Below are 46,496 nucleotides of genomic sequence, written 5' to 3'. Positions count from 1 at the left end.
AAGGCATTTTAGTAAAGCGTCAAGGCATTTTCGAAAATGCCTTGACGCTTTACTAAAATGCCTTGACACCTTACTGTTAATCCCCACGTCAGTTGCATAAAATCTTTATTTTCACTCATTCGTAGTAATGCACAGCCGGGAATCCTGGGACGGGGGCGGGAGAGGGTCAAACCGGAAGGCGGCAGGCTGGAGGTGTTGAGGGCGGGAACTATGGGCGTTGGGCTGCATTTGCAGGAGTTCTAGTTTTTCTTAGGCCGTGGGATTTTGCGTTGCAGGCCAAAATAAAATTGTCTGAGCGGCTTCATCGCGAGTTGTTTTATTTTGGCCTGCGCTTTTAGCAAAATTCCAGGGCCTTAGAAAATCTTAACTCCGAATCCAGCAGCCCAACGCCCATAGTTCCCGCCCTCAACACCTCCAGCCTGCCGCCTTCCGGTTTGACCCTCTCCCGCCCCCGGCCCAGGATTCCCGGCGTTACTCCCGTCAATATGTTGCATAACGCCCTTTTACGTTTAATTTACATAAGCTTAAAATGCATTTTGTTGTTTTATATGGAAGAGAAATGGTAAAATGTGAACGAATCGGAAAGAGATTTGAAAAGAAAAGGCATTAGGAAAAGAGGAGATGAAACCATGCTGGAATTAAGGGAAATAAAAAAATCGTTTGACAAAACTACCATATTGGATGAAATAAGTCTGGAGATACCCGATGGACAGATCGTTTCCGTATTAGGCCCGTCCGGAAGCGGAAAAACCACGCTGTTGAATGTGATATTGGGAATTACAGAGCTGGATGGGGGGCGGATACTGTTTGACGGCACGGATATAAGCAGCCTTCCGGCGGAACAAAGAGATTTTAACATCGTATTTCAGGACTATGCGCTGTTCCCCAATCTGAATGCGTATAAGAACATTACTTATGGTTTGAAGAATAAACCGGGTATCTCTTCAAAGGAAGAGGTGGAGGAGCTGATCGAACTGCTGGGATTATCGGAACATCTTGACAAGAGGATCGACCAATTGTCCGGCGGCCAGAAACAGAGGGTGGCATTGGCCCGGACCCTGGTTATGAAACCAAAACTTCTTTTACTGGATGAACCTCTCAGCGCCCTTGACGGCGTGATTAAGGAATCCATCAAGGACCGGATTAAAGTGATTGCAAGAAAATACAACCTGACGACAGTAATCGTAACCCATGATCCGGAAGAAGCGCTCACTCTGTCCGATCAGGTGCTGATACTGAACCAGGGAAAGATATCCCAGTATTCCACCCCGAAAGAAATTATCAGCCATCCCAGCAATAATTTCGTGAAGAATTTCATTTTAAACCAGTTGGAAATCAAGAGAAACAACATCTACAGCCTGTTTGGTGAATGCTATGCATAGGAAACCGGTTGAAATCAAGGCCATATTTTTGATGATTCTGCTGTTGTTCGCCGCATTTTTAGGCTATCCTCTGATCCGTGTGGCGCTTAAATCCCTGGAAGTCCAGGATGGGTTGGGACTTGCTAATTATTTGGAAATGTGGCAGAGCCGGGGATTTTTAAACTCTCTGGGCAACAGCTTTTTAATAGCAGGAATCAGCGCATTTGTCACAACGCTGCTGGCCTTTTTTATGGCATATACGGTTAATCAGACCAATGTCAGCCCTTTGATTAAAAAAATGATTTCATTGGCCGCAACCCTGCCTATGCTGCTTCCCACCATTACATATGGATTTGCGATCATCTATTCCTTTGGGAAACAAGGCCTCATAACAAAAATTCTGGGCAGGCAGTTTTTTGAGATTTACGGGTTTAACGGACTGCTGACCGGATATGTGATCTACACAATGCCTGTTGCATTTCTCTTAATTAACAATACATTCAGGTATATTGATAAAAAGTTCATTGTGGTATCCAGGATCATGGGAGACAGGCCGGGAAAAACCTTCTGGATCACCATTGTCAGGCCCCTTCTCGGCACATTGGCCGCAGCGTTTATACAGACATTCTTTTTGAGTTTTACAGATTATGGGATTCCGGCTGCCGTAGGAGGGGAATTTCATGTGGTTGCCACCACCCTTTACAATGAAATGCTGGGGGCCATACCCAATTTCCAAAATGGCGCTGTGGTGGCAGTTTCCATGCTGGCTCCATCGGTGGTGAGCATTCTCATTCTCAACTATCTGGAACGCTACAACATCCGCTACACGAAGATTTCCGAGGTGGAAATAAAAAAGAACAGGCTGAGGGATTTCGTATTCGGAACCGGGTCTTTGGCGGTCTGCGGAGCCATTCTGTCCGTATTCGCAGTGATTTTCGTAATACCGTTTGTAAAAGGCTGGCCCTATGATATTGCGTTCAGCCTCTCAAAACTTACGGAGATTATGAACGGATCAAACCTGACCATGGTTTATAAAAACTCAATTGCCGTGGCATCGCTCACGGCCTGCCTGGGCACTGTTGTGGCCTATGGGGCGGCTTTGGTGACCGGCAGAAGCAGTATGCCCGACTGGGTGAAATCAGCGGTGGACGGCATTGCCCTCACCACCAACACGATCCCCGGCATGGTGTTAGGCATTGCATTTTTGTTCGCATTTTCAGGAAGCTCCATTCACAATACATTTTTAATCCTGATCTTGTGCAATGTGATTCACTTTTTTTCCACACCCTATCTGATGATGAAGGGATCGCTGGAGAAAATGAACAGCTCCTGGGAAATGACAGCCATGCTGATGGGAGACAATTGGTTCAAAACCATTGTCAGAGTTGTAACGCCCAATGCAGGCCCCACCATTCTGGAAGTGTTCGGATATTATTTTATCAACGGAATGGTTACCATCAGCGCGGTGATTTTCATTGCCGGAGCCCGCACCATGGTCATCACGACTAAAATCAAGGAACTACAGCATTTTGCCAAATTCGATGAAATATTTGCGCTGTCTCTGTTGATTCTGGCAACGAATCTGGCTGTGAAAGGGATATTGAAGGTCCTGCCGCGGCTGGTTGAAATAAAGAAAGTAAGCAAAAAAGCCGTTATGGCGGCTGATGGAGGAAATTAATTATGAAAAAAACAATGAAACGGATTTTAGCATCTCTGGCGGCTGTGTCCATGGTATGCACAGCAGTGGGATGCAGCAAAAAACAGGAACAGGTGATTATCTATTCCAATGCGGATGACGAGGCTGTGGATGCGATGAAAAAGGCGTTGGACGAGAACGGATATCAGGACAAATACATTTTCCAGACCTTCGGCACTTCAGAATTAGGTGGAAAGATTCTGGCAGAGGGAGGAAACCTGGAAGCCGATATGATTACTATGAGTTCCTACTACATAGACAGCGCCCAGGCGCAGAACCAGATGTTTCTGAATCTGACATTTGACCACAAAACCCTGGCTGAATATCCTTCTTATTACACTCCAATTACCGCCCAGGAAGGGGCAGTTATCGTGAACACAGAACTGCTGGAATCGGAAAATCTTCCAATGCCCACCTGCATCAAAGACATGGCTGACCCGGTTTACGAAGGAATGGTGTCTGTCACCGATATTTCCAGTTCCTCAACCGCATGGCTTTTAATTCAGGCAATTATCAGCGCATATGGAGAGGAAGAAGGCAGACAGGTACTGTCTGGAATTTTTAAAAATGCAGGTCCCCATATTGAAAGTTCCGGCTCAGGGCCCATTAAAAAGGTGAGAGCTGGAGAGGTGGCTGTGGGCTTTGGATTGCGGCATCAGGCGGCAGCCGATAAAACTGCCGGCCTGCCCATTGACTTCGTGGATCCGCCGGAAGGGAATTTTTCCTTAACAGAATCGGTTGCAGTCCTGGATAAAAAGGACAAAACCAACCCTATGGCCATGGAAATGGCCCAGTGTATCATCCAAAAAGGAAGAGCAGGCCTTTTAAAAACTTACCCATTAGCCGTTTATGAGGGAGAAGCTGCGGACGAAGCCCTTAAATCCGCCTATCCCAACGTATTTCCGGAACCATTGACCGTAGAGCTTTTGAAGAAACACACCGATTTTTCAAACGGATGCAAATAAAAGAACAGGAGAACCGCTTAAAATGAACCATTACAAATTGTTGACACCAGGCCCCCTCACCACCACTGATACAGTAAAGCAGGAGATGATGGCAGACCACTGCACCTGGGATGATGAGTACAAATGCATTACACAAAAAATCAGAAAGGACCTTCTTGAGCTGGCTCATGTAACAGAAGAGGACTACACGGCAGTTTTGATGCAGGGTAGCGGAACCTTTGGAGTGGAATCCGTAATTTCCAGTGTGACAGGACCAGAAGATAAAATACTGTTCGCCACCAACGGAGCCTATGGAGACCGGATGGTGGACATGGCGAAATATCACAAAATCCCCTATATCCAATATGAGACACACTACAACGAAATCCCGGATGCAGGGAAAATAGAAGAATACCTGAAAAATGACCCGTCCATCACCCATGTGGCCATCGTCCACAGCGAGACCACATCGGGGATTTTAAATGATATAGAAACCGTAGGAAAAGTCTGTCATAAGTACGGAAAAACCTACATCGTAGACGGCATGAGCAGTTTTGGCGGCGTGGATATACCGGTCAGGGACTGGAACATTGATTTTATCATCAGCAGTTCCAATAAATGCATCCAGGGAGTGCCTGGTTTCAGCTTCATCATTGCCCGCCGTGAAAAACTGGAGGCATGTAAAGGCCGGGCCAGAAGCCTGTCCCTGGACCTTTACGACCAGTGGAAAGGAATGGAAAAAGACGGAAAATGGAGGTTCACTTCCCCCACCCATGTGGTATTGGCATTTGCAAAAGCCCTGGAGGAGTTAAAAGAAGAAGGAGGCATCGACGCCCGCCACGCCAGATACAGCCACAACAACAGGCTGCTGATTGAAAAGATGTCAGAACTGGGTATCCGTTCTTACATAGATGAAAAATACCAGTCTCCGATCATCACCACATTTTTATACCCGGAACAGGGATTTTCCTTTGACAAAATGTACCGCTACATAAAAGAGCGGGGCTACGCCATCTATCCCGGCAAACTGACGGAGATGGACACCTTCAGAATCGGAAACATCGGAGAAATTTATGAAGAAGACATTTTAAAGTTATATGGAATATTCAAAGCATTTTTTACGGAGGAAAGACATGAAGCATAAAATAGAAGCTGTCATACTGGACTGGGCCGGAACCGCAGTGGATTACGGATGTTTTGCGCCGGTACAGGCATTTATTGAGATATTTAAGAGCTGGGGATTGAATCCCACCATGGAAGAGATCAGAAAACCCATGGGTATGCTGAAACGGGATCACATCAAAACCGTTCTGTCTATGGAAACGGTCGGAGCCCAGTTTAAGGAACTATACGGCCGTGATTTCACGGAATATGACATCGACCAAATGAACCGCCAGTTCGAGAAAAATCTCCTGGGAATTCTGCACAACTTTACAGACCCCAAACCCCACGTCCTTGAAACCTTAGAAGCCCTGAGAAAAAAGAACATCAAAATCGGTTCCACAACAGGCTATACGGACGAAATGATGGCCATCGTCACAAGCGGAGCCAAAACCAATGGCTATGAACCCGACGCCTGGTTCAGCCCCAATTCCGTAAAAAATATGGGACGCCCCTACCCATATATGATCTTTAAAAACATGGAAGCATTACAGATTTCTTCAGTCCGCAGCGTCATAAAAGCAGGAGACACCGTATCCGATATTCTGGAAGGCAAAAATGCCGGCGTAATCACCGTCGGCGTGCTGGAAGGCAGTTCCGAAATCGGCCTCCTGGAATCAGAGTACCATAACCTGTCAAAGGAAGAGCAAATCGAACGGAAGAAAAAGGCCGAGGCCAGATACCGTGAGGCCGGGGCCGACTATGTAATAGAGGATATCCGGGGGATATTGGAACTTTTGATATAGATTATTGGCGAAGGGGACGCCGGAAAGCGGACGTGCCCCCGGGTCACGTCCACTTTCCGGCTGGCTGCTTCCGGCCAAATTAATCGAATATACGTTGTTAATTAAACTTACGTTTCCGCTGGATGCATATTAGAAAGAAATATAATTTTAAATAATATACCCCTTTGTATATTTGGATTGGAGAGAGCGGTGATTTTAATTTCTGTTAATTTTTTCTTCCCCTTTTGCGTAAAATACAAGATCCATTCCATCCACAATAGGTTCAGTTTTACCGTTTTTTCTATACCCCACATTTTTACATAATTAGCAGAGCTTTTTTTGTTTTTTTACCAGCACAGCCAGTACACAGCCGGGAAGAAGGGGACGCTGGGGCGGAGGGGACCGGAGGAACGGAATTGGAGGGCATGTGGAGCCCCTTAGAGATACTTGGTCTTCAAGGGCGAAAAAAGACAGGCAGAAGCTGAAAACCGAATCAGTTTCTGAGGCGCCCGCTGAGAGGTAAAGTTCATAAAAAGTTTACCTCGAATGGGCGCCGCCCTGTCTTTTTTCGTCCTTGAAGGCCATAGTATCTCTTAGGGGCGGAACCTGTCCTCCAATTCCGTTCCTCCGGTCCCCTCCGCCCCAGCGTCCCCTTCTTCCCGGCGTAACTCTTATCAAAAACTCAATAAAGAAACTCAATAAACGTATCCAGCGCACTGGACTGCGATACCGGATGAAACGCAAACCCAATGGTCCTCTTGCTGATCGGCACGGAAAGCGGTATTTCCACCAGTATCCCTGCATCCAATTCTCTCTGAACCAGTTCTTTGATCACACATCCAACTCCCAGCCCGATTTTAGAAAACTCAATTAAAAGATCCATGGTGGTAACTTCCAGAAGCTGGTTTGTCTGGATATGGCAGGCCTTTAAGTATTCGTCGATATAATGGCGGGTCATGTTGGTGCGGTCCAGAAGCATGATATTGCCTGTTTGGAAGATATCCGCATCGGAACCTTCCCGGAGATACAGGTTGTTTAAATAGGTTTTTGTAGCAACGAAAATATCTTCGATTTCCATGACCGGTATAAAGGTCAGATTTTTTTTGCCGGGCGGCTCTGCAATTAAACCGATATCAATATGCTGCTGTTCCAGCAGCGCCAGGGTGTGGGCGGTGGACTGGCATTCGATGGTGATTTTTATGTGGGGGTAATTGTCGATGAATCCCTTCAGATACGGGAGCAGAATATACCTGCACAGGGTGTTGCTGACGCCAATCCTGATATGGCCGATGTTGAATTCCTTGATCCGTTTCAGCTCATTTTCAGCCCGGGTCAGGGAATCGAAAGCGGATTTTGCATGCTCGAACAGCAGTTGTCCTTCATCGGTCAGGTGGACGCCGCGGGAATTCCGGACAAAAAGGGAGACATTCAGGCTGTCTTCCAGCTTGCTGATGGCCTTGCTGATGGCAGGCTGGCTGATATACAGCTCTTTTGCAGCCTTGGAAATATTGCCGGCCCTGGCAACTTCGTAAAATATTTTATACTGCGACAAATGCTGTTCCATATAACCTCCTATTATACTAAATATTCATATTATGTATTGTTATTATATCAGTGCCTGTGGTAGAATGTAAAGACAGAAATAGTAGAATATGGTACATATAATTAGGAGGAGTTATCTTATGTCTGGCGGAAACATTTTTAAATTTCATAATGACCTGGATACTGATCAGATCATCGGTTCCCAGTATCTGTTATTGCCAACGATTGAAGAGATGAAAGTACATACGTTTGAATCACTGGACCCGGAATTTCCAAACAAGGTAAAGCCGGGGGATTTTGTGGTCGGAGGGGAGAATTTTGGCTGCGGTTCCTCCAGAGAACAGGCGCCCAGCGTGTTGAAAGCATTGGGCGTTGAGGCTGTGATTGCCAAATCATTTGCCAGGATTTTTTATAGAAATGCAATTAATATCGGCCTTCCGGTTATCGTGTGCAAGGAACTTCCAGACGAAGTTAAAACAGGGGATTTCATGGAACTGTCCCTGACAGACGGAATTGCCCGGGCCAATGGGAAAGAGTACTCCTGCACGAAACTTCCTGAGTATATGCAGAATATCTTAAATCAGGGCGGTTTGATCGCATCATTGAACAAGGAGGAGGCGTAGAGATGGGAATGACTATTGCGGAAAAGATTATTGCGGCGGCGGCAGGCGTGGACAGCGTGAAGCCGGGAGATATACATACAGTGACATTAGACCGTTTGATGAGCAACGACGGAACTACACATTTGACCGTGGATATGTATCATAACCAGTTAAAATATCCCCGTATTGCGGACACTAAAAAACTGGTTTTTATTGTGGATCACAACGTGCCTGCGGACAATCCAAAGACGGCTGCATCCCAGAAAAAGATGAGGGATTTCGCAAAAGAACATGGGATTGATTTTTGGGAGGGCAAGGGTGTCTGCCATCAGATCATGATGGAACACTATGTATGTCCGGGAGAATTGATTTTTGGCGCAGACAGCCATACATGTACCTATGGAGCGCTGGGAGCTTTTGGCACAGGCGTGGGATGTACGGATTTCCTTTATGGAATGGTTACAGGGACCTCATGGGTGCTGGTGCCGGAATCCGTGAAGTTCAATCTGGTGGGAAAACTGCCAAAAGGCGTTTATCCCAGGGACCTGATGCTGACAATTATTGGAGAAATCGGAGCCAATGGATGCAATTACCAGGTGATGGAATTTGCCGGTGAAGGCGCGAAGACATTGAGTGTCAACGACCGCATGGTGCTCTGTAATCTGGCGGTGGAAGCCGGTGCGAAAACAGGTATTTTTGAGGCCGATGAGATAGCTTTGGAGTATTTAAAAGCCTATGGCCGCCAGCCTAAGGCGGTTTATAAAAGTGACGAAGATGCGGTTTATGCTAGGGAGTATACATTTGATTTGTCTAAGATCCGGCCTGTGGCGGCCCGTCCTGATTTTGTGGATGATGTCGTGCCCGCCGAAGAGGTGTGCGGCGTGAAGATCGACGAGGCGTTTTTAGGCTCCTGCAATAACGGCAGAATCGACGAACTGAGAGTTGGCGCTCAGATCATCAAAGGGAAAAAGGTGGCAGACAGCGTCAGGTTCCTGGTTGTTCCTGCCAGCCTTGACGTGTATAAACAGGCATTAAAAGAAGGATTGATCGATATTTTCATGGAAGCCGGGGCCATTGTCATGAACCCCAACTGCAGCGTCTGCTGGGGAAGCTGCCAGGGTGTGATCGGTGAAAATGAAGTGTTAATCAGTACGGGAACCCGCAATTTTAAAGGCCGGGCCGGACACCCCTCTTCCAAGGTTTATCTGGGATCGGCGGCTACCGTTACAGCTTCAGCGATTGCCGGAAAAATAGCGGTTGCGGAATAAAAGACAGATGCCGCGGCATAGTAGATAGCGGCTGCGGAATAATAAACAGTGGCCGCAGGATAGAAGAAAGGAAGACGGATATGGAAACATTTTCAGGTAAGGTCTGGGTTCTGGGTGATGATATCGATACGGATATCATCATTCCCACGGAATATCTGGCGCTTAAAACCATAGATGATATGAAACAGTACGGTTTCAGTCCACTCAGGCCGGAACTGGCGGGACAGATAAAAGAGGGAGATATCATTGTTGCAGGCAAGAATTTTGGCTGCGGCTCTTCCAGAGAGCAGGCGCCTGAGATCATAAAGGAGCTGGGGATTAAATGTGTGATTGCCAAATCATTTGCCAGGATATTCTTCCGTAATTCCATTAACAACGGGCTTCTGCTGATTGAACAGCCTGATCTGTATGATGATATGGCTGAAGGGGATACCATTGAGGTGACTGTGAATCAGCAGGTAGATTATAAGGGCAGACAGTATCCGATCGCCTCTCTTCCGCAGAATCTGGTGGATATTATCGAGGCAGGCGGGCTGGTAAAGGCCATGAGAAAGCTGAACGGGCTGGATTGAGGAGAATAGCCGTCTGAACTGTTACAGAATTAGGCAGCAGCGGTGGAAATGAGGACGAGATGGGAAATACAATCATTGAAAAGATTATCATGCATAATACGGGATCAGACCAGGTAAAACCAGGTGATATTGTGACTGTCAATGTGGACCGGGTGATGATCCATGATATTTTTATACCATTTGTAGCTGAAAAATTTGAGGAAATGGGATTTACAAAGCTTTGGGATCCTGATAAAGTGGTGCTGATTTACGACCACCTGGTTCCGGCCAGCCAATTGGACGATACCAGGCATTTTCGCGTGGGCGATGCATTTGCTGCGAAATATGGAATGAAACATGTGCACAGAAGCGATGGAATCTGCCATCAGCTCATGACAGAAGCGGGATATGTGAAACCGGGCGACGTGGTATTCGGTACGGACAGCCATACGACCACATACGGATGCGTTGGCGCATTTTCTTCCGGCATCGGATACACGGAGATGGCCAGTATTTTAGGTACGGGAACCATGTGGATTAAGGTTCCGGAAACGATCAAAGTGGTGATCGAAGGGGAATTCCCGGATAATGTGATGTCAAAGGATATGATCCTCCGGCTGATTGGTGATTTGGGAGCGGACGGAGCTACATACCGGGCGTTGGAATTTAGCGGAAGCGCGGTGGATAAGATGACCGTTGCAAGCCGGATGACCATGGCAAATATGGCCATTGAAGCCGGAGCCAAGTGCGCGCTGTTCACTCCTGATGAAAAGACGGCGGAGTACTGTGAAATTTCGTTAAATGATTATCAAAAAAGCCTGAAGGGAGATTCCGATGCCGTTTATCTGGAAACAGTCACCTATCAGGCGGAGGAACTGGTGCCGGTGATGGCATGTCCTTCCCAGGTCGACAAGATTAAACCGGTTAGTGAACTGGCAGGAACAGAGATAGACCAGGTATTTATCGGTTCCTGCACCAATGGCCGTTTGGAGGATCTTGCAGCGGCTGCCCAGGTGCTGAAAGGAAAGACGGTGGCTCCCTATGTGAAGCTGATTGTGACACCGGCCAGCCGGAAGATCTACAGGGAAGCGTTGGAGTGCGGCGTCCTCGAAACGCTGGCAGAGGCGGGCGCTGTGATCACCCACCCCGGCTGTGGTTTGTGCTGCGGCAGGACCGGAGGCATTTTAAGCGATGGAGAACGGGTTGTGGCAACCAATAACCGTAATTTTTTGGGCCGCATGGGAACTTCTAAGGTGGAAATCTATCTGGCGTCTCCTAAGACGGCGGCAGCCTGCGCGGCGGCCGGGAAGATCGTAATTCCTGAATAAAAGAGGTGCCGGATTTTGGAAAAAACGAATGTAATGCGGATGTTGGATGCCGCGAAAATTCCATATGAAGTGAAAGAATATGAAGTGGATGAAAATGATCTGTCAGGTGTCCACGCGGCTGCACAGATTGGGCAGGATCCGGAAAGTGTATTTAAAACGCTTGTTTTAAAAGGTGAAAAAACAGGCTACCTTGTCTGCTGTATTCCGGTTGCCGAGGAGCTGGATTTGAAAAAGGCCGCAAAGGCTGCGAAGGATAAAAAGGTGGAGATGATCCATATGAAGGACCTGCTTCCTGTGACCGGATATATCAGAGGCGGCTGTTCTCCGATCGGCATGAAAAAGAAGTTCCCTACTTATATAGAAGAAACAGCTGTGCTGTTCGATAAAATAGCGGTGAGCGCAGGCGTTAGGGGAAAACAGATCATCATAAACCCGGAAAAACTGGCGGAATATGTGGGCGCTGTTTTTACGGGGCTGGTGTGAAAAATGACAAAGAAATCTGCTTACAAGCGGGCTTGACGCTGCTTTCTTTATCATTTTTACGATACTTGAATTGCTGCAGAATTATTGGTTTATAATGGAAAAAAGTTGACATAAAAGCATGGAGCTAAAAAGCGACATGCTTTTTATGCTGTAATAAGTAACAATTATGTAATACTTTTGTAACAGTGATGTGTAAAAAATAGATAATATATATACTGATTAGTGGAAAAAAATAGTGTATATGTTCTAATAAATTTGTATGGCAGTTTTTGGAGATATGAAATATTTAACAAAATTGAAAAAAACTTATTGACTTTCAGTTACGCCGTCCCATATAATTACCGAAGTCACCCGGAAAATAGCAGGCGAAGTGGGAGAAATCACCAAAATTCGCCATAATTTTTATGAAGATCAAGAAAAGAGGAGTATCTATGCTTACACTTCAATCGTTTCTTCAGGGACTTTACCAATTTGTTAAATCATTAGTGGTAAATGTTACAAAAAAAATGTACCGCAATTCAGCTGTGCTGGTTACCGGCCTGGCAGTTGTCGCTGTGATTACATTTAACTCCAGTGGTTTTGGCGGAGGCGGAAAAAATGCGCTTGCGGCTTCGAAAGATCCTGCAGCGGAGGAAGAACAAAACCAGATACTGGATGAATCTGAAGAGACATTCATTGCTACGGAAGCAAAAATACAAGTTGGACTTACTGATTTGAGGCGACAGGGACAATTAGTAGTTGGAGATTTGTTGACGAAAGAAATTCAGGAACAACAGGAAAGCCAGTTAGTTGCTCAGGCCGAGATTGAAAAGATCAAAAAAGAGATGGTTATGGAAGCTCAGGCCAGGGAGAAAGCCAGAAAGATTGAAGAAGAAAAGGCAGCCAAACGAGCAGCGGCCGTGGTATCCTATTCAGATGAGGATTATCAGGTATTGTTAAGGATCGTACAGGCAGAGGCCGGAATCTGTGATGAAAAAGGAAAGATTCTTGTGGCCAACGTCATTTTAAACCGCGTGAGAGATGGGGAGTTCCCTGATAATATTACCGATGTCGTATATCAGAAATCACAGTTTTCTCCGGTATCCGACGGATCAATTAACCGTGTAAAGGTGAGCGCGCAGACCATTGATTGTGTGGACCGGGCGCTTGCAGGGGAAGACTATTCCCAGGGAGCTTTATATTTTATGTACCGGAACGGGTCGCGTTCCAGTGCGGTCAGCTGGTTTGACAGACACCTGACATATCTGTTCCAACATGAAAGACATGAATTTTTCAAATAAATGATTGAGAAAGTTTCTGCTTTAGGTGTATAATCATAATGAAAGTTTATACATAGAAAAGGAGAATGAGGACATGATTTTTGATTTGACACAGAATTTAGATTTTTACAAGAATTTAGGGATCGGCGGAAGATATGCGAAAGCGGTTGAATTCTTAAAGAACACGGATCTTGCTGCACTTGCTCCCGGGAAATATGAAATTGACGGAAGCGATGTATTTGCGAGTGTTGTAGAGTATACAACCATTCCTTGGGATGAAGCCAAATTCGAAGCGCATGAGAATTATACCGATATCCAGTATGTGATTGAAGGATCAGAGGTGATGACCTATGCTCCGATCGATGAACTGAATGTTAAGGTTCCGTATAATCCGGATAAGGATGTAATATTCTACGACAATGCGAACCCGGGACTTCAGGTTGTTGTAAAAGCGGGCCAGTACATGATTTTCAATCCATGGGATGGACATAAACCAAAGGCAGCCAATGGAGAACCGGCGCCGATTAAGAAAGTAATTGTGAAGATCAGAGAGAAATAATATTTTTTTTTTAACATCAAGGGTGAAGGCATTTCGCGAAATGCCTTCACCCTTTTGTGCGAATGGCCAGGTCATTGATGTTAAAACCATCCATCTCCCCCGGCTAAAACCGCTTTTTTACTGTATCGCTCTATATCCATATCCTTCAGGCGTACCACCCATTCAGGCCTGTTTTCCATATCCGCCCCTGGTCCATAACTTTGATACTCCGCATAAAAAATGGTATCATGGGCCTCTGTTTTGCCCCAGTCATGCCAGCCCTCCGGGTGAATGTGTGGGCCTATGTAACAATTAACCAACACTGTTTTCGCATAATTCCTCCAGGGCCGCCCTAAATAGACACTGCGGTCAGGACAGGCGCTGGTGGTAAATCTGCATTGGTTCATAACATATCCATAAGCCTGACCTTGTTGCGTGGAAGCCGCCGTCACATAGCCGTTGATTTCCCGGTCAATGGGAGTGGAGTGGAAGGTGCATTGGTCAAAATAGGCGGTGGCGCTTCCAAAGACAAAATCAATATCCCCTTCTATATAACAGTGTTCGTAAAGATGGCGGCCATTGACCCGTCTGGAAAATTGTTTTGGGCCGATAAAACCATTGGGCTCAAGTTCTTTTGGCGGCAGGGGGCCGGTAAACAGAGTATCCTGCCCGCTGATAAACCGGCAGTTTTGAAAATGAAGCCGGTCGCCGTCGGCATAGAGAGCCAGAGCCTGCCCGGCCATATCCGCATTTCCGGCCGTATTTTGAAAGGTCAGGTTTACGGCTTTGAAATCGTGGGTGTCAATCAGGCAGGAGTAGGAGCGGAAGGTTCCCCGCTTTTGACCGTCCGGCATCACTTGTCTGGCGCTGAGATCATAAGTGAGTACCACATCTTCAGGAGAAGGCCCTTCTCCTATCAGTGTAACAAATGGAGTGTTGACCGTGATCTGTTCCTCATAAACGCCTTTCCGGACCAAGAGAATAATGTCTTCTTTATTGTCTTTCGGCAAGGTATCCAGCGCCTGTTGAACGGAGGTGAAATCGCCGTTCCCATCTTTCGAAATGTGAATCATTTGTTCATCTCTCTTTCTGAATCTAATCGTGGATTCTATATACTGTATACATAATTCAAAACCTATACTAAATATATTATTTTTCTTATATTTTTGCAAGTAAATTATTGACTTTTAATTCACAAAGTGAGATAATAAGAACAAATTTCGATTTACATAAGGAGGATTTTAGATGTCAACTAAAGCATTTTACCCAATTAATGAAATTGGCGCTGGCAAGCCTGGTTTTTCTAAAACCAGAACAATTATTGAAAGTGCATTTTACGGAAATAACGTTGTTAAGGTAACTTCTTTAAAAGAAGCATACGAACTGGCTAAGAACTCTCCAGGTACCGTTGTTACGGACATGCCTGTTTACAGAGGTGATGAATTCGGTCTGGATGCAGACGCAAAAGTATTATTATTCAATGACGGAGCAATTACAGGCCGTTACGCAGCGGCACGCCGTATTGCAGGTGAGCCGGGAGTGAACTGTGCGGAACTTGACAAAGTTGCCATGGACGCAGTGTATGAATCACGCTGGAAAACCATGTATCATGCTGAAGTTTACGTAGGTCTGGATCCTGAATTTATGGTAAAAGCTCATCTGTTGATTCCGGAAGGCGAAGAGAACATCATGTACTCCTGGATGCTCAACTTCCAGTATATGGCAGATGAATATGTAAAGATGTACAAAGAATCCAAACCGGTTGGAGATGGAAAAGAAGCTGACATCTATATTTTCTCCGATCCTCAGTGGAACGGTTCCGACCGTCCAGGTGTGAATTTAAGCTGTTTAAGCGATCCTAAGACACTCTGCTACTTCAATACAGAGCAGAACTGTGCTTGTATCTTAGGCATGAGATATTTCGGCGAGCATAAGAAAGGTACTTTAACCATGGCTTGGGCAATTGCTAACCGTAACGGTTATGCTTCCTGCCACGGCGGACAGAAAGAGTACACATTAGCAGACGGAACAAAATATGTTGCTTCTGTATACGGCTTGTCAGGATCCGGTAAATCCACAATTACACATGCAAAACACAATGACAAATACGCAATCAAAGTTCTTCATGATGATGCATTTATCATCAACACAGATACCTGTGCTTCTGTAGCATTAGAGCCAACTTACTTTGATAAAACACAGGACTACCCAACCGGCTGTGATGACAACAAGTATCTTCTGACAGTTATGAACAATGGTGTAACCTTAGACGAAGAGGGCAAGATCCAGTTAGTTACAGAAGATATCCGTAACGGAAACGGACGTGCTATCAAGTCCAAATTATGGTCACCAAACCGTGTGGATAAGATCGAATCTCCAGTTAATGCTATTTTCTGGATTATGAAAGATCCTACCATTCCACCAGTAGTTAAATTAAAAGGTGCTTCTTTAGCTTCCGTAATGGGCGCTACTCTTGCAACAAAGAGATCCTCTGCTGAGAGACTTGCAGAAGGCGTTGATCCTAACAAACTGGTTGTTGTTCCTTATGCAAACCCATTCAGAACCTATCCGTTAGTTAACGACTATGAGAAGTTCAAAAAGTTAGTAGCCGAGAAGAATGTAGACTGCTACATTATCAACACCGGCGATTTCATGGGCAAGAAAGTTAAACCTGCTGATACTTTAGGAATTCTGGAAGCAATCGTTGAGAAGAAAGCTGAATTCAAACAGTGGGGACCATTCTCTGATATCGAGATCATGGATTGGGAAGGATTTGTACCGGATATGAACGATACTGAGTACGTTTCCCAGTTGAAAGCCCGTATGAATGACCGTGTAAATGAAATCAAAGCATTTGCAGTTGAAAAAGACGGTTATGACAAACTTCCTGATGATGCATTAGCAGCAATTCAGAAAGTTGTTGATGAATTAAACTAATATCTATGCTATAATAAAGAGCGGTTGACAGAAAAGTCAACCGCTTTTGTTGCTTTTTTATGCTGCAGCAAGGGCTGAACCGGCAGTATTTTTTTGGAAGCCGGCTCTATAGAACCTGGTTTAATGACGATGTAAATGGCGATATAAATGACGATATGGAAAGCAGGAGATGAAGGTGGATAAAAAATATTTACTGTTTGATCTGGATGGAACACTGACCGACCCGAAAGAGGGGATTACCAAGTCGGTTCAGTACGCTTTAAAGGCCTATGGTATTATAGAAGAAGATTTGGATAAGCTGTGCCCGTTTATTGGGCCGCCTTTAAAGGACAGCTATATGGAATTCTATGGATTTAACGAAAAAGACGCCCAGGAAGGCGTTTATAAATACAGGGAGTATTTTTCTGTTACGGGCTGGATGGAAAATAAAGAATATCCGGGAATTGACAAAATGCTGGCCGGATTAAAAAATGCCGGAAAACACTTGATGGTCGCAACCTCTAAACCGGAAGAGTTCGCGGTGAAGATTCTGAAGTATTTTGGCATGGATCATTATTTTGATTTTATCGGCGGAGCGGATATGGAGGAAACCCGTGTGAAAAAGGCTGATGTAATCCGCTATGTGCTGGCGGAAAACGGGATCACGGATCTTAAAGATGTTATTATGGTAGGAGACAGGAAGCACGATGTGATGGGGGCAAAAGAGGTTGGAGTGGAATGCATTGGCGTGCTTTATGGTTATGGGGACAGAGAGGAATTGGAGTGGGCAGGCGCGGATTATATTGCAGAAACAGTGGAGGATCTTTCCGCTGTGTTATTGTAAAATCTTGGATTTATGAGCTAATTCTTAAAGATTCCTGAAAAAATTCAAAAAAATGCCAGTTCTGTACCTTTTTGTGGTATACTAATACGAATCATTGGTCTGTATGACAGAGAAGGAGGTATTCACATGATAGAATTGAAGCGAGAAGATTTGAATATCGTAGAACCTATCTGCATGGAGAGCAGGGAAGTGCTGGTTCGTGCGGCAGTTGAAGGAAGAATGGGGCATGTATGGGTTCCTAAAAAGGAAAACCCGCCGTTCTGCTTAATCAATCTGGGCGATTTTGCATTTGTCCGCGGGGTCACTCCCAAGTCCGGCTGCGCGCTGGAATTAAAAGAGCAGATTTATGAAAGCTGCGGGCATACATTTTTAACGCCTCAGAATGAGCTGTGGGCCGATTGGATTGAAGACACCTTTTTAGGTGAATTCAGACAGGTTACCAGATATGCGCTGAAAAAAGATGAACAGCATTTTGACTTGGATACATTGGAGCGCTATGTGAAACAGGTGCCTGATGGAATAAAAATCAAACAGATCGATGAGAAACTTTACAAGAAAGCTTTGAAGGAAGAGTGGAGCAGGGACTTCTGTTCTAATTTCCTGAACGCGGAACATTTTGTCATGGACGGGCTGGGATTTGCGGCTGTAAAGGGCAGGGAGCTGGTGTCCGGCTGTTCTGCATATGGAATCAGTTCGGGCATGCTGGAGATTGAGGTGGCTACAAGGCCGGAATACAGGCGTCAGGGCCTGGCGTTAGCCTGCAGCGCCGCGTTGGTGCTGGAATGCTTAAAACGGGGCATTTATCCCAATTGGGATGCAGCCAACGCAAAGTCGGTGATGCTGGCGGAGAAGCTGGGATATGTGTTTGAAAAAGAATACACAGTCTATCAGTTGATTGATGGTTTAAAGGATTGATTTTTTAGAAAATAATGGTATACTGGATTTACAAGTATCAAAAGAAGTGCAAGCACGGATTATATCGGTATTCGGTTAATCTGTGCATCATAAAAGCAAGGCTGGCCGGATATGGCTGGTTCCTTGCTTTTTTTATTCTATAGAAAAGGCTGCCCCATGCCCTATGGAATAAAAAAACATTCCGGAGCCTGCACGGAAGAAGGAGTGGAATGAGATGGAAATGATAAGAAAAAAGGAAGTTGGGAAAGACATTTTGTATGATGCGGCCAGCGCGTTTGTCCAGGCAATAGGGGTACACTGTTTTATAGAACCATGTATGATCGCGCCGGGCGGGGCGTCAGGCATTGCGCTGCTGGTAAATTATTTGAGTGGCCTGCCTGTCGGGGCGCTGACATTTGCAATTAATATACCGCTGCTCATTTTATCGTATATTTTTTTAGGGAAGAGCATGACTGTTAAAACACTGAAAACCGTGGTCATCATGAGCGCGGTGCTGGATTTGTTTGTGAGCCCTGTATTTCCCCAGTATTTGGGAGACAGGCTGATTTCGTCTGCATTCGGCGGTATTTTTGTGGGAGTTGGGCTGGCCCTTGTATTTATGCGGGGGTCTACAACGGGCGGGGGAGATATTCTGGCAAAACTGCTTCAGAAGAAGTTTCCCTATATGCAGACGGGATATTCGCTGATGGTGATTGATATTATGATAATTACGGCTTCTGTAATCGTGTTTTGGGATATCGAATCGGCTTTGTACGGAATCATTTCCCTGGTGTGCACGACACAGACCATAGACGCCATTTTGTATGGTATGAATAAGGGCACCATGGTGACGGTTATTTCATCTGAAAATGAACGGATTGCGGAAGAGATCATGAACCAGTTGGACCGTGGGGCTACGTTTTTGAAAAGCCGGGGCGCTTATAGTAAGGCAGAGGGGAATACGTTGATGTGTGTGGTGGATCGGAAACAGTTTTATATTGTCAAAGGAATTATTGATTATTACGATCCCAGAGCGTTTGTGATTGTTTCGGAGACAAAGGAAGTTTACGGGGAAGGTTTTTTGGATGATCCCCGGGACAGGCGGTTAGAGAGAGGTGCGGTGAGCCGTGAACTATAACCCAGGATGAAAAAACAGGATGAGAAATTTGAGATGTGTATTGTTTGGAAGGTGATTTTGAGGTATACTAACCGTAATGCATCTGATCCGAAAATCTGAAAGGACACACTGAAAAATGATAAAGGATTTAATCAAACAAGCCATAGGAGCATTGCCGTCCTCCTATGCGCCTTATTCCCATTTTCACGTAGCTGCAGCCTTGCTTTGCAGCGACGGGACCGTATATATTGGGAACAACATTGAAAACGCCTCGTATTCCGCCACTGTCTGCGCGGAGAGGACTGCATTTTTTCATGCTGTCAAGGACGGAAAACGCAGCTTTGACGCCATTGTAATCTGCGGCGGACGGGATGGAATTATCAGCGGATATTGTGCTCCATGTGGGGTATGCCGCCAGGTGATGAGGGAATTCTGTAATCCGGAAACATTTAAAATCATTCTTCCCAAGTCGCCGGAGGACTATAAGGTGTATACGCTGGAACAGCTTTTGCCGGAAAGTTTCGGACCGGAATATTTGGAGTAACGGAGAGTTTTTGGTAAAATAAGACCTATTAAAATCGGAGGATACCAATGGAATTACAACCTATCAGAATCCCAAGCGGTTGGGAAGTTTTATTTAACAATTTGACGGAACTGGAACCGGACGACGTACCGAAAACAGCAGATGAAATATGGAATTTTCAGTTTGTACAGGATATTCTTTATATCCGGAACCGCCGGACGAGAAAGAAAGATCATAAGGTATATGAGCATGAAGTCGGACTTGATTTGGGCTGGTATCCGGATGGAGATCCGGACGGATATTTCCGGCTGGTAGTGGTTAAGGATGGGGACTGGGAAAATCCTTTGCGTCAGTTGGAAACACGGAAAAAGGCTGAGGTCGTTGCTCAGATGGAAGAATGGCTGCTGGAGTTCTCGGGGACACAGTGGTTAAACGAATAAAAGGCTGCAGAGCGCCGGTTCCATTTTGGTGGAACCGGCGCTCTGTGCATGAATGGAACAGCTATTTTATGCTGCTGATACCGATTGTCGAAAAATTGTTGACAGTAAAGCATACGGCCGAATTTGCCGGATTGTACTTAGAATCAGGAATCCTGTGTACGTTTCCTGAGCTGTCTACAGATACGGCGTATAAAGCGTTGATATCCTCTGACGCGCCCGGTGTATAGGCAATGGCAGCGTTGACGGAACCAACCGTGGTCAGCGGCATCAAAACCCCATTTTTCATATAGGCTGCGCTCAGTTCGTATACCGGATAAGTACTGATTGCGGTGAGCGATTCACCGGTCAGGCCGGAAACTGGTTTTGCCGCAAATATAATGGAATCGGCTGCAAGTCCGTTCATAGCAGTGATGGTGTCCTGGTAAAATGTGAAAGAAACACCTTTGTAATCAAAACAAACGGATGCAACATCTGAGGCGGATAAGTGGCTTAATCCGTCTGGATCAATGGATGCCTGGGTAATGCCTTCCGGGAACCTGACGGTGACGGAAACCCCGCTGTTAAGTGTTTTCTTTTGACGGGCTTCCCGTCTGGCGGCGTTCAGCGCATCTTTGATTTGACCGGCTGTAATGACGGTATTTCCGTAGTTATCCGGTTGTCCCACAATGATTTCAGCAGTTACAGGCGTTGATTCTGCTGTAAGAGAAGGGGTGTCGTAATAACTGTCGCTGTCTGAATCATCGCTGTCGTAATAACTGTTGTCGGTTGAGGAGCCGGAATTGTCGGGGATGGGTTTGTTGTTATCCGGTTTGTTGTTATCTGGTTTGTTGTTATCTGGTTTGTTATCGTCCGGCTTGTTGTCATCCGGCTTGTTGTCGTCTGGTTTGTTATTGTCCGGTTTGTTGTCATCCGGCTTGTTATCTGGTTTGTTGTCGTCTGGTTTATTATCGTCCGGGTTTTCGGATGGAACGTATTGCTGGGCGGCAATTGTACCAGTGATGGCGGCTGTTGCATCCTGTGCCGCACCTTTTTGCAGTGTTACCTGGAAAGTAAAGGTTCCGTTTGATCCATTATGATTGTCCTCATCACCTGCTGTGGCGGCGTTAAAAGAGGAAATGTCAATGTTGTCGGCAGTTATGGCAATTCCGGTATCACTGTAGCCGGGCAATGAGTTAATTGTTTGTACAAGCCAGGTTTTTACGTCTGTCTGTGTGTTGGCATCTGCCTGGGATACGGAATAGGCAGTTCCTTCTATAATGGATTTTGCGGCAGCAACAAGTTCTGTATTGGTCTGATTGCTGTAAGCAGCGGCAGTGATAACTCCGTCAATTTTTTTGGTAGCATCGGTGGTTCCATTATATGTCAGAGTGACAGTAAATGAAAAACTACCGTTAATTCCGTTCGCGTTATCCGCATTTCCGGCTATTGCAGAGGTAAAGCTGTTGATGATGATGCTATCAGCGGTAATTGTTATTCCGGTATCATCCATACCTTCAATTGCGTTAATCTGCTCTGAAAGCCAAGTTTTAACGGCATCTTGGGTATTCACTTCTGATTGGGTAGCCGTATAAGAAGTATGGCCTTCAATTTTATTCTTCACATCTTGAAGTGGGTTATCCTCAACAAAAACGGCTGATATCTCAGTGGCGGAAGTAGGAGTAAAAGTAATCGGATTTGAAGTTTTATCTTGGTTTGATAAAGCACTACAGTTCCATGCGGAGAATTTGTAGTTATTATTTGGTTCGGCTTTTAATGTTATGCTGCATTGGGAACTTGCATTTCCTATGTCAGTAATTTTTGAAATTCCATTATCAACGGGGGCGTTAGTAATTGTGATTTCGTTTGGCAATGTAAGACTGCTTAAAGGGTTTCCTTCACAAGTGAAAGTACCCAGATTTGTTAGTTTTGTCAGGTCTAATGAAGTTAGCTTATTTTTGTCACACTTTAAAATTTTTAATGCATTTGGGAATCTGCTTGAAACTAAAGTGAGAGTCTCAAGTTTGTTATCGTTACAAGAGAGCTTTTTTAGGTAAGAACAATTGTTCACATCTAATGCGGTCAATTCATTAAATGAGCAGTTCAGTTCATTAATACCTGAATTCACAGATAAAGATGTCAGATAATTATTAGAACAGTTTAATTCCCTCAAAGAAGTTGATTTGCTAACATCCAGGCGTTCCAGCAGATTATGGTTACAAGTCAGTGTCTTTAATGATTGATATGCTTGGTCTGAAAGATTCAAAGCAGAAATGTTGTTTCCAGAACATGAAATTATATCAATACAGTCGTTATCTACTATAATTTCAGTCAAATGATTGTCAGAGCACCTAAGGTATTGTAGATGTTTAAAGGCTCTCACATCTAATTGCCCTTCCAGGCCTTTTCTATCTATGTTTAATGCTTTGAGGAAATGAGGATAACCGGGCGCCCATTCTACAATCCCTCTTGAACCAGATCCAATCCACGTAATAGGGTCATTTTTATCAATGCCTTCTTCTAATACAGGAAAATCTTCCAATAGTTTCAGAAAGGCACTTATGTCATTGGCATCATAGTCAGAAATATCAAATACCTGCCGACTTCCCACCTGCACATAAATTTCCGGCGCTTCAACCCCTGAATCAATTAAATAATGTCCTGGCAGAACCGCAGTAAATGTAAACGAACCATTAATTTCTCCCTCACCGCCAGCCAGTTCACCGTTATCTCCGTCCAGTTCCCAGGTGATACCATTAATCACAACAGGTTCCGGTTCCTCATCTGAGAAGGATGCCATGGCCTCCAGGCTTTCAGGGAGATTCAGTTCATCCACGCCTGTCCATGTCTCGACATTGCGATATTGTACATCCTCATCCAGTTCTTTGAATTCCGTAATCAGGATTGATTTTTCTATTTTCGTCTGTGTCTCTTTTTCAGCAATAGTTTCTGTTAGGTTATCAGGATTCAATTTATCTTCGGTCAGATCATTTTCCAAAAGATCATCATTTAGAAGATCATCACTCACAATTTCGTCTTCTGGCAGAACGTCTTCCAAAAGGTCGTCAGATTCATCATCCGGCAGATCATTTTCCAATTCTTCTTCATCTTCAAACTGTTCATACCCGCAGGACAGTTCATAACAATCATCGGTATGAACGTGACCCGCATCGCTTCCGGTAGCGACTGTGATCTGATCGTAGCCACAGATTAAATTTCCGGTGTAGCAATCCTCGGTGTGAACATGTTCCAGCGGATCTTCCTCTACAATTTCCGTAATCTCATCGCCATATGATGCAAATCCCGCTTGTGAAAACAGCAGGGAAGTACATAGCAGCAGCGAAATGGCCCGGCGGTGTTTCCGTCTGTTTTTACTTTCGTGTTTCATACTATAACCCTCCTAATGTAGTATAAAAATTAACAGAACCTTATCTTATTCTTTTTTAAGGTTTCTGGTCGTATTTATCGTATAAATACGATAAATTACAATATTATTCTAGCATAATATGGAAAAAATACCAGACTTTAGTTTCAAGTTTGTAAAAAAATACTATTTTTATTGTGAACCTGTAACTGATTCAGAAGGCGGTGGAGGAAAACTTTTTTTATTTATTGGAAGTTTGTGATTTTACAACAAAAATAATTGTATATATTTACTAATATTTAAGTATTGTAAAGCGCTTTAAAAAGTGATAATATATAACCAACAAGTATTTAAAGCGCTTTAAAAAGGAGGACGCGAATGAAGAAATGGTGGAAGGAAGCGGTTGTTTACCAGATTTACACAAAAAGCTTTCTGGATACGAACGGCGATGGAATCGGTGATCTTCAGGGGATTATCCGGAAGCTGGATTACATTAAGGACCTTGGAGTGGATGTGATCTGGCTCAATCCCATTTATAAATCACCGGACGTGGATAATGGATATGATATTTCCGATTACCAAAGCATTGATGAACGGTACGGAACGATGGAGGATTTTAAACAGCTTTTGGACGGAGTGCATAAGCGGGGAATGAAGCTGATCATGGACATGGTGCTGAACCACACATCGGATGAACACCAGTGGTTTGTGGATTCCAAGTCTTCGAAAGACAGCCCTTACCGGGATTATTACATATGGAGAGAAGGAAAGGACGGAAAAGAGCCCAACAACTGGGGGAATTACTTCTATGAGGGAAGAGGTTCGGCCTGGGAATACGACGAAACCACCGGTGAATACTATCTCCACAATTATTCCAAAAAGATGCCGGATTTAAACTGGGACAATGAAGACTTAAAGGAAGACATGTGCAAAATGATGCGCTGGTGGCTGGACCTGGGAGTGGACGGATTCCGGATGGACGCCGTCAACCGCCTGGTCAAGCCCAAAGGCCTGCCGGATTCCCCCAATCCGCCCACTCCTCCGGTAGGAGTATATGGATATGTGGTGGACCGGACCATGTGCGCCAACCAGCCGGGAATCCATGAACTGCTTCACGAACTGAATCAGAGAGTGTTCAGTAAGTACGATATCATGGTTGTGGGAGAGACCGGGAATGTGGACGCGGCCATCGCCATCGATTATGTGAAAGAAGAACATGAAGAGATCGACATGGTATTCCATTTTGAAATCGCTAAGAACCCTGTTCTGGTGGATACCCTGGGTTATAAAGAGGTGCAGAGAAGATGGTATCACGTGGTGGAGCAGAAGGGCTGGATCACCCAGTATCTGAGCAACCACGACACCCCCAGACAGGTTTCCAGATTTGGAAATGACACCGTTTACCGTTATGAATCCGCCACCATGCTGGCAACCCTACTGCACACCCACCCGGGAACTGTTTATATCTACCAGGGCGAGGAGCTGGGTATGACCAATGTAGATTTTCCTTCCATTGAGTATTATAATGAGAAATATACGGTGGGGAAATATGAGACCATGGTGGAAAGCGGAAAAGATCCCAAGGAAGCCCTGGATTCTCTGAAAATGATGAGTAGGGACAATGCCAGAACGCCCATGCAGTGGACTTCCGGCCGGGAAGCTGGATTTACAGAAGGCACCCCCTGGATGCATTTGAACCCCAGATACACGGAGATCAACGCCGAATATGAAGAAAAAAATGAAAAATCAGTGCTGAACTACTATAAGATTCTGACCTCCATGAGGAAAAAGCACCCGGTTATGGTATATGGAACCTATGAACAGATGAATCAGGACGACCCGGATCTGATCATTTATACCAGAACCTATGAAGGGGAAAAATGGCTGGTGGCTGTGAACTACTCAGAACGGGAGAGAAGGGCGGAGCTATCCGGGCTCGTGAAGGACGGCAGCCTCCTTTTGTCCAATTATGAGAATCAGGTGACAGACCGGCTTTTACCCTATGAGGCCAGAGTGTACCGTTTGGCATAGAGACAGGAGCAGACAGTATGGGAGTGACGTTAAAGGATATCGCAAAAGCGGCAGGTGTTTCGGAAGGGACGGCATCATTAGCCATTAACCACAGGCCGGGAGTGAATGAAGAAACCAGGAAAAAGGTGGAGGCTTTGGCAAGGGAGATGGGCTACTATCCCAGCGTCAACGCCAGAAGCCTGGCGGGGCAGAGCAGCAGGCTGATCGGCGTTCTGATGCCCAACATCATCAACGTTTTCTACAGCAGTCTGGTGCAGGAGATCGAAGCCGCCCTGAAAGCGGCCGGATATAAGATGATCCTGGCCACCACGGGAGACAACCGGGAATATGAGAAAGAGATGATCGAACAGTTCATTTCATTCCGGGTGGAATGCGCGGTCATTTATCCCATGATAAGGAATAATCCCAATCCGGAGTATTTAAAGCTTTTGGATAAAAACCGCATTCCATACTTTTTTATAGGGACCAGATACCGGGACGTGGAGGCGGCTTCCGTCAATTCCGACATCTACAGCGCCATATGCGAAGCGGCGGCCTACCTGGCGGACCGGGGGGCGCGCAGATTTGCGTATTTCGGAGGCCCTAAGGATATCGTCAGCAACGAGCTTAAAATCAGGGGGCTGAGGGATACGTTAGAAAAGTACGGAGCCGCATTCGGCCCGGAACATTATTATGAGATGGAACTGAGCACTTATCAGAGCTGTTACAAACGGTGCAGGGAAGTTATGGAACAGGGATATGAATTTGACGCGGCCATGGCAGGAGACGCCTACTCCATGTTTGGGGTTTACCAGGCGTTAAAAGAGGCGGGAAAAGAGGTTCCGGAAGATGTTTCCCTGATCTGCTTTGACAACATTCTGCCGCCGGAGGTCTGTATCCTTCCTCTGAGCTGCATAGAACAGAACATTCCCAAACTGGTGGAAGAGATTTTAAAAATGATAGAAAAGAAGAAAAATGATCCCGATTCTCTGGAACAGGTTCTGGTGGGAACGAAACTGATAATCAGGGATTCGACGAAAAATTAGAAAGGCAGGAACAAGATTATGGCTGAATTAAGCAGACAATTCCGTTTAGATCTGGACGGAAGCTGTAACCCGGAGTGCGTGGTACAGGGAGACCATTACCGTTTTACCATACTCACGCCGGAGATGGTGCGTATGGAGTATTCGGAGGACGGAGTATTTGAGGACGCTCCGACCCAGATTGTGTGGAACCGGAATTTTGACAAGCCGGAATTCACGGTGACTGATGTAGAAGACCGTCTGGAGATTTCCACTAAGGCGTTTCATCTGGTATATAATAAGAAGGAATTCACACCCAATAACCTGTATATTGACGTGAAATGCGCTTATACCAACTACGGAGGCCGGTGGCTGTTCGGGGCGACGGAATATGGGAATCCGCCAAGAGAACACAACTTAAAAGGCACGGCCAGGACCTTGGACCGGATCGACGGGCCTACAAAGCTGGATTTCGGACTTTTAGACACCAGTGGAAGGACATTTTTTGATGACAGCGAATCCCTGATCATCGATCAGGACGGCTGGGTGCATCCCAGGAAAAAGGGAGTTGTGGACTATTATTATTTAGGGTATGGACGGAACTATTTTAAAGCCATTCATGATTTTTATAAGCTGTCCGGCGCAGTGCCCATGCTGCCGAAATATGTGCTGGGCAACTGGTGGAGCCGCTATTGGAAGTATACGGAGCAGAGCTACATGGAACTTCTTAACCGGTTTGAATCCATGGACGTGCCGTTCTCTGTTGTGGTCATGGATATGGACTGGCATATTGTGGACGTGCCGGAGGAATACGGGCGCGGATGGACCGGATATACCTGGAATAAGGATTTCTTTCCGGATCCCAAGCGTTTTATGGACTGGCTCCATGAACATAATTATAAAATCACGTTAAATCTCCATCCGGCGGACGGGGTAATGCCTTTTGAAGACGCCTATGAAGATATGGCAAAAGAATTGGGCGTGAATATTGAGAACAAAGACCCGGTGCATTTTGATGTGACCAGCATCGAATTTTTAGAGGCTTATTTTAAATACCTCCATCATCCCAATGAAGAAATGGGCGTGGATTTCTGGTGGATGGACTGGCAGCAGGGGAAAAACTGCGCGGTGGAGGGGCTGGACCCCCTTTGGATGTTAAACCACTATCACGTGCTGGATTTGACGAGAGATGGGAAGAGGGGAGTTTTGCTGTCCCGGTACGGCGGACTGGGAAGCCACAGATATCCCATCGGATTTTCAGGAGACGCGGTGGTGACCTGGAAATCCCTGGAATTCCAGCCTTATTTTACGGCAACCGCGTCCAACGTGGGATATACCTGGTGGAGCCATGATATCGGCGGCCACATGGGCGGATATAAAGACAATGAACTGGTAGTCCGCTGGATGCAGTTTGGCATCTTTTCGCCTATCAACCGTCTGCACAGCAACTGCAACCCGTTCTGCGGCAAAGAGCCTTGGAGATATCCGGAGCCATACTGCGGCATCATGGTGGACATTTTAAAACAGCGCCACCAACTGGTTCCTTATCTCTATACCATGAATTACAGATGTCACAATGATCTGGTACCGGTGATCATACCGACCTATTATTACTATCCCGACGCAGAAGAGACTTATGTATATAAAAACCAGTATTTCTTCGGCAGCGAGTTGATGGTATGCCCGATCACCAGCCCGACCCACAAAGACACCTCCATGGCTTCTGTGGAAGCCTGGATTCCGGCAGGGCTTTGGACGGATCTGTATACAGGTTTTGTTTATCACGGCGGCGCAAATGGAAAACGGGTGGTTTTAAACCGCACCATTGACAAAGAGCCTGTGCTGGGACGGGCCGGCGGAATCGTGCCGATGGCAGCCCATATACAGGGAGAAAACAGCCTGGATAATTCAGAAGATATGGAAGTGGTGATCTTCCCGGGCGCCTGCGGAAGCTTCGATCTGTTTGAGGACGAAGGCGACGGCCAGGAATATTTAAACGGTAAATGCGCATTTACCAGGATGAATCTGGACTGGGCGGATGGCTGGGCTGAATTCTGCCTGAAACCGGAAGGAGATCTGTCCGTGCTGCCTGAAAACAGGGGCTGGAAGCTGATTTTCAGAGGTTTCAACCAGATTTCTGATATTGAAACCAATATTCCGTGTGAAAAGTCCTATTGCGCGGAGACGAGAAGCATGGTTCTCACATTCCCGAAAGCGTTGGCAGGGCAGGAACTCCGGGTTGTGCTGAAGGGAGAAAATCTGGTATATGACAACCATGATTTAAAGGAAAGGGCCTTCGAACTGCTGGATCAGATGCAGATTGAAAATAATTTAAAGAGAGATTTGTACCAGTATTTTGTTTCAGCCGATGATCCTGTATCAGTGCTTTCTTCCATATCTGCCATGAACCTGGAGACATCCGTACTGAATGCGTTGGTGGAAATACTAGTCTGCTGATGGGAGCAGAGAGGTGCCGGCACTATGATCAAATTTTTAAGAGATTAAATTTGATCATAGTGCCGGTTCTTTTTTATCCATTTTTATTAAAAGTCTGCACATTTTTAATGTGCACAAGAAAAATAGATTAAAATTGTGCAAATATCCAAATCGATAAAAAAATTGCGATATATTTTTAAACTAAATTGACGATAAATTGGAAAATATAGGTCATTGAGTTATGCTAAATAACCAAATATAATAAAGACAGTTTAAACAACAGGAAAAAACAAGGAGGTAAGTTATGAGAAAGACTTTAGCTTTAACAATGGCGGCTGTTCTGGCAGCAGGAAGTTTGGCAGGATGCGGAGGCGGTAATAAACCCGCAGATAATACGACAGCAGCTCCGGCGGCGACAACAGCGGCCGCAGCGACAACAGCAGCGGCGGAGACAACGGCGGCAGGATCATCCGCTGAGACAAGCCAGGCCGCGGCGGCATCGGATTTGTCCGGAGACATTACCGTTTTGGTTAACAATGCATTTACGAACTCCAATGAACCGGCTATTAACAAGGCAGCCGATGAATTCATGAAACTGAATCCCAATGTAAAGGTGACAATTGAAGGACTTAGTGGAAGCGAACTGATCTCCAAGTACACCACATCCGCTATGGCAGGAGCAGGTCCTGACGTAGTTGCTTTGGATAATGCGGGATGGCCGATTGACTTGGCGGCTATGGGCCTGATCATTCCTCTTGATGATAAGATTGCAGCCAGCGGCAACGATTATCTCCAGGGACCTTTGGATTCCGGAATGTATCAGGGGCAGTATTATTCCGTACCTTGGTATTTTAATAACACTGGCCTTTATTATAACAAGACAATTCTTGAAGATATCGGAGTAGCCAATCCTCCAACAACTTGGGAGGAATTGGAAGACTGCATCAAGAAAGCAACTGAAAAAGGATACGAAGGCCTGGCTACCAGACTGGACGGATATGCAATCTTTAACTTCTTCTTCCAGAATGACAACCCTGTAATCGATACAACCGGAGACAGGCCGGTAGTAACCGTAAATAATGAAAGCGGCAAAGAAGCATTTAACTTCTATGCAGGATTACATACCAAATATAAAGCGTTTCCGGAGAGCATGAAGGAGGCTACAAGCTGGGATAAAGCTTACACACCATTCGTACAGGGCAATTGCTTATTCTTCATCTGCGGTGACTGGGCTTATAAGAATATTGCAAACGGAAACCCGGATCTTCAGTTTGGTCTGGTGCCGATGCCAAAAGGCAAAAAAGAAGCGGTTTGCTTAGGCGGATATAACCTGGCAATCAATTCCAACAGCAAAGCTCAGGATGCTGCGTGGGCATTTGTACAGTACTTAACCAGCAAAGACGGTGATTTCGTTCTGACAGAGCAGGGACGTATTCCTGGAAGAACGGATGTTGATTATGCACCAATTCTGGAAATTAACCCGGATTATCAGGTATTTATCGATGAAGCAGAGATAACCGTACCAAGACCTCGCGTCGTAAACGCAGCTTCCGTAGATGAAAAAGTGGTTGATGCATTTAAGAAGGTATTCTTTGATATGATGACTCCGGATGAAGCCCTGGCTGAATTGGAAACAGAACTCAATACATTTATCGAGGAAAATTACAACTAATTGAATGAGTATTGAAAGTGGGGGCTGCTGCAGATACCGGATGGATCTGATGGCAGCCTCTCTGAAAAGAGGGGTGTCGATGAAAAATAAGAAAAATACTTTGCCAAAAGAATACACGGTCAGACACAATCTGAACGGGTATCTGCTGATTGCTCCTGCTGTGATTGCAATAATAGCGTTAAGTGTCTATCCGCTGCTTCGCGGTATTTTTATCAGCTTTTTGAACTATGATATGACCCGGGCCAACGATCCTATGTTCGGCACATTTGCAGGTTTGAAGAATTACGCGGTGGTGTTTTCCAATGCAAAATACCGCCAGTCGGTAAGCAATTCTATTATATGGACGCTGGTAAACTTGGTGGCTCAGGTCAGCTTTGCCCTTATTGTGGCTCTTGTACTAAATGAAAAACTGAAAGGGAGAGCTATTTTCAGAACTGTGGCTCTGCTGCCATGGGCTATACCGGCAGCCATCAGTGCACTGACTTTCAGCGCGTTATATGACACAAAAATTGGTATTTTTAATGTTATCCTGCTGAATCTTGGCATTATTGAAAAGCCTATCGCCTGGCTTGGCAATGTGAGCACAGCCATGCCGTCGGTCATTGTGGCAAATATCTGGAAGAGCACGCCATTTCTGATGATATTCATACTGGCAGCCCTTCAGGGGGTATCCCATGATATGTATGAAAGCGCCAGCATCGACGGGGCGGGGAAACTCAAGAGATTTCTATACATCACAATGCCCAATATCAAAGAACCTATGGCAGTGGCGGTTATTCTCAATGCCATTTCCATTTTTAATAACTTCAACGCCATCTGGCTTCTGACTCAGGGCGGGCCGTTAGGCAGCACGGAAATCATGTATACCTTCGCTTACCGCCAGGCCTTTGTGGATCATAAATTCGGATATGCGGCGGCGGTTTCCGTAGTCATATTCATTGTAATCGCAATTTTGACCGTCATTTATGTGAAAATGATCGGCGCGGACAAAGAAGATTAGGGCTTAGAATAAGGAGTGAAACTATGAAAAGAACTAAATTAGATTTAACAATATTATATATCTTGGCAGTGATCATAGTGGCAGTGGCAGCGGCTCCTTTTCTCTGGGTACTTTTTACCTCAGTGAAATCATCCGAGCAGATCTACGACGTCAGCCAGATCATACCGACTTACATTACATTTGACAACTTCAAACAAGTATTGTTCCATTCCAATTTTGTAAGATATTTTTGGAACAGCGCCTATATTTCCGTGATCGTAACCGGTATCTGTATGCTTCTTTCTATCGCAGCGGCTTACGGATTCTGCCGGTATAAAATCTTCGGCTCCCTTCAGATGAAACTGGGAATCCTGTTTACGAAAATGTTTCCGGGCGTATTGCTTTCGATTCCCTACTATGTTATCATGAAAAACATGGGACTCATCGATTCACACCTGGGTCTTATCATCATCAACTGTTCCTTTGCACTTCCGTTTGCAGTGTGGAATATGTGCACCTTCTTCACCCAGATTCCATGGGAAATTGAAGAATCCGCATTGATTGACGGATGCAACCGGTTTAACTCTTTCACAAAAGTAATTTTCCCGATTGCCAAACCTGGCATATCGGCTACCAGCCTTTATTGTTTCCTTCTTTCCTGGGATGAGTTCATGTATGCCAATACATTTATCAACTCCACATTAAAGAAGACGATTCAGGTCGGTATCCGCGATTATGTAGGCGAGTATTCTACGGAGTGGGGGCCTTTGATGGCTTCTGTTGTGCTCAGCCTGATTCCTGTACTGATCTTTTTCGTGATGGTTCAGGATAATCTGGTGGGCGGACTTTCTGCCGGTGCGGTAAAAGGATAAGTAACAGTTCAGAGCTGTCTGAACTGTTACAAGGATAGAAAGAAAAGGATAATCAGAATGAAAAACGAGGTATCGAAATTAAGTATTAAATCCAATATGATTATGATGATTGTATTGTATGTGCTTATGCCCTTGTTCATCGCTCTGATTATCCTTTCTGTGCTTCTTCAGAAAAATATGTCTTCCAACATCAGGGAATCCTATCAGATGATGTTCCAGCAGAAAGCGGATAAGATCGACAATGTGATCGAAATCGCTAATTTTTCCAGCAGCGCATTTATAACAGATGACAACAACCTTTCCCTTTTAAGAACCATGTATGAAGGGGAGAATGCCTATATGAGGAATAAAGCACAAACCCAGCTGATCGGTGTGCTTCAGAAAGACCAGGTCAGCGTTCTGGCCGGATTCTCGGGAGAAGTGCTGCTTCTTACCAATAATGGAAAGGTTTTGAGCTCTAATGCATCCTATGAGGCGCCGGATGATTACCGTGATTCGGAGTGGTATCAAGCTGCTCTGGAACACGGTCAGTTTCCCTATTGGGATATGGGGATCAACCGGTTTGTAAACAGGGTATTGGGAGGAAACCAGGAATGTTTTACTTTTGCCAGAATCGTCCAGAAATATAAGGGCCAGAATCTGGGTTTATTACTGGTGCGGATTCCCCAGAATGTGTTTTGGGACGATGTAAAGGAGCAGGCCTTCCGCAAAGGAAGCATGGACATGATGTCTGACAAGGGGAGGATTCTATCCGGAGTGGACAGCCAGGAAGAGGCGGAGATGGCGGGTAAAATGCTGAAGGATTTGAACCTTTCCGCCCTGAAAACGGATGAATTTTTGGGGACCAGGTGTGGGAGCGGCAGCTACTGCATGTCCACCCGTTTGAGCTCCAACGATGCGATTCTTCTGTATATGGGCGATTACGGCCTGATTTTTGAACGGCCTATGAAGATCAGCAGAATCATGCTTTATTTCATGGCGGCCATCACCATTGCAATCATGGCCAGCGTGATCAAGGTTTCCAATTTTATCACGGAACCCATCAACAATCTGGTTAAAAACATGCAGTACATCGAACAGAGCGGTTCCCAGTTAAAGGAAGGAAAACACGGTTTCCGTGAAATCCAGGAGCTGGAAAACAGTTTCCGAAGGGCCCGGGAAAGGATTCAGCGGCTGATCGAGGATGTGCGGGAGGAGACGGAGCAGAAGGAAAAGGCTTATTATGAGGCCCTTCAGGCCCAGATCAACCCTCATTTCCTGTTTAACACCCTGAATGCGATTCAGTGGAAGGCGGCTCTCAATGACGATAAGGAAGTTTCGGACATGCTGTCGGATTTGAGCGTGCTTTTATACGAAACCTATGACCACAGCAGTGAACTGGGCACCATCGGACAGTCCATGGTGGTGCTGGACGCCTACGTTAAGATTATGAAGGTGAGGTTCGGCGATAGAGTCAGCTTTTTCTATACGGTTCAGGATGGCTTGGAAGAGTGCCTGATTCCCAGGTTCTGCCTCCAGCCCCTGGTTGAAAATTCGTTCCTTCACGGCATGACCCATGTGGAGGACGGGCTGATCGTTTTAAGGGTGGAACAGGTGGAAGACCATATTGAACTGACGCTTACGGATAATGGAAGAGGGGCGGATCAAAAGGCGCCGGATACCCTTTTGACGGCGGATCAGGTTCCCAAGAAATACAAGATTACCGGCATCGGCCTGTCCAACATCCACAAACGGGTTCAGGCTCTGTTCGGGGAGGAGTACGGACTGGAAATCGACCCGTCGGTGGAGATCGGATTCCGGATTACGCTTAAAATTCCTAAGATCATGAAAGGAGAGACTAAAAATGGATGCACCAATGATTCGGACATTGATCGTTGAGGATGAACTTCTGGCCCGGGCCGGACTTCATTCTCTTGTGGAATGGGAAAAGATGGGATTCGTGCTTTTGGAAGACGCCAAGGATGGGCAGGAGGCCCTGGACCGGATCCGGCAGTATCATCCGGATTTACTGCTTTTGGATATCAACATACCGGTTATTTCCGGTCTGGAACTGCTTAAAATCATCAAGGATGAAAAACTTGAGATCAAGACGATTGTGATCAGCTGTTATGATGATTTTGACACGGTTAAGATGGCCATGAAGCTGGGCGCTCTCGATTATGTGAGAAAATTCGGCCTCAGCAAGGAGGAACTGACCAATACCCTGTCCAATATCATGGATAATCCCCAGATGCGGCTGACCATGAAGGAGAGGAAGTCGGCTGCCCAGGAGAGGCGGGAGCTGAAAATGGAAGTGCAGGAGGTGCCCAAAGGGTTTGAGAGCGGAACATGTATCTGCCTGTGCATGCTTTGGAAACATACGGATGAGATGGCGGATTTGAAGATCGTGGAGACGATCTGCAGCCAGTTCTACCATGGACTGGGAAAAGAGATTGATATCAAGATCTTTGAAGGAAAGATTCTGCTATTGAGAAAGGAAAAGGGCGTGAAGCGAAGTGAAGCCGAGGCCCTGTTAAAGCAGATCCGCCATTTCATCACGTCGGAATGCTATGCGGGAATCACGGAATACGACGTATCCCGGATGCCGGAACATTTTTTCCTAAAAATGGTGAATACCATAGAAATTATCGGTTTTTACGGAGGGCCGGAACGGATTGTGGAGATCGGACAGCCGGTGGAAATCCAGACGGCCTATCCATTTGATGTGAACCGGTTTTATGAGCAGATTGATAAAGCGCTGGCGGCGATTTCTTCGGCGGAAATCATGGATATTCTGGAACACCTGTTTGACCAGATTTCAGGATGCAGATATCTGTCCGTGAACCTGGTGAAAAAGCTGATGATCGAAATTCTGAGCCGCTTTTCAGAACGGGCTTCCCAACTGGGAGGGGCGGTGGAAGAACTGGTGGTATTCGGCAGCTATAAGCATTACCAGCAGATTGTCCATATCACCAACTTTGAGGATATGAAGGAGTGGTTCTTCCTGTTTGCCGAAGAATTTGTCCGGGCCTTTGCGCCCCGGCAGAAAAGCCCGGATTCGGATCTGATCAAACAGGTGCTCCAGTATATAGACGACAATCTGACTTCCGTGATACAATTAAATGAAGCGGCCCGCCATATCGGAGTGTCCGAACCCTACCTGAGCTCTTATTTCAAGAAGTCCATGGGTGAGAATTTCATTCCTTATGTGAACCGGAAAAAGGTGGAGGCGGGAAAGAAGATGCTTACAGAGGGGATGCTGGTTTATCAGGTATCGGATATCCTGGGATTCGAAAACAGCACCTATTTTTCCAAGCTGTTTAAAAAGATTGAGGGAATCACTCCTGAACAGTACCGGAAAGTGACTATGCAGATGAAGTGAGGGACGAGGGATGAAACTGAATCAGCTGCGGTATTTTATCGCCGCCTGTAAATTCAACAATATTACGAAGGCGGCCCGGGAACTGCATATCTCCCAGCCGTCGGTATCGGCGGCGGTGAAAGAGCTGGAAGAAGAATTCGGCGTGACTTTGATGCACCGGATGAACAAGGGATTTGTGCTGACCCAGGAGGGAAAGTACCTGTGGGACAGGGCGGAACAGTTGGTTGGCCAGGCGGACGCCCTGAGCCAGATGATGTGCGATATGGGAAACCGGCGCAACCGGATCAACCTGGGTGTGCCGCCCATGATCGGCACCTTTTTGTTTCCCGATATGTATACCGGATTTAAGCAGCAGTATCCTGAAATACAGCTCAATTCCCTGGAAAGCGGCACAAGGGGGCTTTTGGAAATGCTGGATCAGAATGAACTGGACTTTGCCATTGTGCCCAGCAACCATCTGTCCACCGACGAATATTGTATGCTGGAACTGACCCGGACGGAAACTGTGTTCTGTGTTTCCAGGGACCATCCCCTTGCAGGATGTAAGGCCGTATCGGTTCCTATGATACAGGACGAACCTCTCATCATGTTTAATGACGGCTTCTATCAGAATGAAGTGATAAAGATGCGATATGCCGCCTACGGGAAGTCGCCTAACATCCTCCATTATTCAGGCCAGTTTTATACGATCAAACAGTTTATTGCCAAAGGGATTATGGCCGGTTTCATGTTCCGTGACATCGCCTGTACGGTGCCGGAAATTGTGGGGATCGGTATGGACGATCCAATCTGCATTGAAATCAGCCTGATCTGGAAGAAGAACCAGCATATGTTCAGTGATTCGGCGAAGTTTTTAAAATATGCCAATGAGTTTGCGAGAAGAAATAATTGAATTAGAGACAGAAGAGAAAATGTTTCCGGAGATTTCGGAAACATTTTTTTATTTCATAGGAAAGTCGTCCTATGAAATAAAAAAGCCCTCCGGGCAGGAACGCACTACGGCGGAAAGGAAATATGCCGCTGAGGCGACCCGCCGTAGGCGGAGAATCCCGTGAACGGGATTCTTTTTTATTTCATAGGCCAGTTCGTCCTATGAAATAAAAAAGCCCTGGCTGTGAATCGCGGGGTGAGGATGGAATGTCTGTTTGTGCACTATTACATAATGGGAAAAAGCTCAAAATGTATTGCTGTAGCAATTGAATAATAAAGTTGAAAAAACATGTTGACAAATTAGTAATGTTGTAATATCATGTTTATAAGGAGCTCGAACAAACTAACTTACTTGCAAGTTTAATATTGTGAAGAATAATTAAAAAGGAGAAGAATTATGAGGAAAACGGGTTTGAAGCTGATGGCAGCGGTTTTGGCAGTGACGATGGTGGTTGGTTTAGGAACAGGGTGTGGAGCGAAGACTTCAGGAAGTGATTCTGCAGCAGGGGGCGGAAAAGACGCAAAATCATCCGGAGAATTGGAAAAAGTCCAGTTAAGCGTATTGACAGTGCCTAACGGCCTTCCGATATACGTAGCGGAACAGGAAGGCATGTTTGAAGAGGCCGGGTTAGATCCGGAACTTCTGGTTTACACCAGTGCGCCGCCGGCCATGGAAGCGCTGGCCACCGATGCCTGGATGGTTGGTTCAAGCGGAATCATTCCATCTCTGACCGGTATGCTGAAACTGAATCTCCATGTGGTTGCCGCAGGTATTCCGGATGGCCAGATCGTGGATATCTTCGTCAGAGAAGATTCTCCCATTGCCAAATCGGGTAAGGGCCATGTGGAACAATATCCTGAATTGTACGGCACGGCGGAAGACTGGAAGGGAATCACCGTACTGGGGCCTTTGAGTTCTATGGGACACTGGGCGTTAGAAAAGACGCTGAACGCATACGGCATGAGCGGCAAAGATGTGGATATCGTGAACATGCAGATCAGCGCTGCCAACACTGCGTTTAAAGCAGGTCAGGGAGATGCGCTCATACAGTGGCAGCCGCTTTCATTTGACGCTGAAAGGAATGGATGGATCAGAGCTTCTGTCTGCAGCGAAGTGGGTGGAGATGCGGTTTCCGTATTATATGCAAGTGATAAAGCTGTGAAAGAAAAACCTGAGACAGTGCAGAAGATCGTGGAAGTGTACTTTAAGGCCGCGGCCTGGATCGGAGAGAATCCGGAAAAATCCGTGGAGTATTTTTATAACCTGTGTAACGACAACGGCGTGACCGTGAGCATGGAAGACTGCCAGAAGTCTGTGGAATTTGTTCCTTTCCTCACTGTAAAGGAATCACAGGAATACATGAAGAAAGAAGCGGACGGCAGCAGCAGGATTTCCGCTATGTATAAAGATATTATGGAATTTTTGGTTGCTCAGGGCATTTATACCCAGCAGGATTTAGACAGCATCATTAATTCGGAACTTTTTGAAAACAAATTCATCGACGGCGTTCCGGCTGAATAAAAAAGCCCTGCCGCTGTTTATGATACCTTGTCCTGATGTACGGGAGGAATAACGTTGAACGAGAATCAAATGAGTTTAGAAGCCGCTGTATTAAAAGAGCGGCAGGATATGAAGAGAGAGGCCAACAAGTACCGTCTCTTATCACTGTTGAGCCTGGTTGTGTTTTTTACAGTATGGGAGCTGGCTGTCAGGCTCGGCTGGGTGCAGACGACCCATATTGCGGCGCCCAGCAAGGTTGTGGAACTGTTTATAAGGAAACTTTGGGATACGTCGCCTGACGGGTCCACCCTTTTCCAGCACACCATTTCCAGCCTTCAGCTTTCGCTGACCGGATTTCTGCTGGCATTGGTAATCGGAACTCCTTTGGGGCTTCTGATGGGGTGGTTTAAACCCTTTGATGACTTTGTGAAACCCATTTTCAACCTGATCAGGCCCATACCCGCGCTGGGATGGATTCCTATCATGATCCTTTTGCTGGGAATTGGTCTGGCTGCGAAGTCTTCCATTATCTTTATGGCCGCATTTGTGCCAATGGTAATCAACTCCTATACAGGCATTAAGCTGACAAACCAGGCCCTGGTCAATGTGGCTAAGACCTGCGGTTCCAATACCTGGACGATTTTCTTTAAGGTGGGGATTCCATCGGCCATGCCTATGGTGTTCGCAGGGTGGAAGGTAGCCCTCAGCATTTCATGGATGACGCTGATTGCAGCGGAGATGATGGCTTCCAACAAAGGATTGGGATACATGATTTTGATGGGCAGGCAGTTTATGATGGTAGATCTGATCCTGTGCGGTATGTTCGTAATTGCGATTATCGGATATCTGCTCTACCTGATTCTGGACGTAGCCGAATCCCATGTGCTCAGATGGAGGAGATAGCGTGAACTGGAAGGACACATTTAAGAAGAATTTATTGAATTATTTATTATCGGTATTGTCGATCGTTGCACTGATCCTGGTATGGTCCTGGTTTTCGAAAAGGAATAATGCATTTTTACCCACGCCGGGGCAGGTGGGAAGCAAATTCATCACATCATTTTATAAGCCCATCGGTTCGGTGACTATGGTGGGACATACGCTGGCCAGTTTAAAAAGGGTATTCGGCGGCCTGTTGTGCGCGGCCCTGGCGGGCATCCCATTCGGAACGCTCATCGGCTGGAACCGGCTGGCCCGGGCAGTGCTGCAGCCTCTGTTTGAACTGATCCGTCCCATTCCCCCTCTTGCCTGGGTGCCGCTTCTTACGGTATGGTTCGGCATCGGGGAAACGCCTAAGATCATGCTGGTATTTCTGGCAACCCTTGTACCGATTGTGGTTAATACATATTCAGGCGTGAATCTGGCTCAAAAAGATAACATCGCCGTGGGCAAGGTCTTCGGCGCCAGGGGAACAAGGCTGCTTTTTGATATTGTGATGCCGTCGGCCCTTCCGTCCATTATGGCCGGATTGAAGGTTTCGCTGACTCTGGCATTTGCCGTAGTGCTGGCAGCAGAGATGATTTCCGCCAAATCAGGGCTGGGAATGCTGATCATGAGGGGCTCGGAAGGCGGCGATATCGCGCTGACCATGGTGGCCATGCTGATTATAGGAATCATCGGAGCGCTGACCTCCGCGTTGTTTACCATTATAGAAAGGAAGTTAAGTCCATGGAGAACGGATCTGCATTAAGCATACGGAATATATCTAAATCATTTGTCACCAAAAAATCCGCTTTGAACGTTGTGAATAACGTTTCTCTGGATGTGTACCGCAATGAGTTCCTGGTCCTCCTGGGGCCGGGGCAGTGCGGAAAGAGCGTGATACTGAATATGCTTGCCGGACTGGAAAAACCCACGGTTGGCGAGATTTATTTAAACGGCCAGCCCCACTCCGGGATCGATAAGCGCATTGCCATGGTTTTCCAGAAGCTGGCGCTGCTCCCATGGCTGACGGTCAGCAAGAATGTGCAGTTAGGGCTGAAATACAGCAACATCCCTCAGAAGGAGAGGGAAGAGATTTCAGCGAAATACATAAAGCTGGTGGGCCTCACGGGATTTGAAAACCACTATCCCCACCAGTTGTCAGGCGGTATGAAACAGCGTGTTGGAATCGCCAGGGCCTATGCCAATTCACCGGAAGTCCTTTTGATGGATGAGCCCTTCGGCCAGCTGGATGCCCAGACACGGTATTCCATGCACGATGAGATCCTGAAAATATGGGAACAGGAAAAGCGCACCATCGTGTTCGTTACCAATAATATAGAAGAAGCGCTTTACCTTGCGGACCGTATTGTGCTTTTTTCCAAACAGCCCGCAACCGTAAAAGCGGAATTTGACCTGTCAAAACTGGGCCGCCCAAGAAGCTATACTTCAGATGAATTCCTCCGGATGAGGGAGGAACTCACGGAATTGATGGAACTGGATATTAAACGATAATGGATATGCAGGCAGAGGGAGCGTGTGAAACATAATCCTGAAGGCTTATATTTCACACCCGAATTTGTGTCGGAGCCACAAATTCGAATCGCAGCTGAGAATCTGAAATTCTCAGCGCGTACCTACGCAAAAAACGCTCCGGGCTTGGAAGGATAAGATGGATAACGAAAAAAATAAGGTAGTAGTTAAAAATTTATATAAGAGCTTTGGTTCTCTGGAAGTTTTGAAGAACTGCAGCTTTAATGTTAAGGATGGCGAGTTTGTATGTGTGGTCGGCCCTACAGGATGTGGAAAGACTACGTTTCTCAATTTGCTCACCTGTCTGATTGAACCTACCTCAGGGGAAATTCTGGTAGACGGGGAGCCTGCTAACCCCAAAAAGCACAATCTTGCTTTTGTATTCCAGGAGCCGACGGCATGTCCCTGGCTCACAGTCAGGGAGAATCTGGGATTCGCCATGAAACTGAAAAAACAGCCGAAAGAGAAGATCGATAAAAAGGTGGAGGAAATTGCGGCGCTGATGGGACTGACCAACAATCTGGATTCCTATCCCAGCCAGCTTTCCACCAGTACGGAGCAGAAGGTGGTCATCGGCCGCGCCTTTGCCATGGAACCGGATTTGCTTCTGATGGATGAACCTTACGGACAGATGGATATTAAGACCAGATTCTATCTGGAAGACGAGGTTATGAAGCTGTGGAAGGAACTGAAGAGTACGGTCATTTTCATAACCCACAATACGGAGGAAGCGGTTTATCTGGCGGACAGGATTCTTGTGCTGAGCCAGAAACCGACCAGCGTTAAGGAGGAGATCATCGTAGACCTTCCAAGGCCGAGAGATGTTACGTCCCCTGACTTTGTAAAGCTGAGAACCTATGTAACCGATAAAATCAAATGGTGGTAAAGGAGAGGGCTGACCATATGGAAAAAGTGAGATTGGGCGTCATCGGCGCAGCCAGCATGATCGCCAGGGAATATCATCTTCCGGCGCTTTCAAAGTGCGGGGGCGTTGAATTTGAGATGGCATGCGACTTAAATCTGGAACGGCTGGAGGATGTAAAGAATCAATATGGATTTAAAAAAGTAACGGATAATTATAAAGATGTTTTGGCTGACCCGGACGTGGATGCGGTAGTCATTTTGACGAAAATAGACACCCATGCGGAAATCAGCATGGCGGCGGCCAGGGCGAAGAAGCAGATTTTCATGCAGAAGGCCATCAGCTACAGCCTGGAGGAAGCCCAGAAAATCATCGATACGGTTAAGGAATCCGGCGTTTCGATGACCATATCCTACATGCACCGCTATTTCGATGAGTGCAGGAAGGCGGCTGAGATCATCCAAAGCGGAGAACTGGGGGAAATCCAGTATGTGCGGATGCGCAATTCCACCAAGAACGCGGAAAACATCGCGGCCAGCTACGGCGGCTGTATCATGGATATCGGCGGACATGGAATCGATCTGATCCGGTCCCTGTTCCATAAGGATATTGTGAAAGTGAAAACCTTGTATTCCGAAGGGAAATCGGTCAACACAGGGGGCTGGTCCGCCAACTTAAACGGCGATGAAACCGTGGCTCTGCTGATGTATGAATTGGAAGGCGGCGCTCAGGTGATCCACGAAATCCTATGGTCCCATATTTCCAAAACGGACCGTTTCGAGGTGGAAGTCACGGGCAGAAAGGGCAGCTTATACATAAGGAATCCATTTATGGAAGAAAAGCTCTGTCTGGGCATCGCGGATCAAGGGGTTGAAAATGGGATAACCTGGAGCACACCGGAGACTGAGCACACCTTTTTCGGACAGCGCCATCACCAGTTGTTTGTGGATGATGTCCGTTTCGGCACCCATGACAGCCTGACAGCGGAGGATGGATTTGATGTTCTGGGCGTTGTGGAGGCGGCCCGCAGATCCATGGAAAGCGGAGACTGGGAGGCGCCGGTGAAATATCAGAGCAGGGAGGAAACAGTATGAAAATAGGCTTTCTGGTTAAATATGAAGAGAATCTGGAAAAATGGGCTTTATTTGCGGACGCAATCGGCGTAGAGGGAATCGAAATCGTCTATCAGGATAAGAAGGACTATGAATTTAAGCCGGATGAGATTAAGGCCGCATTGAAGGACAGAAATGTGAAGGTCTGCGCCATGTCCATGTTCCATATCAATACTACGGCAAAAGACCCGGAGGAAAGGGCTAAGGCGAGAAAATTGAACTGTGAGCTTTTACAGACAGCGGCCGCAGTCCATGCGCCCATGGCGGTTATGAATATGGGAAATTATGAGGACGGGAACCTGGACCGGAATATTGAGGAATTTTTAAAGGAACATGAGTTTTACAGTTCCATGGCCGCTGATCTGGGCCTCACCCTGGCTTATTATGTGGGGCACAAACCCAGCTTTGCGGACAGCAAAGAGGCTCTGGCCCGGGTGGTGGAGGCGCTGCCCGATATCAACCTGAAATTCGATCCGGTAGGGCTGATCCGCAATGTGGGGGCTGATCCTTATGATATAATCAAGACTTTTGGGGACAGAATCGTCCATTTCCACTGCAAGGATATACTGAGAAATGGGGATTATGAGATCGAGCCGCCGGTGGGCATGGGCGATCTGGCTTGGAACAAAATCATTGCTATGCTCTATGGTTTTGGATATAATGATTATATTGTTATAGAACCTCATGGACCCATGTGGTCGAAGCCGGATAAGATGGCCCAGCACATTCTGCTGTCGAAACGCCACCTGGAACAGTTTGTTATATAGACCAACACAAAACATGATGAAAATGAGGAGCTATGAAAATGAATATATTATATATGCATACCCATGACAGCGGGAGGTATCTGATGCCATACGGGCATCTGGTGCCAACCCCCAATCTGATGGAATTTGCCAAGGAATCCACCTTGTTCAGGCACTGCTATTGCGCAGGCCCTACCTGTTCGCCCAGCAGGGCGGCTATGCTGACGGGAGCCTATCCTCATGTGAATGGAATGATGGGGCTGGCCCAGAGGGGATTCGGCCTCAATGACTACAGCAGACATATGGCTTCCTATCTGAGCAGACAGGGTTATGAGACCGTGTTATCGGGAATCCAGCATGAAGGCGAATGCGGGGCCCAGCTTGGATATGATAAAGTTTTAATAGAATCAGAGGACAGAGGGCAGTATCTGCCTGACCCGGAGGCATTTGACCTGGAATCCGCAGGGCTCACGGCTGAATATATCAAGAGCCGGGCCGGTAAGGACGGGAACTTCTTCCTTTCCTTTGGCATGATCAATACCCACCGGGATTTCCCGGCGGACCGGAAGGGAATCCGGCAGGATTACATCACGCCCCCGGCTGTGCTTTACGATACCAAAGAAAACCGGGAGGACATGGCCGGATATATCGCCAGCGCCTCCATCGCGGACCGCTGTGTGGGCATTGTGCTGAATGCCGTGAAGGAAGCGGGGCTGGAAGAGGATACGGTCATATTCTTTACAACGGATCACGGAATCGCTTTCCCGAGAATGAAATGCAACCTTTACGATACAGGAACCGGCGTGGCCCTTATGATGAAGTATCCGGGCAATAAGACGGCTGGAACGGCCATTGATTCCCTGGTGTCCCACGTGGACATTTTCCCGACTTTGTGTGAGCTCTGTGATATTGAAAAGCCGGAATGGCTCCAGGGAGTATCTTTTGCCGGGCTTATGAGCGGGGAAACAAAAAAGGTGCGGGATGAGGTGTTCTCAGAAGTGAACTATCATGCATCCTATGAACCCATGCGCAGTATCAGGACGGAGCGGTACAAACTGATCAGAAGATATGATTACCACAACAGGGTTGTGCCTTCCAACATAGACAACGGAAAGAGCAAGCGGTTTTTGATGGAGGCAGGATGGCTGGAGCGGCCTACGGAACGGGAGATGCTGTTTGATCTCTATCTGGACCCCATGGAGCGGGAGAACCTGGTCAGCCACCCGGAATACCAGAACGTTTACTGTGATCTTTCAGAACGGCTGTACAACTGGATGGAAGAAACTGAAGATCCATTAATTCAAGTAATGCACCGGCTCCCGAAACCGGACGGAGCCGAGGTAAATAAACTCACCTGCATGCATGCCGAGTATGTGGATTACGAGTGATCAGACGTAACCGTTTGAACGGCTGCGATTAAACGGCCTGCGGCAGGGCAAGTACGATAAGAAGGAAGACTGAGGATGAGTATATTAAGGAATAACGATTTAAAAAACGCAAATAAACTGAGCATACTCAATTTGCTGAGGGATAATCCCCTTCTCTCCAGAGCGGATATATCGGTGAAGCTGGGACTGAGCAAATCGACGGTATCGGCCATTATGGATGAACTCTGTTTAAATGGCTGGGTGGAAGACGTGGGACGGGGAAGTTCCACCAAGCAGGGCGGGAAAAAACCAATTCTGCTTCAAATTAATGCGGATGCGTCCTATGTTATTGCGGTATACTTCAGCTCCACGGTTGTAAATGTGGCCATTACCAACATGGCATCGGAAATCCTTGCGGTAAAAAGCAAGTGTGTTTCCGAGGTAACTGATTACCAGGTTCATTTTGATGAGATCATAGAGATCATCCGGGAGCTGGTGTCCGAATGCGGAAAGAAAATTCCCGCCATGCGGATTCTGGGCTGCGGAATTGTAATCAGAGGCCTGGTCAATGTTGAGGAACGGACCCTTCTTTATTCGGCGACTCTGCCGGGATGGAGCAATGTTCCGGTGGGCGAGTATTTTGAAAGCCGCCTGAACCTGCCTGTATTTGTTGAAAATGATATCCGTGCCATAACGGCCTACGAATATCTGGTTTATAAAAATTCCAACCCAAAGGTGATCATGTGCGTCAATGCGGAAATCGGCATCAGCCTGGGCGTTGCCATCAACGGAACCGTATTCCACGGCTCCAACTTCGGTGTCAGCGCAACCCATATGATACTGGATACGGACGGCCCTTTATGTACCTGCGGGAACCGTGGATGCTGGGATACCATTGCATCCACTGAAACCATGATTATGGAAATTGAGAAACGTAAAAACAGTTCGGCCGGCATCAGCTATCAGGAAATGATACGGATGTATGAGGAGGGGGACCCTGTTGTCCTGGATGTGGTGGAGAATTACACCGGGTACTGGATGTCCGTCGGCATAGTGAATGCCATCAATCTGTACAATCCCGACATACTGGTTCTGATGGGCAAGAATTTTGATACTTTTAAGGAAATAGGAAACAAGGTGGTAGAGGCCGTCCGGTCGATGCCAAACGAAGTCGCGAGACAGGTTCAGATCGTGTTCTCCGACGGAATGAAGCATTTACTTGTCAAGGGCGCTTCCCATCTGGTGATTTCCGGTTTTTATTCCGTCAAGTATCATGATGAGCTGGCTGAACGGATGAATAAAACCGAGTAAAGGAGATATCCAGTATGAAAAATATAGATACGCCATTAGGACAGCCCATTAAAATTGGACAGAGAACCGCAAAAAACAGGTTTGTGATCAACGCCATGGAGTGCTGCGACGCCACTGAACAGGGCGGATTCTCACCGCTGACCCTGGAGCGGTATAAGAAGCTGGTGGAAGGCGGAGCCGGGCTGATTGACTTCGAATCCATCACTTTGCAGCAGCATTCCAGAGCCAGAATCAACCAGGTATTCTTAAATCCTGCCGACCCGGAAAGCATCGCCCAGTGGCGTGATTTCATCAGGCAGATGAAGGAGATTGACCCCAATACCCTGATC

General features: G+C 46.4%; 41 protein-coding genes (1 of these 41 only partly in view). 37 read left to right on the top strand and 4 right to left on the bottom strand.

The window, feature by feature from the left end:
- Positions 1-334 precede the first annotated feature (334 nt).
- Positions 335-484: a hypothetical protein gene (locus GPL15_RS03390; protein WP_215696023.1), complete on the bottom strand. Its 150-nt coding sequence runs from the start codon at positions 482-484 to the stop codon at positions 335-337.
- A gap of 145 nt (positions 485-629) precedes the next feature.
- Here GPL15_RS03390 and GPL15_RS03385 point away from each other — a divergent pair, with 145 nt between their 5' ends.
- The 5 genes from GPL15_RS03385 to phnX are packed head-to-tail and all read left to right on the top strand — an operon-like array spanning position 630 to position 5,908.
- Positions 630-1,382, top strand: coding sequence for an ABC transporter ATP-binding protein (locus GPL15_RS03385; protein WP_215696021.1), 753 nt, complete (start codon positions 630-632; stop codon positions 1,380-1,382).
- The gene (locus GPL15_RS03380; protein WP_215696019.1) at positions 1,375-3,039 is read left to right on the top strand and encodes an ABC transporter permease subunit; all 1,665 of its coding nucleotides are present in this window, start codon (positions 1,375-1,377) and stop codon (positions 3,037-3,039) included. The genes GPL15_RS03385 and GPL15_RS03380 overlap by 8 nt, the downstream gene beginning before the upstream one ends.
- 2 nt (positions 3,040-3,041) lie before the next feature.
- A complete protein-coding gene (locus tag GPL15_RS03375; RefSeq protein ID WP_215696017.1) occupies positions 3,042-4,022 on the top strand; it encodes an extracellular solute-binding protein in 981 nt (326 codons plus the stop codon).
- A gap of 22 nt (positions 4,023-4,044) precedes the next feature.
- The gene (gene phnW, locus GPL15_RS03370) at positions 4,045-5,145 is read left to right on the top strand and encodes a 2-aminoethylphosphonate--pyruvate transaminase (RefSeq protein WP_215696015.1); all 1,101 of its coding nucleotides are present in this window, start codon (positions 4,045-4,047) and stop codon (positions 5,143-5,145) included.
- Entirely contained in the window at positions 5,135-5,908 is a 774-nt protein-coding gene (gene phnX, locus GPL15_RS03365) for a phosphonoacetaldehyde hydrolase (RefSeq protein ID WP_215696013.1), read from the top strand. The genes phnW and phnX overlap by 11 nt, the downstream gene beginning before the upstream one ends.
- Before the next feature lie 661 nt (positions 5,909-6,569).
- On the opposite strand, the gene GPL15_RS03360 is transcribed toward phnX, so the two are convergent.
- The gene (locus GPL15_RS03360; RefSeq protein WP_215696011.1) at positions 6,570-7,451 is read right to left on the bottom strand and encodes a LysR family transcriptional regulator; all 882 of its coding nucleotides are present in this window, start codon (positions 7,449-7,451) and stop codon (positions 6,570-6,572) included.
- A 118-nt stretch (positions 7,452-7,569) separates the two neighbouring features.
- Here GPL15_RS03360 and leuD point away from each other — a divergent pair, with 118 nt between their 5' ends.
- The 7 genes from leuD to GPL15_RS03325 all read left to right on the top strand — a co-directional run bounded on the left by leuD (position 7,570) and on the right by GPL15_RS03325 (position 13,479).
- A complete protein-coding gene (gene leuD, locus GPL15_RS03355; protein WP_215696009.1) occupies positions 7,570-8,052 on the top strand; it encodes a 3-isopropylmalate dehydratase small subunit in 483 nt (160 codons plus the stop codon).
- 2 nt (positions 8,053-8,054) lie between these two features.
- Positions 8,055-9,299: a 3-isopropylmalate dehydratase large subunit gene (locus tag GPL15_RS03350; RefSeq protein WP_215696007.1), complete on the top strand. Its 1,245-nt coding sequence runs from the start codon at positions 8,055-8,057 to the stop codon at positions 9,297-9,299.
- Between the two features lie 80 nt (positions 9,300-9,379).
- A complete protein-coding gene (locus tag GPL15_RS03345; RefSeq protein WP_215696005.1) occupies positions 9,380-9,871 on the top strand; it encodes a 3-isopropylmalate dehydratase in 492 nt (163 codons plus the stop codon).
- A 59-nt stretch (positions 9,872-9,930) separates the two neighbouring features.
- A complete protein-coding gene (locus tag GPL15_RS03340; protein ID WP_215696003.1) occupies positions 9,931-11,178 on the top strand; it encodes a 3-isopropylmalate dehydratase large subunit in 1,248 nt (415 codons plus the stop codon).
- 15 nt (positions 11,179-11,193) lie between these two features.
- Positions 11,194-11,661 (top strand): Cys-tRNA(Pro) deacylase, encoded by a 468-nt coding sequence (gene ybaK / locus GPL15_RS03335; protein ID WP_215696001.1) that lies wholly within the window; start codon positions 11,194-11,196, stop codon positions 11,659-11,661.
- 431 nt (positions 11,662-12,092) lie between these two features.
- Positions 12,093-12,941, top strand: coding sequence for a cell wall hydrolase (locus tag GPL15_RS03330; protein WP_215695999.1), 849 nt, complete (start codon positions 12,093-12,095; stop codon positions 12,939-12,941).
- 73 nt (positions 12,942-13,014) lie between these two features.
- Complete coding sequence (locus tag GPL15_RS03325; protein ID WP_215695997.1) at positions 13,015-13,479, top strand: YhcH/YjgK/YiaL family protein; 465 nt, start codon at positions 13,015-13,017, stop codon at positions 13,477-13,479.
- An 80-nt stretch (positions 13,480-13,559) separates the two neighbouring features.
- Here the strand turns inward: GPL15_RS03325 and GPL15_RS03320 are convergent, their stop codons facing one another.
- On the bottom strand, positions 13,560-14,531 hold the full coding sequence (locus tag GPL15_RS03320) for a pectinesterase family protein (protein WP_215695995.1): 972 nt from the start codon (positions 14,529-14,531) through the stop codon (positions 13,560-13,562).
- A gap of 172 nt (positions 14,532-14,703) precedes the next feature.
- On the opposite strand from GPL15_RS03320, the gene GPL15_RS03315 reads away from it, so the two are divergent.
- From GPL15_RS03315 to GPL15_RS03290, 6 genes are all read left to right on the top strand, one after another.
- Positions 14,704-16,395 (top strand): phosphoenolpyruvate carboxykinase (ATP), encoded by a 1,692-nt coding sequence (locus tag GPL15_RS03315; protein WP_215695993.1) that lies wholly within the window; start codon positions 14,704-14,706, stop codon positions 16,393-16,395.
- Positions 16,396-16,564: 169 nt separating this feature from the next.
- Positions 16,565-17,218, top strand: coding sequence for an HAD family hydrolase (locus tag GPL15_RS03310; protein ID WP_215695991.1), 654 nt, complete (start codon positions 16,565-16,567; stop codon positions 17,216-17,218).
- Positions 17,219-17,344: 126 nt separating this feature from the next.
- Positions 17,345-18,133: a GNAT family N-acetyltransferase gene (locus GPL15_RS03305; RefSeq protein ID WP_215695989.1), complete on the top strand. Its 789-nt coding sequence runs from the start codon at positions 17,345-17,347 to the stop codon at positions 18,131-18,133.
- Between the two features lie 214 nt (positions 18,134-18,347).
- The gene (locus GPL15_RS03300; RefSeq protein WP_215695987.1) at positions 18,348-19,250 is read left to right on the top strand and encodes a YitT family protein; all 903 of its coding nucleotides are present in this window, start codon (positions 18,348-18,350) and stop codon (positions 19,248-19,250) included.
- 115 nt (positions 19,251-19,365) lie between these two features.
- On the top strand, positions 19,366-19,773 hold the full coding sequence (gene cdd / locus GPL15_RS03295) for a cytidine deaminase (protein WP_215695986.1): 408 nt from the start codon (positions 19,366-19,368) through the stop codon (positions 19,771-19,773).
- Positions 19,774-19,820: 47 nt separating this feature from the next.
- Positions 19,821-20,192 carry a hypothetical protein gene (locus GPL15_RS03290; protein WP_215695984.1) on the top strand — a complete coding sequence of 124 codons (372 nt, stop codon included), beginning with the start codon at positions 19,821-19,823 and terminating at the stop codon, positions 20,190-20,192.
- A gap of 61 nt (positions 20,193-20,253) precedes the next feature.
- On the opposite strand, the gene GPL15_RS03285 is transcribed toward GPL15_RS03290, so the two are convergent.
- Complete coding sequence (locus tag GPL15_RS03285) at positions 20,254-23,556, bottom strand: hypothetical protein (RefSeq protein WP_215695982.1); 3,303 nt, start codon at positions 23,554-23,556, stop codon at positions 20,254-20,256.
- A 354-nt stretch (positions 23,557-23,910) separates the two neighbouring features.
- On the opposite strand from GPL15_RS03285, the gene GPL15_RS03280 reads away from it, so the two are divergent.
- From GPL15_RS03280 to GPL15_RS03190, 19 genes are all read left to right on the top strand, one after another.
- Positions 23,911-25,563, top strand: a complete 1,653-nt coding sequence (locus tag GPL15_RS03280) for an alpha-glucosidase (RefSeq protein ID WP_215695980.1) — start codon at positions 23,911-23,913, stop codon at positions 25,561-25,563.
- A 17-nt stretch (positions 25,564-25,580) separates the two neighbouring features.
- Positions 25,581-26,588, top strand: coding sequence for a LacI family DNA-binding transcriptional regulator (locus tag GPL15_RS03275; RefSeq protein ID WP_215695977.1), 1,008 nt, complete (start codon positions 25,581-25,583; stop codon positions 26,586-26,588).
- An 18-nt stretch (positions 26,589-26,606) separates the two neighbouring features.
- Positions 26,607-29,021 carry a glycoside hydrolase family 31 protein gene (locus GPL15_RS03270; protein WP_215695976.1) on the top strand — a complete coding sequence of 805 codons (2,415 nt, stop codon included), beginning with the start codon at positions 26,607-26,609 and terminating at the stop codon, positions 29,019-29,021.
- 283 nt (positions 29,022-29,304) lie between these two features.
- Positions 29,305-30,672 (top strand): sugar ABC transporter substrate-binding protein, encoded by a 1,368-nt coding sequence (locus GPL15_RS03265; RefSeq protein WP_215695974.1) that lies wholly within the window; start codon positions 29,305-29,307, stop codon positions 30,670-30,672.
- Between the two features lie 79 nt (positions 30,673-30,751).
- Positions 30,752-31,672, top strand: coding sequence for a sugar ABC transporter permease (locus tag GPL15_RS03260; protein ID WP_215695972.1), 921 nt, complete (start codon positions 30,752-30,754; stop codon positions 31,670-31,672).
- A 23-nt stretch (positions 31,673-31,695) separates the two neighbouring features.
- On the top strand, positions 31,696-32,523 hold the full coding sequence (locus GPL15_RS03255; RefSeq protein WP_215695970.1) for a carbohydrate ABC transporter permease: 828 nt from the start codon (positions 31,696-31,698) through the stop codon (positions 32,521-32,523).
- Positions 32,524-32,580: 57 nt separating this feature from the next.
- Positions 32,581-34,401 carry a sensor histidine kinase gene (locus GPL15_RS03250; protein WP_215695968.1) on the top strand — a complete coding sequence of 607 codons (1,821 nt, stop codon included), beginning with the start codon at positions 32,581-32,583 and terminating at the stop codon, positions 34,399-34,401.
- Positions 34,367-35,884 (top strand): response regulator, encoded by a 1,518-nt coding sequence (locus GPL15_RS03245; RefSeq protein ID WP_215695966.1) that lies wholly within the window; start codon positions 34,367-34,369, stop codon positions 35,882-35,884. The genes GPL15_RS03250 and GPL15_RS03245 overlap by 35 nt, the downstream gene beginning before the upstream one ends.
- Positions 35,885-35,894: 10 nt before the next feature.
- On the top strand, positions 35,895-36,776 hold the full coding sequence (locus GPL15_RS03240) for a LysR family transcriptional regulator (protein ID WP_215695964.1): 882 nt from the start codon (positions 35,895-35,897) through the stop codon (positions 36,774-36,776).
- Positions 36,777-37,211: 435 nt separating this feature from the next.
- On the top strand, positions 37,212-38,336 hold the full coding sequence (locus GPL15_RS03235) for an ABC transporter substrate-binding protein (protein WP_215695962.1): 1,125 nt from the start codon (positions 37,212-37,214) through the stop codon (positions 38,334-38,336).
- A gap of 54 nt (positions 38,337-38,390) precedes the next feature.
- Positions 38,391-39,218, top strand: coding sequence for an ABC transporter permease (locus tag GPL15_RS03230; RefSeq protein ID WP_252198067.1), 828 nt, complete (start codon positions 38,391-38,393; stop codon positions 39,216-39,218).
- Position 39,219: 1 nt separating this feature from the next.
- Complete coding sequence (locus GPL15_RS03225) at positions 39,220-40,005, top strand: ABC transporter permease (protein WP_215695960.1); 786 nt, start codon at positions 39,220-39,222, stop codon at positions 40,003-40,005.
- A complete protein-coding gene (locus tag GPL15_RS03220) occupies positions 39,984-40,751 on the top strand; it encodes an ABC transporter ATP-binding protein (protein WP_215695958.1) in 768 nt (255 codons plus the stop codon). Before GPL15_RS03225 ends, GPL15_RS03220 begins: the two co-directional genes overlap by 22 nt.
- Before the next feature lie 157 nt (positions 40,752-40,908).
- On the top strand, positions 40,909-41,655 hold the full coding sequence (locus tag GPL15_RS03215; protein WP_215695956.1) for an ABC transporter ATP-binding protein: 747 nt from the start codon (positions 40,909-40,911) through the stop codon (positions 41,653-41,655).
- A 17-nt stretch (positions 41,656-41,672) separates the two neighbouring features.
- Positions 41,673-42,725: a Gfo/Idh/MocA family oxidoreductase gene (locus GPL15_RS03210; protein WP_215695955.1), complete on the top strand. Its 1,053-nt coding sequence runs from the start codon at positions 41,673-41,675 to the stop codon at positions 42,723-42,725.
- A complete protein-coding gene (locus GPL15_RS03205) occupies positions 42,722-43,510 on the top strand; it encodes a sugar phosphate isomerase/epimerase (RefSeq protein ID WP_215695953.1) in 789 nt (262 codons plus the stop codon). The genes GPL15_RS03210 and GPL15_RS03205 overlap by 4 nt, the downstream gene beginning before the upstream one ends.
- Before the next feature lie 38 nt (positions 43,511-43,548).
- Positions 43,549-44,877, top strand: coding sequence for a sulfatase (locus tag GPL15_RS03200; RefSeq protein ID WP_215695951.1), 1,329 nt, complete (start codon positions 43,549-43,551; stop codon positions 44,875-44,877).
- Positions 44,878-44,952: 75 nt separating this feature from the next.
- The gene (locus GPL15_RS03195; RefSeq protein ID WP_215695949.1) at positions 44,953-46,167 is read left to right on the top strand and encodes an ROK family transcriptional regulator; all 1,215 of its coding nucleotides are present in this window, start codon (positions 44,953-44,955) and stop codon (positions 46,165-46,167) included.
- Between the two features lie 14 nt (positions 46,168-46,181).
- Positions 46,182-46,496 carry the 5' portion of a 2,4-dienoyl-CoA reductase gene (locus GPL15_RS03190; RefSeq protein WP_215695947.1) on the top strand. Its footprint extends 897 nt past the window's final position, so only the first 315 of its 1,212 coding nucleotides appear in the window; its start codon is at positions 46,182-46,184; its stop codon lies off the right edge, out of view.

It is taken from the genome of Clostridium sp. MCC353 (assembly GCF_018785315.1).
Classification (GTDB): Bacteria; Bacillota; Clostridia; order Lachnospirales; family Lachnospiraceae; genus CHH4-2.
The sequence above is the reverse complement of the archived record's forward strand: the minus strand, read 5'-3'. Positions and strand labels throughout refer to the sequence as shown.

Coding starts and splice junctions, on each gene's coding strand:
- GPL15_RS03385 (WP_215696021.1), top strand. CDS start 630: ATGCTGGAATTAAGGGAAATAAAAAAATCGTTTGACAAAACTACCATA.
- GPL15_RS03380 (WP_215696019.1), top strand. CDS start 1,375: ATGCATAGGAAACCGGTTGAAATCAAGGCCATATTTTTGATGATTCTG.
- GPL15_RS03375 (WP_215696017.1), top strand. CDS start 3,042: ATGAAAAAAACAATGAAACGGATTTTAGCATCTCTGGCGGCTGTGTCC.
- phnW (WP_215696015.1), top strand. CDS start 4,045: ATGAACCATTACAAATTGTTGACACCAGGCCCCCTCACCACCACTGAT.
- phnX (WP_215696013.1), top strand. CDS start 5,135: ATGAAGCATAAAATAGAAGCTGTCATACTGGACTGGGCCGGAACCGCA.
- GPL15_RS03360 (WP_215696011.1), bottom strand. CDS start 7,451: ATGGAACAGCATTTGTCGCAGTATAAAATATTTTACGAAGTTGCCAGG.
- leuD (WP_215696009.1), top strand. CDS start 7,570: ATGTCTGGCGGAAACATTTTTAAATTTCATAATGACCTGGATACTGAT.
- GPL15_RS03350 (WP_215696007.1), top strand. CDS start 8,055: ATGGGAATGACTATTGCGGAAAAGATTATTGCGGCGGCGGCAGGCGTG.
- GPL15_RS03345 (WP_215696005.1), top strand. CDS start 9,380: ATGGAAACATTTTCAGGTAAGGTCTGGGTTCTGGGTGATGATATCGAT.
- GPL15_RS03340 (WP_215696003.1), top strand. CDS start 9,931: ATGGGAAATACAATCATTGAAAAGATTATCATGCATAATACGGGATCA.
- GPL15_RS03330 (WP_215695999.1), top strand. CDS start 12,093: ATGCTTACACTTCAATCGTTTCTTCAGGGACTTTACCAATTTGTTAAA.
- GPL15_RS03325 (WP_215695997.1), top strand. CDS start 13,015: ATGATTTTTGATTTGACACAGAATTTAGATTTTTACAAGAATTTAGGG.
- GPL15_RS03320 (WP_215695995.1), bottom strand. CDS start 14,531: ATGATTCACATTTCGAAAGATGGGAACGGCGATTTCACCTCCGTTCAA.
- GPL15_RS03315 (WP_215695993.1), top strand. CDS start 14,704: ATGTCAACTAAAGCATTTTACCCAATTAATGAAATTGGCGCTGGCAAG.
- GPL15_RS03310 (WP_215695991.1), top strand. CDS start 16,565: ATGAAGGTGGATAAAAAATATTTACTGTTTGATCTGGATGGAACACTG.
- GPL15_RS03305 (WP_215695989.1), top strand. CDS start 17,345: ATGATAGAATTGAAGCGAGAAGATTTGAATATCGTAGAACCTATCTGC.
- GPL15_RS03300 (WP_215695987.1), top strand. CDS start 18,348: ATGGAAATGATAAGAAAAAAGGAAGTTGGGAAAGACATTTTGTATGAT.
- cdd (WP_215695986.1), top strand. CDS start 19,366: ATGATAAAGGATTTAATCAAACAAGCCATAGGAGCATTGCCGTCCTCC.
- GPL15_RS03290 (WP_215695984.1), top strand. CDS start 19,821: ATGGAATTACAACCTATCAGAATCCCAAGCGGTTGGGAAGTTTTATTT.
- GPL15_RS03285 (WP_215695982.1), bottom strand. CDS start 23,556: ATGAAACACGAAAGTAAAAACAGACGGAAACACCGCCGGGCCATTTCG.
- GPL15_RS03280 (WP_215695980.1), top strand. CDS start 23,911: ATGAAGAAATGGTGGAAGGAAGCGGTTGTTTACCAGATTTACACAAAA.
- GPL15_RS03275 (WP_215695977.1), top strand. CDS start 25,581: ATGGGAGTGACGTTAAAGGATATCGCAAAAGCGGCAGGTGTTTCGGAA.
- GPL15_RS03270 (WP_215695976.1), top strand. CDS start 26,607: ATGGCTGAATTAAGCAGACAATTCCGTTTAGATCTGGACGGAAGCTGT.
- GPL15_RS03265 (WP_215695974.1), top strand. CDS start 29,305: ATGAGAAAGACTTTAGCTTTAACAATGGCGGCTGTTCTGGCAGCAGGA.
- GPL15_RS03260 (WP_215695972.1), top strand. CDS start 30,752: ATGAAAAATAAGAAAAATACTTTGCCAAAAGAATACACGGTCAGACAC.
- GPL15_RS03255 (WP_215695970.1), top strand. CDS start 31,696: ATGAAAAGAACTAAATTAGATTTAACAATATTATATATCTTGGCAGTG.
- GPL15_RS03250 (WP_215695968.1), top strand. CDS start 32,581: ATGAAAAACGAGGTATCGAAATTAAGTATTAAATCCAATATGATTATG.
- GPL15_RS03245 (WP_215695966.1), top strand. CDS start 34,367: ATGGATGCACCAATGATTCGGACATTGATCGTTGAGGATGAACTTCTG.
- GPL15_RS03240 (WP_215695964.1), top strand. CDS start 35,895: ATGAAACTGAATCAGCTGCGGTATTTTATCGCCGCCTGTAAATTCAAC.
- GPL15_RS03235 (WP_215695962.1), top strand. CDS start 37,212: ATGAGGAAAACGGGTTTGAAGCTGATGGCAGCGGTTTTGGCAGTGACG.
- GPL15_RS03220 (WP_215695958.1), top strand. CDS start 39,984: ATGGAGAACGGATCTGCATTAAGCATACGGAATATATCTAAATCATTT.
- GPL15_RS03215 (WP_215695956.1), top strand. CDS start 40,909: ATGGATAACGAAAAAAATAAGGTAGTAGTTAAAAATTTATATAAGAGC.
- GPL15_RS03210 (WP_215695955.1), top strand. CDS start 41,673: ATGGAAAAAGTGAGATTGGGCGTCATCGGCGCAGCCAGCATGATCGCC.
- GPL15_RS03205 (WP_215695953.1), top strand. CDS start 42,722: ATGAAAATAGGCTTTCTGGTTAAATATGAAGAGAATCTGGAAAAATGG.
- GPL15_RS03200 (WP_215695951.1), top strand. CDS start 43,549: ATGAATATATTATATATGCATACCCATGACAGCGGGAGGTATCTGATG.
- GPL15_RS03195 (WP_215695949.1), top strand. CDS start 44,953: ATGAGTATATTAAGGAATAACGATTTAAAAAACGCAAATAAACTGAGC.